This window comes from Pararoseomonas sp. SCSIO 73927, assembly GCF_037040815.1.
Lineage (GTDB): Bacteria > Pseudomonadota > Alphaproteobacteria > Acetobacterales > Acetobacteraceae > Roseomonas.
This window is the reverse complement of record NZ_CP146232.1, coordinates 3,380,001-3,435,125: the sequence shown is the minus strand read 5'-3', so window position 1 is coordinate 3,435,125 and position 55,125 is coordinate 3,380,001. Positions and strand designations below refer to the sequence as shown.

General features: G+C 72.1%; 56 protein-coding genes, 1 tRNA gene and 2 rRNA genes (2 of these 59 running past the window's edge). 18 read left to right on the top strand and 41 right to left on the bottom strand.

The window, feature by feature from the left end; all coding sequences use genetic code 11:
• The 3 genes from VQH23_RS16050 to VQH23_RS16040 form a co-directional block, all read left to right on the top strand.
• Positions 1-340 carry the final stretch of an ABC transporter ATP-binding protein gene (locus VQH23_RS16050; protein ID WP_338666114.1) on the top strand. It extends 365 nt beyond the left edge of the window, so only the last 340 of its 705 coding nucleotides appear in the window; its start codon lies beyond the left edge, outside the window; the stop codon is at positions 338-340.
• A gap of 57 nt (positions 341-397) precedes the next feature.
• Positions 398-1,522 (top strand): branched-chain amino acid ABC transporter substrate-binding protein, encoded by a 1,125-nt coding sequence (locus VQH23_RS16045; RefSeq protein WP_338661734.1) that lies wholly within the window; start codon positions 398-400, stop codon positions 1,520-1,522.
• 395 nt (positions 1,523-1,917) lie between these two features.
• Positions 1,918-2,814, top strand: a complete 897-nt coding sequence (locus tag VQH23_RS16040) for a hypothetical protein (RefSeq protein WP_338661733.1) — start codon at positions 1,918-1,920, stop codon at positions 2,812-2,814.
• 42 nt (positions 2,815-2,856) lie between these two features.
• Here the strand turns inward: VQH23_RS16040 and VQH23_RS16035 are convergent, their stop codons facing one another.
• Positions 2,857-3,351: a flavin reductase gene (locus tag VQH23_RS16035; RefSeq protein WP_338661732.1), complete on the bottom strand. Its 495-nt coding sequence runs from the start codon at positions 3,349-3,351 to the stop codon at positions 2,857-2,859.
• Between the two features lie 84 nt (positions 3,352-3,435).
• On the opposite strand from VQH23_RS16035, the gene VQH23_RS16030 reads away from it, so the two are divergent.
• The 4 genes from VQH23_RS16030 to VQH23_RS16015 all read left to right on the top strand — a co-directional run bounded on the left by VQH23_RS16030 (position 3,436) and on the right by VQH23_RS16015 (position 6,749).
• Complete coding sequence (locus tag VQH23_RS16030; RefSeq protein ID WP_338661731.1) at positions 3,436-4,731, top strand: hypothetical protein; 1,296 nt, start codon at positions 3,436-3,438, stop codon at positions 4,729-4,731.
• Between the two features lie 80 nt (positions 4,732-4,811).
• Positions 4,812-5,111: a hypothetical protein gene (locus tag VQH23_RS16025; RefSeq protein WP_338661730.1), complete on the top strand. Its 300-nt coding sequence runs from the start codon at positions 4,812-4,814 to the stop codon at positions 5,109-5,111.
• A gap of 61 nt (positions 5,112-5,172) precedes the next feature.
• Positions 5,173-6,000, top strand: a complete 828-nt coding sequence (locus VQH23_RS16020) for a CoA transferase (protein ID WP_338661729.1) — start codon at positions 5,173-5,175, stop codon at positions 5,998-6,000.
• Positions 5,997-6,749 carry a CoA-transferase gene (locus VQH23_RS16015; RefSeq protein ID WP_338661728.1) on the top strand — a complete coding sequence of 251 codons (753 nt, stop codon included), beginning with the start codon at positions 5,997-5,999 and terminating at the stop codon, positions 6,747-6,749. Before VQH23_RS16020 ends, VQH23_RS16015 begins: the two co-directional genes overlap by 4 nt.
• On the opposite strand, the gene VQH23_RS16010 is transcribed toward VQH23_RS16015, so the two are convergent.
• Positions 6,746-7,717, bottom strand: a complete 972-nt coding sequence (locus VQH23_RS16010; RefSeq protein ID WP_338661727.1) for a Gfo/Idh/MocA family oxidoreductase — start codon at positions 7,715-7,717, stop codon at positions 6,746-6,748. The two genes, VQH23_RS16015 and VQH23_RS16010, sit on opposite strands and share 4 nt — an antisense overlap.
• Positions 7,718-7,851: 134 nt before the next feature.
• Between VQH23_RS16010 and secD the strand changes: the two genes are divergently transcribed.
• The 4 genes from secD to VQH23_RS15990 all read left to right on the top strand — a co-directional run bounded on the left by secD (position 7,852) and on the right by VQH23_RS15990 (position 12,732).
• Positions 7,852-9,459, top strand: coding sequence for a protein translocase subunit SecD (gene secD, locus VQH23_RS16005; RefSeq protein ID WP_338666113.1), 1,608 nt, complete (start codon positions 7,852-7,854; stop codon positions 9,457-9,459).
• A gap of 15 nt (positions 9,460-9,474) precedes the next feature.
• Complete coding sequence (secF, locus tag VQH23_RS16000) at positions 9,475-10,485, top strand: protein translocase subunit SecF (RefSeq protein ID WP_338661726.1); 1,011 nt, start codon at positions 9,475-9,477, stop codon at positions 10,483-10,485.
• On the top strand, positions 10,482-11,450 hold the full coding sequence (locus VQH23_RS15995; protein ID WP_338661725.1) for a tripartite tricarboxylate transporter substrate-binding protein: 969 nt from the start codon (positions 10,482-10,484) through the stop codon (positions 11,448-11,450). The genes secF and VQH23_RS15995 overlap by 4 nt, the downstream gene beginning before the upstream one ends.
• Positions 11,451-11,583: 133 nt before the next feature.
• A complete protein-coding gene (locus tag VQH23_RS15990) occupies positions 11,584-12,732 on the top strand; it encodes an EAL domain-containing protein (RefSeq protein WP_338661724.1) in 1,149 nt (382 codons plus the stop codon).
• Between the two features lie 53 nt (positions 12,733-12,785).
• On the opposite strand, the gene VQH23_RS15985 is transcribed toward VQH23_RS15990, so the two are convergent.
• The 16 genes from VQH23_RS15985 to VQH23_RS15910 form a co-directional block, all read right to left on the bottom strand.
• Positions 12,786-13,562, bottom strand: coding sequence for a DUF4394 domain-containing protein (locus VQH23_RS15985; RefSeq protein ID WP_338661723.1), 777 nt, complete (start codon positions 13,560-13,562; stop codon positions 12,786-12,788).
• Positions 13,563-13,659: 97 nt separating this feature from the next.
• Positions 13,660-14,346: an anti-sigma factor domain-containing protein gene (locus VQH23_RS15980; RefSeq protein ID WP_338661722.1), complete on the bottom strand. Its 687-nt coding sequence runs from the start codon at positions 14,344-14,346 to the stop codon at positions 13,660-13,662.
• Positions 14,343-14,891 (bottom strand): sigma-70 family RNA polymerase sigma factor, encoded by a 549-nt coding sequence (locus tag VQH23_RS15975; RefSeq protein WP_338661721.1) that lies wholly within the window; start codon positions 14,889-14,891, stop codon positions 14,343-14,345. Before VQH23_RS15975 ends, VQH23_RS15980 begins: the two co-directional genes overlap by 4 nt.
• Positions 14,884-16,071 carry an iron-containing alcohol dehydrogenase gene (locus VQH23_RS15970; RefSeq protein WP_338661720.1) on the bottom strand — a complete coding sequence of 396 codons (1,188 nt, stop codon included), beginning with the start codon at positions 16,069-16,071 and terminating at the stop codon, positions 14,884-14,886. The genes VQH23_RS15975 and VQH23_RS15970 overlap by 8 nt, the downstream gene beginning before the upstream one ends.
• Positions 16,072-16,141: 70 nt before the next feature.
• Positions 16,142-16,318, bottom strand: a complete 177-nt coding sequence (locus VQH23_RS15965; protein ID WP_338661719.1) for a hypothetical protein — start codon at positions 16,316-16,318, stop codon at positions 16,142-16,144.
• Between the two features lie 67 nt (positions 16,319-16,385).
• On the bottom strand, positions 16,386-17,477 hold the full coding sequence (locus tag VQH23_RS15960; RefSeq protein WP_338661718.1) for a dipeptide ABC transporter ATP-binding protein: 1,092 nt from the start codon (positions 17,475-17,477) through the stop codon (positions 16,386-16,388).
• Positions 17,474-18,469 (bottom strand): ABC transporter ATP-binding protein, encoded by a 996-nt coding sequence (locus VQH23_RS15955; RefSeq protein ID WP_338661717.1) that lies wholly within the window; start codon positions 18,467-18,469, stop codon positions 17,474-17,476. The genes VQH23_RS15960 and VQH23_RS15955 overlap by 4 nt, the downstream gene beginning before the upstream one ends.
• A gap of 11 nt (positions 18,470-18,480) precedes the next feature.
• Positions 18,481-19,914, bottom strand: coding sequence for an amidohydrolase family protein (locus tag VQH23_RS15950; RefSeq protein ID WP_338661716.1), 1,434 nt, complete (start codon positions 19,912-19,914; stop codon positions 18,481-18,483).
• Between the two features lie 56 nt (positions 19,915-19,970).
• Positions 19,971-21,572 carry an ABC transporter substrate-binding protein gene (locus VQH23_RS15945; RefSeq protein WP_338661715.1) on the bottom strand — a complete coding sequence of 534 codons (1,602 nt, stop codon included), beginning with the start codon at positions 21,570-21,572 and terminating at the stop codon, positions 19,971-19,973.
• 19 nt (positions 21,573-21,591) lie between these two features.
• Positions 21,592-22,473, bottom strand: a complete 882-nt coding sequence (locus VQH23_RS15940) for an ABC transporter permease (protein WP_338661714.1) — start codon at positions 22,471-22,473, stop codon at positions 21,592-21,594.
• On the bottom strand, positions 22,470-23,411 hold the full coding sequence (locus tag VQH23_RS15935; RefSeq protein ID WP_338661713.1) for an ABC transporter permease: 942 nt from the start codon (positions 23,409-23,411) through the stop codon (positions 22,470-22,472). The genes VQH23_RS15940 and VQH23_RS15935 overlap by 4 nt, the downstream gene beginning before the upstream one ends.
• A gap of 4 nt (positions 23,412-23,415) precedes the next feature.
• The gene (locus VQH23_RS15930) at positions 23,416-25,080 is read right to left on the bottom strand and encodes an amidohydrolase (protein ID WP_338661712.1); all 1,665 of its coding nucleotides are present in this window, start codon (positions 25,078-25,080) and stop codon (positions 23,416-23,418) included.
• Positions 25,077-25,877, bottom strand: a complete 801-nt coding sequence (locus tag VQH23_RS15925) for a class II aldolase/adducin family protein (RefSeq protein ID WP_338661711.1) — start codon at positions 25,875-25,877, stop codon at positions 25,077-25,079. Before VQH23_RS15925 ends, VQH23_RS15930 begins: the two co-directional genes overlap by 4 nt.
• 142 nt (positions 25,878-26,019) lie before the next feature.
• Positions 26,020-26,457 carry a thioesterase family protein gene (locus VQH23_RS15920; protein ID WP_338661710.1) on the bottom strand — a complete coding sequence of 146 codons (438 nt, stop codon included), beginning with the start codon at positions 26,455-26,457 and terminating at the stop codon, positions 26,020-26,022.
• Between the two features lie 11 nt (positions 26,458-26,468).
• Positions 26,469-27,179 (bottom strand): class I SAM-dependent methyltransferase, encoded by a 711-nt coding sequence (locus VQH23_RS15915; protein WP_338661709.1) that lies wholly within the window; start codon positions 27,177-27,179, stop codon positions 26,469-26,471.
• The gene (locus tag VQH23_RS15910; RefSeq protein WP_338661708.1) at positions 27,176-27,883 is read right to left on the bottom strand and encodes an RraA family protein; all 708 of its coding nucleotides are present in this window, start codon (positions 27,881-27,883) and stop codon (positions 27,176-27,178) included. Before VQH23_RS15910 ends, VQH23_RS15915 begins: the two co-directional genes overlap by 4 nt.
• A 255-nt stretch (positions 27,884-28,138) precedes the next feature.
• On the opposite strand from VQH23_RS15910, the gene VQH23_RS15905 reads away from it, so the two are divergent.
• Positions 28,139-29,818 (top strand): methyl-accepting chemotaxis protein, encoded by a 1,680-nt coding sequence (locus VQH23_RS15905; RefSeq protein WP_338661707.1) that lies wholly within the window; start codon positions 28,139-28,141, stop codon positions 29,816-29,818.
• A complete protein-coding gene (locus VQH23_RS15900; protein ID WP_338661706.1) occupies positions 29,815-30,975 on the top strand; it encodes a SpoIIE family protein phosphatase in 1,161 nt (386 codons plus the stop codon). The genes VQH23_RS15905 and VQH23_RS15900 overlap by 4 nt, the downstream gene beginning before the upstream one ends.
• A 15-nt stretch (positions 30,976-30,990) precedes the next feature.
• On the opposite strand, the gene VQH23_RS15895 is transcribed toward VQH23_RS15900, so the two are convergent.
• From VQH23_RS15895 to VQH23_RS15800, 20 genes are all read right to left on the bottom strand, one after another.
• Complete coding sequence (locus tag VQH23_RS15895; protein WP_338661705.1) at positions 30,991-31,587, bottom strand: hypothetical protein; 597 nt, start codon at positions 31,585-31,587, stop codon at positions 30,991-30,993.
• A 95-nt stretch (positions 31,588-31,682) separates the two neighbouring features.
• On the bottom strand, positions 31,683-34,256 hold the full coding sequence (locus VQH23_RS15890; RefSeq protein ID WP_338661704.1) for an ATP-binding protein: 2,574 nt from the start codon (positions 34,254-34,256) through the stop codon (positions 31,683-31,685).
• A gap of 48 nt (positions 34,257-34,304) precedes the next feature.
• Positions 34,305-35,033 carry a response regulator gene (locus tag VQH23_RS15885; protein ID WP_338661703.1) on the bottom strand — a complete coding sequence of 243 codons (729 nt, stop codon included), beginning with the start codon at positions 35,031-35,033 and terminating at the stop codon, positions 34,305-34,307.
• Positions 35,030-36,151, bottom strand: coding sequence for a chemotaxis protein CheB (locus VQH23_RS15880; protein ID WP_338661702.1), 1,122 nt, complete (start codon positions 36,149-36,151; stop codon positions 35,030-35,032). The genes VQH23_RS15885 and VQH23_RS15880 overlap by 4 nt, the downstream gene beginning before the upstream one ends.
• Positions 36,148-37,257: a chemotaxis protein CheW gene (locus VQH23_RS15875; RefSeq protein WP_338661701.1), complete on the bottom strand. Its 1,110-nt coding sequence runs from the start codon at positions 37,255-37,257 to the stop codon at positions 36,148-36,150. Before VQH23_RS15875 ends, VQH23_RS15880 begins: the two co-directional genes overlap by 4 nt.
• Positions 37,254-38,024 (bottom strand): CheR family methyltransferase, encoded by a 771-nt coding sequence (locus VQH23_RS15870; RefSeq protein WP_338661700.1) that lies wholly within the window; start codon positions 38,022-38,024, stop codon positions 37,254-37,256. The genes VQH23_RS15875 and VQH23_RS15870 overlap by 4 nt, the downstream gene beginning before the upstream one ends.
• A gap of 20 nt (positions 38,025-38,044) precedes the next feature.
• On the bottom strand, positions 38,045-38,371 hold the full coding sequence (locus VQH23_RS15865; protein ID WP_338661699.1) for an STAS domain-containing protein: 327 nt from the start codon (positions 38,369-38,371) through the stop codon (positions 38,045-38,047).
• A gap of 77 nt (positions 38,372-38,448) precedes the next feature.
• Positions 38,449-38,859, bottom strand: coding sequence for an ATP-binding protein (locus VQH23_RS15860; protein ID WP_338661698.1), 411 nt, complete (start codon positions 38,857-38,859; stop codon positions 38,449-38,451).
• 85 nt (positions 38,860-38,944) lie between these two features.
• On the bottom strand, positions 38,945-39,661 hold the full coding sequence (phoB, locus tag VQH23_RS15855) for a phosphate regulon transcriptional regulator PhoB (RefSeq protein WP_338661697.1): 717 nt from the start codon (positions 39,659-39,661) through the stop codon (positions 38,945-38,947).
• Positions 39,658-40,362, bottom strand: a complete 705-nt coding sequence (gene phoU / locus VQH23_RS15850; RefSeq protein WP_338661696.1) for a phosphate signaling complex protein PhoU — start codon at positions 40,360-40,362, stop codon at positions 39,658-39,660. Before phoU ends, phoB begins: the two co-directional genes overlap by 4 nt.
• A 17-nt stretch (positions 40,363-40,379) precedes the next feature.
• Positions 40,380-41,162 carry a phosphate ABC transporter ATP-binding protein PstB gene (pstB, locus tag VQH23_RS15845; protein ID WP_338666112.1) on the bottom strand — a complete coding sequence of 261 codons (783 nt, stop codon included), beginning with the start codon at positions 41,160-41,162 and terminating at the stop codon, positions 40,380-40,382.
• Between the two features lie 201 nt (positions 41,163-41,363).
• Positions 41,364-42,266, bottom strand: coding sequence for a phosphate ABC transporter permease PstA (pstA, locus tag VQH23_RS15840; RefSeq protein WP_408904220.1), 903 nt, complete (start codon positions 42,264-42,266; stop codon positions 41,364-41,366).
• 5 nt (positions 42,267-42,271) lie between these two features.
• On the bottom strand, positions 42,272-43,252 hold the full coding sequence (pstC, locus tag VQH23_RS15835) for a phosphate ABC transporter permease subunit PstC (protein WP_338661695.1): 981 nt from the start codon (positions 43,250-43,252) through the stop codon (positions 42,272-42,274).
• A gap of 86 nt (positions 43,253-43,338) precedes the next feature.
• A complete protein-coding gene (gene pstS / locus VQH23_RS15830) occupies positions 43,339-44,391 on the bottom strand; it encodes a phosphate ABC transporter substrate-binding protein PstS (protein WP_338661694.1) in 1,053 nt (350 codons plus the stop codon).
• Positions 44,392-44,566: 175 nt separating this feature from the next.
• Positions 44,567-44,995, bottom strand: coding sequence for a hypothetical protein (locus VQH23_RS15825; RefSeq protein WP_338661693.1), 429 nt, complete (start codon positions 44,993-44,995; stop codon positions 44,567-44,569).
• 13 nt (positions 44,996-45,008) lie between these two features.
• The gene (locus VQH23_RS15820; RefSeq protein WP_338661692.1) at positions 45,009-45,344 is read right to left on the bottom strand and encodes a hypothetical protein; all 336 of its coding nucleotides are present in this window, start codon (positions 45,342-45,344) and stop codon (positions 45,009-45,011) included.
• 171 nt (positions 45,345-45,515) lie between these two features.
• The gene (locus tag VQH23_RS15815) at positions 45,516-47,237 is read right to left on the bottom strand and encodes a sensor histidine kinase (protein ID WP_338661691.1); all 1,722 of its coding nucleotides are present in this window, start codon (positions 47,235-47,237) and stop codon (positions 45,516-45,518) included.
• A 57-nt stretch (positions 47,238-47,294) separates the two neighbouring features.
• Positions 47,295-47,504, bottom strand: a complete 210-nt coding sequence (locus VQH23_RS15810; RefSeq protein WP_338661690.1) for a NepR family anti-sigma factor — start codon at positions 47,502-47,504, stop codon at positions 47,295-47,297.
• A 2-nt stretch (positions 47,505-47,506) separates the two neighbouring features.
• On the bottom strand, positions 47,507-48,151 hold the full coding sequence (locus tag VQH23_RS15805; protein WP_338661689.1) for a sigma-70 family RNA polymerase sigma factor: 645 nt from the start codon (positions 48,149-48,151) through the stop codon (positions 47,507-47,509).
• A gap of 96 nt (positions 48,152-48,247) precedes the next feature.
• The gene (locus VQH23_RS15800; protein ID WP_338661688.1) at positions 48,248-48,757 is read right to left on the bottom strand and encodes a sigma-70 family RNA polymerase sigma factor; all 510 of its coding nucleotides are present in this window, start codon (positions 48,755-48,757) and stop codon (positions 48,248-48,250) included.
• 123 nt (positions 48,758-48,880) lie between these two features.
• On the opposite strand from VQH23_RS15800, the gene VQH23_RS15795 reads away from it, so the two are divergent.
• The 5 genes from VQH23_RS15795 to VQH23_RS15775 all read left to right on the top strand — a co-directional run bounded on the left by VQH23_RS15795 (position 48,881) and on the right by VQH23_RS15775 (position 52,759).
• Positions 48,881-49,597: a response regulator gene (locus tag VQH23_RS15795; protein ID WP_338661687.1), complete on the top strand. Its 717-nt coding sequence runs from the start codon at positions 48,881-48,883 to the stop codon at positions 49,595-49,597.
• A 92-nt stretch (positions 49,598-49,689) separates the two neighbouring features.
• Positions 49,690-49,926 (top strand): hypothetical protein, encoded by a 237-nt coding sequence (locus VQH23_RS15790; RefSeq protein WP_338661686.1) that lies wholly within the window; start codon positions 49,690-49,692, stop codon positions 49,924-49,926.
• A gap of 87 nt (positions 49,927-50,013) precedes the next feature.
• Positions 50,014-50,175, top strand: coding sequence for a DUF1328 domain-containing protein (locus tag VQH23_RS15785; protein WP_209373742.1), 162 nt, complete (start codon positions 50,014-50,016; stop codon positions 50,173-50,175).
• A gap of 7 nt (positions 50,176-50,182) precedes the next feature.
• Positions 50,183-50,872 (top strand): hypothetical protein, encoded by a 690-nt coding sequence (locus tag VQH23_RS15780; RefSeq protein ID WP_338661685.1) that lies wholly within the window; start codon positions 50,183-50,185, stop codon positions 50,870-50,872.
• A gap of 54 nt (positions 50,873-50,926) precedes the next feature.
• The gene (locus VQH23_RS15775) at positions 50,927-52,759 is read left to right on the top strand and encodes an ABC transporter ATP-binding protein/permease (RefSeq protein ID WP_338661684.1); all 1,833 of its coding nucleotides are present in this window, start codon (positions 50,927-50,929) and stop codon (positions 52,757-52,759) included.
• Positions 52,760-52,985: 226 nt separating this feature from the next.
• Here the strand turns inward: VQH23_RS15775 and VQH23_RS15770 are convergent.
• The 3 genes from VQH23_RS15770 to VQH23_RS15760 form a co-directional block, all read right to left on the bottom strand.
• A tRNA-Met gene (locus VQH23_RS15770) sits at positions 52,986-53,062 on the bottom strand.
• Between the two features lie 32 nt (positions 53,063-53,094).
• A 5S ribosomal RNA gene (gene rrf, locus VQH23_RS15765) occupies positions 53,095-53,209 on the bottom strand.
• A 130-nt stretch (positions 53,210-53,339) separates the two neighbouring features.
• Positions 53,340-55,125 (bottom strand): 23S ribosomal RNA (locus VQH23_RS15760); it runs 956 nt beyond the window's last position.

Here is a 55,125-nt window from a genome sequence, read left to right as displayed (position 1 = left end):
GAAGGAGCGGGAGGCGCAGCGCGGCGGCACCCTCTCCGGCGGGGAGCAGCAAATGCTGGCCATCGCCCGCGCGCTGATGTCCCGGCCCCGGCTGCTACTGCTGGACGAGCCCTCCCTCGGCCTCGCGCCGCTGGTGGTGCGGGGGATCTTCTCCGCCATCCGCACCCTGAACCGGGAGACGGGGCTGACGGTGCTGCTGGTGGAGCAGAACGCCAACCAGGCGCTGCGCCTGGCGCACCGGGGTTACGTGCTGGTGAACGGGCGCATCACCATGGAGGATACGGGCCCGGCGCTGCTCGCCCGGCCCGAGGTGCGCGACGCCTATCTCGGCACCCATTGAAGCGTAACGGTCGCAAGCCCTAGGCTCCCCCCAAACCGTTCCAGCGGAGGCTTCACAATGACCATCCAGCGCCGCACCCTTCTGGGTGCCACCCTTGCCGCCCCGGCGGTGCTCTCCACCGGCAACGCCATGGCCCAGGCCCGCGGCCCCATCCGCGTCGCCATGGCCGGCCCGCTGACGGGCGCCAACGCCACCTTCGGCGCCCAGATGCGCGAGGGCGTGCAGCAGGCCGTGACGGACCTGAACGCCGCCGGCGGCGTGCTGGGCCAGCAGCTGGCGCTGGAGACGGGCGACGACGCCTGCGACCCGCGCCAGGCCGTCTCCGTCGCCAACCAGCTCGCCGGGCGGCAGGCGCGGGTGGTGATCGGGCACTACTGCTCCGGCTCCTCCATCCCCGCCAGCAAGGTCTACACGGAGGAGGGGGTGCTGCAGATCAGCCCCGCCTCCACCAACCCGCGCTACACGGATGAGGGCGCGTGGAACACCTTCCGCACCTGCGGGCGCGACGACCAGCAGGGCGTAGTGGCCGGCAAGTACATCGCCGAGCGCTTCAAGGGCCGGCGCGTCGCCGTGCTCCACGACAACTCTGCCTACGGCAAGGGGCTGGCGGACGAGACGAAGAAGGCGATGAACGCGGGCGGCCTGACGGAGACGCTCTACGCCGCCTACACCCCCGGCGAGCGCGACTACAACGCCGTGGTCTCCCGCCTGAAGGCCGCGAACATCGACGTGATCTATCTCGGCGGCTACCACACCGAGGCCGGGCTGATCATCCGGCAGGCCAAGGAGCAGGGCATGAACTGCACCCTGATCGGCGGCGACGCGCTGACCACCAGCGAGTTCTGGCAGATCAGCGGCGCGGCCGGCGAGGGCAGCATGATGACCTTCCCGTCCGATCCCCGGAAGCGCCCGCAGGCGGCCGAGGTGGTGGCCCGCTTCAAGGCCCGCAACGTGGAGCCCGAGGGTTTCGCCCTCTACTCCTACGGGGCGACCCAGATCTGGGCTGCCGCCGCGGCGAAGGCCAACACCGTCGATCCCCGCCGGGTGGCGGAGGCGATGAAGGCCTCGGGTCCCTGGCAGACGGTGCTGGGCCCGATCAGCTTCGACCGCAAGGGCGACGTCACCGTGCCGGACTTCGTCTTCTACGTCTGGAGGAACGGCGCCTACGCCGAGATGTCCTGAACCCCAGCATCTCGGACCGCGGTATCTTCAAGCTTGGTCATCTTGAAGCCTGGCAGGCGCCGTACCATCTTCGTTCACGTCAACAACATGAAAGGAGGTGATCCGGTGTCTCATCGCATTAACCAGGTCCTCGTGGCTGCCACTCGGATCACCGTGCAGGGCTGAACCCGCACGGGTCACCGATTGAAGCGGGCCGCGAACCGGCCACGCGATGGGAAGGCCCCGGCGAAGGATCGCCGGGGCCTTCTGCGTTTTCGCCCTGCCCCCTTCCCGTAACCTCTGGCGTTGTCGCCGGGCCACGCTGGGCAGGCATTATCGGCCCAGGGGCAACTTACCAGAATTTCGCTCCGTTCCCGAATGGTGGCCATCAGGCCCCAGAACAAGGAACGCACGTCATGTCCGGCACCTACGAAACAACCACCGCCACACCATCCATGCCGGAGGGCGCGCCCGTCCTGCGGAACCGCGTCTCCTGGGGGGCGATCATCGCGGGCGCCCTCATCGCCATCGTCGTGGGGCTGACGCTGAACGTGCTCGGCCTCGCGATCGGCGTCACCACCGTGGACGCGGCGGCGCGCGACACGCCCAGCGCCAGCACGCTGGGCATTGCCGGCAGCATCTGGCTGCTCGTCTCCAACCTGCTCGGCCTCGCGCTGGGCGGCTACGCGGCCGCGCGCCTCTCCGGCACCTCCGACGCGCCGGACGCCACGCTGCACGGCGCCTCCGTGTGGGCCACCGCCAGCCTCGTCTCGGCCCTCCTGCTCGGCTCCCTCGTCTCCGGCGCCGCCAACACCGCCGGCTCGGCCCTCTCTCAGGTCCTGGGCGGCGCGGCGCAGGGCGCCGGCCAGGTTGCCAGCGCCGTGGCGCCCGAGACGAACCCCGAGGAGCTGATCGACCGGGCCCGCATCGCCCTTTCCGGCCCGAGCGACCCCGCCCGCATGACGGCGGACCAGCGCGGCGCCGAGATCGGCGAGCTCCTCGGCAAGCGCGTGGCGAATGGCGGGATCTCCGGCAACGACCGCACCCGCCTGAACCAGCTCGTCGCGGCCGAGGCCGGCATCCCCGAGGCCGAGGCGGCGAGCCGCATCCAGGCCTATGAGGCGGAGGCGCAGCGCGTGGCGCAGGAGGCCGAGCAGAAGGCCCGCGAGGCGGCGGATGCGGCGGCGAAGGCCGCGGCCATCGCCAGCTTCTGGGTGTTCGCGGCCCTGGTCCTCGGCGCGGGCGCGGCCATCATCGGCGCGCGCACCGGCACGCGGGACCTCGTCTACCTGGCGGGTCGCCGCGTCGGCTGAGCCGAGCCTGTATCCGGGAGGGGGCCAGCCCCCTCCCGGGCGCTACCCCGGCATCCCCACGGGGTGGTAGTTCCGCGAGAACCAGATCAGCGCGGGCCCGGACGCACCAAGGCGAATGGCCTGGACGCGGGCGAAGACCACGCTGTGGGTCCCCTTCTCCACCACCTCCTCCACGGTGCAATCCAGGGCGGCCACCGCTTCCTCCAGCACCGGGGCGCCGGTGGCGAGGGTGGTCCAGCTGGCCTCCTCGAAGCGAACGGCCTGATCCGCTCCGGTGAAGCCGGCGAAGGTGTTCGCCAGTTCCTGCGCCTGCCCCGGCAGCACGTTGATGCAGAGCACGCCGTTGGCCTGCACCGCGGGGTTGAGGCTGCTGTTGCGGTTCATGCAGACCAGGAGGGTCGGCGGTGTGTCCGTCACGCTGCAGACGGCGCTGGCGGTGATACCCACGCGCCCGGCCCTTCCATCGGTGGTGACGATGGTCACGGCGGCGCCGAGACGGGCCATGGCATCGCGGAACTCCTGGCGGCTGGGCTCCATCGGGCGACTCACTCCTGCGGCGTCGGGTAGAGGTATCGACCCGAATGGGCCGCTTTCCCAGGGGGGCGATGCTAGAAGGGCGGGATGAGCACGCCCGAAGGCGCCTGGACGGCCCTTGCGCCGACGCCCCATCCCCGCACCCCCCAAGGCCCGGCCTTCGCCGCCCGGGCGCCCCAACTCCTGCCGCGCCGCGCCGTGCTGGCCGCGCCCCTGGGGCTACCCGCGGCGGCCGCGCCTGCCCGCGCGGAGCCGGCACCCATGGCGGCGCTGGCGCGGGACGCGCTGGCCCCGATCCGCGCCGCCGTGGCGGCGGCGGACGGGCCGTTGCTGCTGAAGTCCTTCACGACCGAAGGGCGGGAGGATTTCGACCGGGTCCACGCCGAGGTCGCCTTCACCTACGACAATGCCTTGGCCGGGCTGGCCCTGCTGGCGGGCGGGGACCGGCCGCTGGCGCTTCGGATCGCCGAGGCGCTGCGCCTGGTCCAGGAACAGGACCGGCACTGGGCGGATGGCCGGCTGCGGAACGCCTACGCCGCCGGGCGCGTCTTCCCGGAGGCGCCGCGCAGCGCCCGTCCGCCGGGCTGGTGGGATCCGGCGCGCGGCCGGTGGCTGGAGGACGGCTACCAAGCCGGCAGCGCGGCCGGGCCCGTGGCCTTCGCCGCGCTGCTCTGGACGGCGCTGGGCGACCCGCCCTTCCGCCGGGCGGCGGAGCGGGCGGCGGACTGGCTGGAGGGGCTGCGCGCCCCCGCCGGCTACCGCGGCGGCACGATCGGGCACGAGCCCGCGCCCGATCCCCTGCCCTGGGTGAGCACGGAGCAGAACCTGGACCTCGCCATCGTCTTCGCCCGGCTCGGGCGGGGGGAGGCGGCGGCGCACGCGGCCGGGTTCGTCCGATCCATGTGGCTGCCGGCGGAGGGGCGCTTCGCCATGGGGCTGACGCCGGAGGGAGGCGTGAACGGGGGCAGCGCGCTGGACGCCAATCTCTGGCCCGTCCTCGCCTGGCCGAACGCGGGGTTCGGGACGGCGCTGGACTGGGTGCTGGCGCGGCACGGCCTGCCCGCGGGGGCGCCGCCGGCGGAGGTGGAGGGGCTGGACTTCAACGACGACCGGGACGGCATCTGGCTGGAGGGCACGGCCCAGGCCGCTCTGCTGCTGCGCCGGATGGGACGGGAGGCGCAGGCGGCCCGCTTTGCTGCCACCCTCGCGCACCACCGCCGGGCGGATGGCTGGATCGCGGCGGCGAGCGTGCCGTGGCTGACGACCGGACTGGGCACGGGGCTGCGGCCGGGGGCGGCGGATTTCCTTTATCCCGCCCGCGGGCACCTGGCGGTGAATGCCTGGGCGGCGCTGGCGGCGCTGGACGCCAGCCCCTTCGGCTAGGGGCTTTTCGGATCCCCCCGCGAAGCCCCGCACGGGCCGCCCCGTTCCTTCTCCCACCATCCGTCGCAGGAGAGCCGGGCATGAAGCCGATGGAACCCATGAAGCCCATGGAACCAATGAAGCCGATGAAGCAGGAGGCGCCCTGGTGGCCTTCCGAGCTCGGCCAGCCCGGCTCCAGCGGCGGGGGGAACGGGCTGCGCTACGCCACCTTCCCGGAGAAGCGCCGCGTGGCGGTGGAGAAGGACGGAACGGTCACCCTCTATGACAGCGGGGAGCACCGGATCACCGGCGTGTCGCAGGACGGGAGCGGCGCGGCGCCGCTGACTTTCTCCGGCGCGGAGGGGCCGATCCGGATCGAGGACCTCAGGAAGCTCGGCTGAGCGGGAACTCCCCTCCCCTTTCGTCGGCGCCCGGCCTAGCCTCTCCCCTGGAGGAACCGCAATGACGAGAGTGAGCCTGGAGGCCCTGGCGGAGGCGGTGCCGGACGGCGCCCTTCTGGCCCTGCCGCCCGACAACTCCCTGCCCTCGGTGGCGCTGGCCAAGGCGCTGGTGCGCCGGGGCGCGCGGGAGCTGCGGCTGCTGGGCGTGCCCGTCTCCGGCTTCGCGACGGACCTGCTGATCGGCGCGGGCTGCGTGGCGGAGGTGGAGACGAGCGCGGTCTCGCTGGGCGAGGCCGGCTTCGCGCCCCGCTTCTCCGCCGCGGTGAAGGCCGGGGCGATCACGGTGCGGGACGCGACCTGCCCGGCCATCCACACCATGCTCCAGGCCGCCGAGAAGGGCGTGCCCTTCATGCCGCTGCGGGGGGTGATCGGCAGCGACATCACCGCCCACCGGCCGGACTGGCGGGTGGTGCAGAACCCGCTCTCCGACAGGCCAGACCCCATCCTGCTCCTGCCCGCCCTGCACCCGGACGCCGCCGCGATCCACGCCGTGATGGCGGATGAGGCGGGGAACGTCTGGGTGGGGCGGCGGCGGGAATGCGCCACCCTCGCCCATGCCTCCCGCAAGCTGCTGGTGACGGTGGAGCGCGTGGTGGCCGGCAACATGCTGGAGGATGAGCGCCTGGCGCCCGGCACGATCTCCGCGACCTATGTGGAGGCCTTCGCGGTGGCGGAGCGCGGGGCCCATCCCGTGGCCCTGCTGGACGAGTACGGCTTCGATGCCGCCTATGTTGCCACCTATGCCCGCGCCGCCAGGACGGAGGAGGGCTTCCGGGCCTGGGTGCAGGAGCACGTCTTCGGCCGCGCAGCCCAGGTAGCGGCGGAATGAGCGACATCCAGCCGGAGGAGCGGCTGGCGGCCGCCCTCGCCCGCCTCATCGTCGATCCGTCCGCGCCGCCGGTGCGGCACATCGCGGTCGGCGCGGCTTCTCCCATTCCGGCGGCGGCGTGCTGGCTGGTGGCGAAGTCCGGGCACCCCGTGCGGCTCTCCCTGTTGCACAAGCGCAGCGGCAACCCCTTCACGGAGGGATCGCGCGAGCTGTTCGACCTGACGGGACAGGGGCGGATCGACCTGTTCTTCCTCGGGGGCGGGCAGATCGACGGCCAGGCGAACATCAACCTGATCGGCACCGGCGAGTGGCCGGGCCAGGGGGTGCGCTTCCCCGGCAGCTTCGGCAGCGCCTTCATGTACCTGATGACGCCCCGCACCATCCTGTTCCGGGAGGAGCATTCGCCGCGTGTGCTGGTGGAGAGGGTGGACATCGTCTCCGCCGCCGGGGTCACGCCGCCCGAGGTGTTCCGGCGCGGCACCGCCCAGGCGCTGGTGACGGGGCGCTGCGTGTTCCGCTTCGACCCCGGCCGGGCCCGCTTCACACTGGAGAGCACTCATCCCGGCGAGAGCGCGGAGAGCATCCGGACACAGACCGGCTTCGGCTTCGACGCGCCTGAGATGGTGCCCACCACCCCCGACCCGACGCCGGAGGAGCTCGCCCTCCTGCGCGGCCCGGTCTGCGAGGAGATGCTGGAGACCTACCCGGAGTTCTGCGCCCGGGTCTTCGGGCGGAAGGCGGCGGCCTAACCGGCGCCGGCCGCCATCAGCGAGGCCTTCACCGCCGCCTCCACCCGCAGCGCCGCGTCCAGCGCGGCCCGGCCGGCGGCGCCATCGGCCTCGATCGGGGCACCGTCCAGGCAGGCGGCGGCGAAGCTGGCGTGCTCGGCCTCCAGGCTGTCGCTCTCGGCCCAGGTGGCCTGGGACAGGCCGTGCTCGGGGATCTGCTCCAGCGAGGCCCCCTCCCCCCGGCGCACCCAGAACATCTCCCGCTTCAGGTGGTCCAGGTTCAGGTAGCCGGCATCCCCGAACAGCCGCAGCCGGCGCTCCATATGCAGGGAGACCCGGCTGGCGGTGACCGTCGCCACCGCCCCGTTGCCGAAGCGCAGCCGGGCATTGGCGATGTCGATGGTGGGAGAAGCGACCGCCGATCCCACCGCGTCCACCCCCACCAGAGGGCTGCCGGCAAGCGCCAAGGCCAGGTCCAGGTCGTGGATCATCAGGTCCAGCACCACGGAGACGTCGAGGCTGCGCGGACGGAAGGGGGCGATGCGGATCGCCTCCATGTAGAGCGGTCGGCCGACGCGGGCGGCCAGCCCGCCCTCTGCCCGAAGCGCCCGCATCCCGCCGGAAAAGCGCTCCAACTGCCCGACCTGCAGCACCACTCCCTTGGCCCGGGCCAGGGCGACAAGGTCGTCCGCCTGCTCCAGCGTCGCGGCGATGGGCTTTTCGACCAGCACATGCTTGCCTGCGGAAAGGGCAGCATGGGCCAGGCCGTGGTGAAAGGCGGTGGGGGCGGCGACGATCACGGCATCGGCGGCGGCGATCACGGCCTCGGCCGAGAGGGCGGGGCAGCCCGCCTCCCCGGCCACCAGGGCGGCGCGGGCCGGATCGGCGTCGTGCAGGCCGATCAGGTCGAACCGGGGCGCCTTGGCGGCCTTCAGCGCGTGGAACCGGCCGAAATGCCCGGCGCCGAGGATGCCCAACCGAAGACGCATGCCGCTAATCCCTTCGAAACCGCGCGCGCTGTAGCAAAACCTCGCAAGGGTTGCATCGGGGGCGGCCGGGCCGCATCTTCCGGCCCTATTTCCCGGGCATGACGCCGGTTAACTCACGGGGGGCCGAACAGGCCATGCTGTACTTCGCGCGGTGGAAAGTCGCCGCGATCCTGGGCGTCATCGCCCTGGGCCTGCTTCTCTGCGTCCCGAATCTCGTCCCGCGCTCGGCCCTGCCATCCTGGGCGGCGCGGCAGATCTCCCTCGGCCTCGACCTGCGCGGCGGCTCCTACCTCTTGCTAGAGGTGGACATGAACGCGGTGGTGCGGGAACGGGTGGAGAGCCTGGTGGACGGCGCCAGGACCCGGCTGCGCACCGCCAATGTCGGCTACATGAACCTGGCGGGGGACCCGAACAACCGCCACCTGTCCTTCCGCGTGCGCGACGCGGCCCAAGTGGACGCCGCCGCTGCCGCGATCCGGGAGCTGTCCAACCCCATCCCCGTCCGCGGCTCCCCCACCGGCGCGACCGAGCCGGACATCGCCGTGACGACCGCGCCGGACGGCACGGTGACCGCCGCCCTGTCCGACGCCGCCCTGGTGGCGCGCGCCGGGGGCGCGGTGGAGCAGTCCATCGAGATCGTGCGGCGCCGCATCGACGAGACCGGCGTCGCCGAGGCGCTGATCGCGCGCCAGGGGCAGAGCCGCATCCTCGTGCAGCTCCCCGGCGTGGAGGATCCCAACCGCATCAAGGACCTGCTGGGCCGCACCGCCCGCATGACCTTCCACCTGCTGGACGAGAACGCGAACCCGCAGGGCACCGGCGCCCCGCCGCCCGGCGTGCAGTTTCTCCAGGGCGAGACGCGGCAGGGCGGCCTGCCGGAGCGCTACGCGGTACGCCGCCGCGTGGAGGTGGACGGCGCCAACCTCTCCGATGCCCGCGCCGGCCAGGACAGCCGCAACGGCGAGTGGGTGGTGAATTTCACCTTCGATTCTGTCGGCACCCGCCGCTTCGCGGAGGTGACGCGCCAGAACGTGGGCCGGCCCTTCGCCATCGTGCTGGACGACAAGGTGATCACCGCCCCGGTGATCCGGGAGCCGATCATCGGCGGCAGCGGCCAGATCAGCGGCAGCTTCAACGCCCGCACCGCCAACGACGTGGCCGTGCTGCTGCGCGCCGGCGCCCTGCCCGCCCCGCTGACGGTGGTGGAGGAGCGGACGGTGGGGCCGGAGCTGGGGGCGGACGCCATCCGGGCGGGCGTGATCTCGCTCCTCGCGGGCGCGGCCTTTGTCTTCCTCTACATGGGCTTCGCCTACGGGCTGCTCGGCTGGTTCGCCAATGTCGCGCTGCTCGTGAACATCCTGCTGATGATCGCGGCGCTGTCCCTGCTGCAGGCCACGCTGACCCTGCCGGGCATTGCCGGCATCGTGCTCACGCTCGGCACCGCGCTGGACGCCAACATCCTGATCAACGAGCGCATCCGCGAGGAGACGAAGGCCGGGCGAACGCCGATCCAGGCGCTGGAGCTGGGCTTCACCAAGGCGTCCGGCACCATCATGGACAGCAACCTGACGAACCTCATCGCCATGGTCTGCCTCTACGCCTTCGGCTCCGGCCCAGTGAAGGGCTTCGCCGTCACGGTCGCCATCGGCACGGTGGTGCAGATGTGGACGGCCACCACCCTCGTCCGCCTGCTCGTCTCCTGGTGGTACCGCGCGCGCCGCCCGCGCGAGCTGCCGGTCTGAGAGGGGAATACGCACATGCTCGGCTTCTACCGCCCCCTTTTCCGGCTCGTTCCCGACAACACCAAGATCCAGTTCATGAAGGGCCGGGTCGCGGGGCTCGTCGTCTCCGCGATCCTCTCCATCGGCTCCGTTATCCTCGCCATCCATCCCGGGCTCGAGCAGGGGATCGACTTCAAGGGCGGGATCACGATGGAGGCCCGCACGCCCGGGCCGGCCGATCTCGGCCGGCTGCGCGCGGCCGTCTCCGGCCTGAACGTCGGCGATGTCGGGCTGCAGCAGTTCGGCGATGCCGACACCGTCCTCATCCGCCTGCCCGTCCAGGGCGAGGAGGCGGCGACGCAGCAGGCCGTCTCCCGCGTCCGCGGGGCGCTGGAGGGGGCGGCGCCCGGCACGCGCATCCTGCGGACGGAGGCGGTGGGCAACCGCGTCTCGGACGAGCTCTTCACGGGCGGGCTGATCGCGCTCGCCATCTCGCTCGGCGCGATGCTGATCTACATCTGGGTGCGCTTCGAGTGGCAGTTCGCCATCGGCGCCATCGTCACGCTGATCCTGGACACCACGAAGGTGGTGGGCTTCCTCGCCGTCACGCGGCTGGAGTTCAACCTGACGACGATCGCGGCGATCCTGACGATCATCGGCTTCTCCGCGAACGACAAGGTCGTGGTCTACGACCGGATGCGCGAGAACCTCCGCAAGTTCAAGACGATGCCGCTGCGGGAGCTGATTGACCGCTCGATCAACGAGACGCTGAACCGCACGCTCGGCACCTCCATGACGCTGTTCCTCTCGGCGCTGCCGCTCGCCCTCTTCGGCGGCGACACGCTGTCGGGCTTCGCCTGGACCATGCTGTTCGGCATCGTCGTCTCCGCCTCCTCCTCCATCTTCATCGCGGCACCGATCCTCCTTTTCCTAGGGGAGAACCGGCTGCGGCGGGGGACGGAGGCGCCGAAGGTCGCGGCACCCCGGCCACCCAATGCGGCGAAGGCTGCGGCAGCCACGCAGGGCGCGGCGGGACCGCGGAGATGACCACGCGGCGCGCGCTGCTCGGCGCCTCCGCCCTTCTCGCCACGGGGGCGGGCGGCGCGCGAGGCCAGGGCGCCGCCCCCTATGTGCCGGCCCCCACGCGACCGAAAAGCCTGACGCTGCTGGTCGGGGCCGCCGGCGGCAGCACCACGGACCTCTGGGTGCGCGGCTTCGCCCCGTTCCTGGAGCGGCACCTGAAGCTGGTGCAGGTGCAGGTGGTGAACCGCGTCGGCGAGGGCGGGCTGGCCGTGATGCGCGACCTGGCCGACGCGCCGCCCGACGGCTCCGTCCTGGCCTATGCCGCGACGCCGATCCTCCCCGCGCGCGCGGTGGAGCGGAACGCGACGGCGCTGCTGGACCGCCTCCTCCCCCTCGGCGCCGTGACGGAGGAACCGGTGGCCCTTGTCGCGCCTCCGGGAGCGGAGCTGGCCGCGCTGCGGACACGGCCGGATGGCCGCCCGCTGGGTCTACCGCCCCCGACCAGCCCCTCCGCCATCGCGGCCGCCGAGCTGGCCGGATCCCTGCCGATGGAACAGCTGCACTTTCCCTCCGCCGCCGCGGCCCGGCAGGCCGCCATGGCGGGCAATGTCGCGGCGGCGCTCGTCACGGTGCCGGAAGCGGTGACGGCGGTGCGAGAGGAGAAGCTCGTCCTGCTCGGCATGGCCGCGCCGGCCCGGCACCCGCAATTCCTGGAGGTGCCCACGCTCCGGGAGGAAGGGTTGCCGGTGGAGGGCGCGCTGCGGCGCGGCGTGGTGGCGCCGGCCCGCATCGCCCCGGAGGCGGCCGCCCGCGTGGCCCGGGCCCTGCGCGCCGCCGTGGCGGATCCGGAGTTCCTGGCGCAGGGCGAATCGCGGGGCATCCTGCCCCTGTTCCGGGATGGCCAGGCCTGGGGCGTCCTGATGGGTCAGGAGACGGCGGAGCTTCGCAGCCGGTGGGAGACCTCGCCCTGGCCGGTGAGTGGCGGCTAGCACCGCCCGGCATAGATTTCCCGCAGCCGTGACCGGGAGAGAGTAGGCACTGCCCGCGTGTGGACGTTATGGTTCCTTCACGCGGAGGTAGTAGGTCAGCGCGGTGCCGTTCGAAGCGATCCACGGAGAAAGCGTGCCGCTGCCCCGCGCAGCCGCGAGGCCCGATGCCGCGGAGGAGCTTCTCGCCGTCTTGCGGAGCCCCGCGCTGATCGCGCAGGTGCAGGAAGCACTTCAGCAGATCGGGGCGCCACCGGCCCGGCCGGTACGGCCTGAGGAGGCGGCGGCGCGGCTGGTCGGGCCCGGCCGCCCCCCGCTGGGCCTGCTCTGCGAGCCGCAGCCGGAGGAAAGGGGCTGGGGCGCGCTGCACGCCGCGGCGCAGGACCCTTTCAGCCCCACCCGCGTGCTCCTCATGGACGCCAAGCTGGCGGGGAACGCGTCCGCGCTCACGGCCGCGCTCCGCCGCATCACCGGCCGCCCGGACCCGAGCGAAGCGGAGGAGGTCGCGGCGCTGCGGCGCGGTCTGGCGGAGGGCGAGGTGGCCATGCGCTACCAGCCCATCGTCCGCATCGCGGACCGCCGGCCGGTGGCGCTGGAAGGGCTGGTGCGCTGGCTGCGTCCGGACGGGCGCCGCGCCATCCCTCTGGGGCCGGACGCCTTCATCCCAATGGCGGAGCGGCACGGGCTCTCCCTGGCGGTGGCGCGGGCCGTTGGGCACATGGCGGTGCAGGACATGCGGGCGATGCGCGCGCGGACGGCGTTGCCGATCTCCATCAACCTCCCGCTGGAGGTGCTGCAGCGCCCGGACACCGTGCCCTGGCTGGGCCGGCTGTGCCGCGAGGGCGGGCTGCGGCCCTCCATGCTGGGGATCGAGCTGACGGAAACGACCCCGGTCCACGACCTGCCCCTGCTGCGCCGGGCCGTGCTGCGGCTGCGCGGGGCGGGGCACGACCTGTGGGTGGACGACATGAGCCTGGAGGAGAGGCGGGACATGCTGCTCCGCCTACCCTTCACCGGCATCAAGCTGGACCGCTTCCTCGTCACCGAGGCGCCGCGAAGCCGGCGGTCGCGGGCGGAGCTGGAGCGGCTGGTGGCCCTGGCGCACGCGCGCGGCATGCTGGTGACGGCGGAGGGGGTTTCGAGCCCGGCGCTGTGGCACGCCATGGCCTGTGCCGGGGTGGACCGCGCGCAGGGCTTCGCCGTGGGGCGGCCGCTGCCCGCCGCGGCCCTTCCCGCCTGGATCGCGGCCTGGCGCGGCGCGGGCAGGCTTTCGCTCACCGTCTGAGAGGACCGGCCGGGCGGGGTCGCCTGGCCGGTCAACAGGTCCCGCGCGGCGCGTCAGCGCATCGCGGCGATGTCGATCACCTCGGTGGAGCCCGCGACGGGGCCCAGCGGCGTCGGCGTCCCGCTCTCCAGGTTCAGCGTGTGGAGCACGCCGCCGGCCAGGAGGTAGGCGGTGTTGGTGGTTCCCTCGGTGTGGATGTCGAGGGCGGCGGAAGCGCCCACGTTGCCGATGCGCCCGCGCATCTGCTGCACGCCGTCATTCGGCGGCGCCTGCAGGTTCAGCTGGCCGAGCACGCCGTCGACCGTCAGCAGCATCGTCTGCTGCGCGCCGGCCATGCTGTTGGTGTAGGCGCCGGCAGTGATGCGCGGGGTCGTGTCAGCCAGGGGGGTGCCGGCCTGGTACTTGAGCGCACCGTCGCGCGCGACCTGCCCGTTATCCACGTTCACGCGGAAATTGGTGCCGGAGGAGCCCATCAGGCGCAGCCGGTCCGCCACCGGGTTGAAGTCCACCACGGCGCGCCCGCCGGACTCGAAGGCCTCGCCGAGCTGGCTGACCTTCGTCGCCATGCCCGTGGCGGGGTCGATGGTGACGATCGCCCCGGAATCGGTGACGCCGTAGAGCTTGCCGTCCGCCGGGCGCACGTCGATGCCGAGCAGCCGGCCCTCCGCCCCGCGCACGCGGACCGGCGCGGCGGCGCGGCGGCTCTCCGTGTCGATGCGGAGGAGCTGGCCGTCATTGGTCAGGCCGACCAGCGTGGCGGCCTCGACCGCGCCGCCGAGGCCGAGAAGGGCAGCGCCGGCCAGGGCGAGGCTGCGGATCGTGCGGGTCATGCGTCTCTCCATCATGGGCGGGGCGCCGTGCCCCGCGCCGCGATACGGCCGGGCCGCGCGACCGGACGCAGGCCGCGCGATCACGCGCGCGTGATGATCAGCTGCCCCGCGCCGGCGCCAGCCTGCCGATGAAGAGGATCGGCCCCGTCGGCCGACCGGTGGGGGAACCGCCCGGCGGTTCCAGGGTGATCTCGATCAGCATGCCCGGCTCGGGCCGGACCAGCCCGGGCGCAACGCTGACCTGCCCGCGTTCCGGCACCAGGCCGAGCGAGACGGGTGCGGTGGCGCCAGGGGGCAGCGCCCAGAGCTGCTGCACGCGACCGCTCTCGACCGGCCGAGGGTTGAGGCTGGCGAGGCGGAGTCCGCCGCCCTCTGCCTCCACCACCCAGGCGGGCTGGTCCTGGCTGGTGAGGAGCACCGTCGTCATCCGCGGCGGCTCGGCCGGGCGGAACAGCAGGATCGCGGCAAGGCCGGCCGCGACCGCCGTGGAGCCGATCGCCCAGCCCCTCAGGAGGGACGAGCGCCGCATCGGCACGGCGGGCGGGGGAACGGCGCGAGCCCTCAACGAGGCCTCGATCCGGTCCCAGAGCGCGGGCGGCGGCGCTTCCGGCACGGCCAAGTCCGAGAGGGGGGCGAGGCGCGCTTCCCACCCTGCCACGGCCTCGCGCAGGTCGGCGTTCACCGGCAGGGCGCGCACCACCTCCGCCGCCTCGCGCGCATCGAGAGTGCCGAGAACGTGCTCGGCGGCGAGGCCGTCCAGCGCCTCGGGATCGGAGGGGATCATGCGAGGCACCCCTTCAGCCGCATCAGCCCTCTTCGGATCCAGGCCTTCACCGTGCCGAGCGGCATCTCCAGCCGCGCCGCGATCTGGGCGTGGGAGAGGCCGTGCACGAAGGCGAGGACGATGCCCTCGCGGTTCCGGTCCTCCAGCGCGGCCAGGCACTCGTGCAGGCGGCCGTGCTGCTGGGCGGCGGCCAGGCGCTCCAGTGCCTCCGGCGCCACCGCGGTGTCGCCGAGGGCGGGATCATCGGAGGGGGTCTCGCGCCCCCGGGCGCGGGCGAGGTCCAGGGCGGCGTTGCGGGCGATGGCACCGAGCCAGGCCGCCCCCTCCCCGCGCGCGGCGTCAAACTGCCCGGCGCGGGAGGAGACCTTCAGCACGGCGTCGTGCAGCGCGTCCGCTGCCGCGTCCCGATCCCGCAGGATGGCGAGGGCGATGCCGAAGAGGCGCGCCCCCTGCACCTCGTAGAGGTGCCGCAGGGCGCCGGCCTCGCCACCGGCGACGGCGCGGATCAGTTCGGCAATGTCGGGCGCCGCATGGCTGTCAGGCATAGGCCTCACGATACAGCGCCACGATCTCCGACGCATCCGGCACGCGCGGATTGTTGGCGGGGCTGCCGGAGGCGAGGGCCTGGGCGGCCATGGTGTCCAGCAGCCCGTCCCAGCGCTCGGCGGGGATGCCGTGGGCGGCGGGGCTGGGGACGCCGAGTTCCCGGTTCAGGGCCTGCAGCTCCTCCACCAGCTTCCGGCCGGCGGTGGCGTCGTCATCCCCCTCCCCCGCCACGCCCATGACGCGCGCGGCCTCCGCGTAGCGCGGCAGGGCGGATTCCAGGCCGAAGCGGGTGACGGCGGGGAGGAGCATGGCATTGGACAGGCCGTGCGGCACGTGGAAATGGGCGCCGATCGGGCGGGACATGCCGTGCACCAGCGCGACGGAGGCGTTGGAGAAGGCCATGCCCGCCAGCATGGCGCCGCGCATCATCGCCTCCCGCGCCTCCTCGTCCCGCGGGCCGTTGCCGCCGCGCCGCGCGTCGGCGTAGGCGCGGCGGAGGTTGGGGGCGATCAGGCGCATGGCGAGGCGGGCGTAATCGTCGCTCATCGGGTTGGCGCGGCGGCTGACGAAGGCTTCCAGTGCGTGGGTCAGGCTGTCCACGCCCGTATCGGCCACCGTGCGGGCGGGGACGGTCCAGGTGAGGTGATGGTCCACGATCGCGGCCAGCGGCAGGGCGCCGAGGCCGGAGATGAGCATCTTCTCGTCATTCGCCGTGTCGGTGATGACGGTGAACTTCGTCGCCTCGCTGCCCGTGCCGGCGGTGGTGGGGATGCAGACCACGGGCACGGCGCCCTTGTTGGCCTGCGCGGGCACTTTCAGGGCGCGGATATGCACCCCCTCCGGGGCGGCGGCGAGGATGGCAATGGCCTTGGCGGTATCCATCGGGCTGCCACCACCGAAGCCGATGAGGCAGTCGTAGTCGCCGGCGCGGAAGGCCTGCACACCGGCTTCCACCACCGTGTCGGTCGGGTCCGGCACCGTCTCGTGGAACACGTCCGCCGCGATCCCGGCGGCGCGGAGCGGGGCGAGGACGCGGTCGACCGTGCCGGAGGAGGCCATCCAGGGATCGGTGACGATCAGGGGCCGGGAGAGGCCGAGCCCGGCGAGGACGGAGGCCACCTCCGACACGGCGCCACCGCCCGAGAGGATCAGGCGCGGCGCGAGCAGCTGGACAGGCATGGATGCGTTCCCCCGGGCTTGTTGCCGGGCATCCTGCGTGGCTGGGCGGCCCCCGGCAATGCCGGGAGCACTACCGGAAGAGGGCGATCAGCGCGTGGATCACCGTCGCGCCGCCGATGGGCGCAACGAGCAGCAGGACGAGGTTCAGGGCGACGATCCAGACCAGGACCTTCTCCCCTTTCGGCGTGATCCGGGGCTTCGGTGGGTCCGGCCGCCAGGGGCCGGCACCCGGCAGGTCCAAGAACATCGGCCTCTCTCCTTCCCGTCACGGGGTGAAGATCGTGCGCCTTTCGCGCCTGACCAGGGCCAGGGCGCTACGCGGCGGGCGCCGGGGAGAGGGCACGCCGTTCCCGGGCGGCGGCATAGGCCGCGAGGCGGCGCTGCGCGACGGGGGCGATCCCGCCATCCGCCTCCGCGTCGAAACGCGGCAGATCCTCCGCGAAGTGGCAGGCGGCGGTGTGGCCGGGGGCGATTTCGCGGAGCGGCGGGTCCTGCTCCCGGCACACGGCCTGCGCCACGGGGCAGCGGGTGTGGAAGCGGCAGCCCGGCGGGATGTTCAGCGGGCTCGGCAGGTCGCCGCCGAGCGGCGTGACGGCGCCGCGGCGGGACGGGTCGGGTCGCGGGATGGCGGCCAGCAGGGCGCGCGTATAGGGGTGGCGCGGGTTGGAGAAGAGTTCCCGCTTCCCCGCCACCTCCACGATGCGGCCGAGATACATGACGGCCACCCGGTCGGCGACGTGCTTCACCACCGCCAGATCGTGCGCGATGAAGAGGTAGGAAAGGCCGAGGCGCTGCTGCAGGTCGCCGAGCAGGTTCACCACCTGCGCCTGGATGGAGACGTCGAGCGCGGAGACGGGCTCGTCCAGCACCATCACCTCCGGCTCCACGGCCAGCGCCCGCGCGATGCCGATGCGCTGGCGCTGGCCGCCGGAGAACTCGTGCGGGTAGCGGTCCGCGTGGAAGGCGCGCAGCCCCGTCAGGCGCAGGAGTTCCTGCACGCGAGCCTTCCGGCTGGCGGCGTCGCCGATGCCGTGCACGGCCATCGGCTCCGCGACCGTGTCCGCAACCGTCAGGCGCGGGTTGAGGCTGGCATAGGGGTCCTGGAACACGATCTGCAGGTGCCGGCGCAGGGCGCGCAGCTTCGCGCCGCCGATATTCGTGACGTTCTGGCCCTTGAAGAGGATATCGCCGCCGGTCGGCTCGATCAGGCGCATCACCACGCGGGCCGTGGTGGACTTGCCGCAGCCGCTCTCCCCCACCAGGGCCAGGGTCTCGCCCCGGTGCAGGGCGAAGGACACGCCGTCCACGGCGCGCACGGCGCCGACCTGACGGGAGACGATGATCCCCTTCTTCACGGGGTAGTGCTTGGCGACGGAGACCGCTTCGAGGAGAGGCGTTTCCGTCATGCGGCGATGTCCAGGGCGAGCTCCACGGGCGCGCGGATGCAGGCGGCGCGGTGGTTTGGGCCGAGTTCTCGGAGCGGGGGGTCCTGCTCCGTGCAGGCGCGGATGGCGAAGGGGCAGCGCGGGTTGAAGCGGCAGCCGCTGGGGAGGGCGAAAGGCGGCGGCACGCTGCCGTCGATGGAGAGCAGGCGGTCCCGCTCCTCCTCGATGCGGGGGATGCTGCCGAGCAGGCCGATGGTGTAGGGGTGCTGCGGGTCCTCGAAGATGTCCTTCGCGGTGCCGCGCTCCACCACGCGGCCGGCGTACATCACCGCCACTTCGTCCGCCATCTCCGCCACCACGCCGAGGTCGTGGGTGATGAGGATGACCGACATGCCCGTCTCCGCCTGCAACTCCCGCAGCAGGTCGAGGATCTGGGCCTGCACGGTCACGTCCAGCGCGGTGGTCGGCTCGTCCGCGATCAGCAGGCGTGGGGAGCAGGCGAGCGCCATGGCGATCATCACGCGCTGGCGCATGCCGCCGGAGAGCTGGTGCGGGTACTCCGCGAAGCGGCGCTCCGGCGAGGGGATCCGGACGCGGCGCAGCGCCTCGATGGCGCGATTCTTCAAGTCGGCCGCGCTCGCCTTCGCATCGTGGGCGCGCATCGCCTCCATCAGCTGGTCCCCGACGCTGTGCACGGGGTTCAGCGAGGTCATGGGCTCCTGGAAGATCATGGCGATGTCGCCACCGCGCACGCCGCGCATCTCCGCAGGCGAAAGGGCGGCGAGGTCGCGCTCGTCCAGCATCACCCGGCCCTGCGCGACGCGGCCGGGGTTCGGCACCAGCCGCATGATAGAGAGGGAGAGCATGGACTTGCCGCAGCCGCTCTCCCCCACGATCCCCAGCGTCTTGCCGCGGGGCACGTCGAGCGTCACGCCGTCCACGGCCGCGATGTCGCCGGCGCTGCTGCGGAAGACGGTGCGGAGGTCCTCGATACGGAGGAGGGAGTCACTCATGCCGCCCACGGTCATGCCCAGGGGAAGCTCGGCGGGCTGATCTTCTCCACGGGGCGGTGTGCCCAGTCCTGCGACGGGGCGCGGTCCAGGATGCGCTTCTGCGCCTCGTGCAGGTGCGCGGCCGCGCCCTCGTAATCCATCGTCAGTACCATTCCGTCCTTCACGACGAGCTGGCCGTCCACGTAGACGTCGCGCAGCGCGCGATCCCCGGCGGCGTAAACGAGGCTGCGCATCGGGTCGCGGCCCGGGCGCATCATCGGGTGCTCCGCGTTCACCAGCACGATGTCCGCGCGGCAGCCGGGCGCGAGGCGGCCGATGTCATCGCGGCCCAGCGCCTTAGCCCCGCCGATGGTGGCTGAATCAAAGATTTCGGTGGTGGTCACGGCGCGCGGATCGGTCGCCTGGGTACGGGCGAGATAGCCGACGAGGCGCATCTCATCGAGCATATTGTGGGGATAGGTGTCCGTGCCGAGCCCCATGTTCACCCCGGCGCGCTTGTAGCGGCCAAAGTTCTTCATGGTGATGCCGCGCCGCGCGAAAACGGTGGGGCAATGGGCGACGGTGGTGCCTGTCTCCGCGAGCCGGGACAGGTCGGAGTTCGTGTGCCAGGGCGTGGAGGGATGGTCGTCCAGGAAGATGCCGTGGCCGATGATGGCGCGGTCGTTCAGCAGGTTCATGGCGTCCAGCCAGCCGATCGGCGTGTAGCCGTGGCGACGGGTGATCTCGTGGAACTCCACCACGGATTGCGCGGCGTGGATCTGCCAGGACAGGCCGCGGGCGGTCGCCTCCTGGCTGCTCTCACGCAGAAGTCCCTCCGCGCAGGTGTCGATCTGAGCGGGCACCACCATGCCGAAGAGGCGGCCGCTCTCGTGCTGCTTCGCGCGGTCGATGAGGTTCAGCGCCTCACCCATGGCCTTCTCGCCGGCCGCTTCGTCCCACTCGTACTCCACCACGTGGCCGTTCTTCGTGAACCAGCGGGCGGAGCGGAACATGGGAGCGACGCAGACCCGCATCCCGCTCTCCGCCAGCAGGTCCAGCCAGCCGGGATGGGCCATGGAGAGGTCGGCGACGGTGGTGACGCCGGAGAGGAGCAGTTCGGAGAGCGCCACGCGCACGCAGCTCGGCACCGCATCCGCGTCGGCGCGGAAGATCGGCATGTATTCGTAGAGGGAGGAATTGTAGAGACCGGGCGAGCCGATCTCGTCGATCAGCCCCTTATTCATGGGCTCGGAGGATGGGTGGGAGTGGATATTCACCAGCCCCGGCATCACCATCAGGCCGCGGCCCGGGATCTCCTCGTCCACGGGGCCGGTATAGGCGCGGCCGACGAAGGTGATGGTGCCGCCGTCGAAGGCGACATCGGCCCCGGTCAGGTAGGTGTGACGCCCCGCCGAGGCGTCCCAGGCGACGGCGACATCGGCGTCACGGATCACGGTGATGGTCATCGTTCGTCCCCGGCAGGAGGTGGCGGGCGGCCGCTCAGCGCGGCCGCCCGGAAGCATCAGCGCGTCAGGCGGATATCCAGGCCCTTGTAGATCGACACGCCGTAGAGGCCGTGCGGCCGCGCGCCCTCCACCCGGGTGGAGGTGGCGAGCCACATCGGCGTGCGGATCATGGGGATCCAGACATTCGCATCGGCCAGGCGGCGCTGCAGCTTGCCGATGGCCTCCGCCCGCGCGGCGGGGTCGGTGGCGGTCTTCGCCGCGGTCAGCAGGGCGTCCGTCTCCGGGTCGTTCCAGTTCATCCGGTTCGGCGTGGGTCGGTTTCCGGAGGAGAAGTAGAGCGACAGCGCGTCGGTGGCGGAAACGTAGGGGTAGGAGATGGTGAAGGCGTCGAACTCCTGCGTCGCCAGCTTGCCCCAGCCCACCGTCGCGTCCCAGAGTTGGATGCGCAGCTCGATCCCCACCCGGCGCAGGTCGGCCTGCATGGCCTGCAGCATGGTGTTGTTGATCTGCTGCTGCAGCGCGTAGACGAGCAGGGAGGCGCGCTGGCCGTCCTTCACGCGCACGCCGTCCGGGCCCATGGTCCAGCCGGCCGCGTCCAGCACGCGCCGCGCCTCGTCCGGGTTATAGCGCGGGATCATCCGCCCGGCCTCCGCATCGGCATCCAGCGCGGCGGGGTTGATCATCTCCGTCGCCGGCGTAGCGGTGCCGAAATAGGCGGCGCGGGTGATCGCGTCCTTGTTCACGGCTAGGTTGGCGGCGCGGCGGATGGCCGGGTCGCTGGCCACGGGCTTGTCCACGCGGAAGCCGAAGAAGATGTCGTAGAAGTAGATCGGCTGCTGCTGCATCCGCACCGTCGGCACGCGCTTCAGCCCCTCGATCGCGAAGGCCGGCAGGTAGCCGCCGCCGAGCACGTCGCCCTGGCCGGACTGGATGGCGGCGATGCGCGTGTTCGCCTCGGGGATCACGCGCATCACGATGCGCCCGATCTGCGGGGACGGGTTCTGGAAGATCGGCGGCCCCCAGTTGTAGCCCTCGTGACGGGTCATCACGAGTTCCTGGCGCGGCGTCCAGCTCGCCCAGCAATAGGGGCCGGTGCCGTTGAAGCCCTGCACGCCGAAATTGTCGCCCAGCCTCTCGACCGTAGCCTGATCGACGATGGAGGCGAAGTACTGGGCGAGCTGGTAGAGCAGCTCGCTGTAGGGCTCCTTCAGCTTGTACTCGACCGTATAGTCGTCGATGGCCGTCACGGATTCTACCACGCCGGCGCGGTAGCGCACGGGGCTGCGCGTGGCGGGATCGGCCCAGCGGGTGATGGAGTAGGCGACGTCCCGCGCCGTCATCGGCTTGCCGTCGCAGAACTTCACGCCGCGGCGGAGATGGAAGGTGTAGGTCTTGCCGTCCGGGCTAACTTCCCACCGCTCGGCGAGGCCGGGGCGGATGGTGCGCTGGTCCCAGTCCATGGAGACGAGCGTGTCCGCCATCAGGAACAGGGCGTCGCCGGCCGCGGTGGCGGCGGAACGGGCGGGGTCGTAGCGATCTGCGTCGATCTCGCGCAGCACCACCAGCGTGTCGCGCGGCGCCGCCTGCGCCATGGCCTGCTCGGCCGGTATCATCGCGGATGCCGCCAGCAGCGCGGCGCCCCAGAACCTCTTCATCATCCCAGCCCCTCTCGGTTTCTCAGACGCGCAGCTTCGGGTCCAGCGCGTCGCGCAGCGCATCCCCCAGCAAGTTGAAGACCAGCACCACCAGGAAGATCGCCACCGATGGGATGATGGCGATATGCGGCGCGAAGAACAGGAAGTTGCGCCCATCCGCCGCCATGGCGCCCAGCTCCGCCGTGGGCGGCTGCGCGCCGAGGCCGAGAAAGGAGAGCGCGGAGCCGAGCAGGATGACCTGCCCGAAGCGCAGCGTGGCGAAGACGAAGATGGGCGAGAGGCAGTTGGGCGCGACGTGGCGCAGGATGATGCGAGAATCCGACATGCCCGTCGCCCGCGCCGCCTCGATGTAGTCCAGCGCCATGATGGCGAGCGCCGAGCCGCGCACGATGCGCGCCATCAGCGGCACGGTGGCGACCGAGAGGGCGAGCACCACGGCCGGGATGCCCGGGCCGAAGATGGCCGCCAGCGCCAGGCCGAAGAGGATGGCGGGGAAGGACAGCATCACGTCCATCAGCCGCATCAGCACCGCATCCAGCCGCCGGTAGAAGGCCGCGGTGAAGCCGATCAGCGCGCCGATGCCGCCGCCCAGCAGCACGGAGGCGAGGCCCATCGCCAGCGTCTGCCGCAGCCCGTAGAGGGTGCGCGTCACCATGTCCCGTCCCTGCGCGTCCGCGCCCAGCGGCAGGCCGGGGGAGCCCGGCGCGGCCATGGCGCTGGCCAAGTCATTGTCATAGGGGTCCGTGGGCGAGAGCACGGGGGCGAGCAGCGCGGCGCCGATCAGCAGCACGGCCAGGAACAGCGCCGCAGCGGCCACGGGCTCCCGGAGCAGGCGACCCAGGGTGCCGGGGCGGCGCGGCGGGGCGGCCTCCGCGGCGGGTGCGGGTGCGGTCGTCGCGCTCATGCCGTCCTCATGCGCGGGTCGAGGGCCGCGTAGAGCACGTCCACGATCAGGTTGATGATGATGAAGCCCAGGGACAGGACGATGATGGTGCCCTGCGCCATCGGGAAATCCGCCGAGAGGATGGCGCCCACGGCCAGCCGCCCCACGCCGGGCCAGGAGAAGACCGTCTCCGTTACCACCGCGCCGCCGAGCAGGAAGCCGATCTGCAGGCCGATGAGGGTGACAACGGGGATCATCGCGTTGCGCAGCGCGTGGCGGGTGACAACGCGGAACTCGCCCAGCCCCTTCGCGCGGGCGGTGCGGACATGGTCCACGCCCAGCACGTCCAGCACCGCCGTGCGGGTCATGCGCGCCACGGGGCCGATGAAGGTGCCGCCGAGCGCGATGGCGGGAAGCGCGATGGCCTGCAGCCCCTCCGAGGTCCAGATCGGACCCGCGCGGCCGGTGAAGGGCAGGAGCTGGAGCTTGAAGCCGACGTACCAGATCAGCAGCAGCCCGAGGAAGAAGACTGGGATCGAGCCGCCCGCGACGGCGATGGCGGTGATGACCCGGTCCACCACCGTACCTCGCCAGTAGGCGCCGGCGGTGCCGAGGGCGATGCCGAGCGGAATGGCCCAGATCAGGCTGGCGAACATCAGCTCCAGCGTCGGCCCCACCGTGTTGCCGAGCTCCTGCATCACCGACACGTTGTTGATGATGGAAACGCCGAGATCGCCCTGCAGCAGGCGCCAGAGATAGATGCCGAACTGCTCGTAGAGCGGCCGGTCCAGCCCCATGTCGCGGCGGATGGCCGCCACCACGTCCGGCGTGGCAGAGGGACCGGCGCGCACCACCGCCGGATCGCTCGGCACCACCTGCATCAGCAGGAACCCGACCAGGACGACCCCGAGCAGCACGGGGATAGCCATCAGCAATCGCTGGAAGGCGTGGCGCCCCATGGGATCAGGCCGCCGGGGCGCGAAGCGCGTCCGCCGCCGCCGCGCGCAGGGCGCCGTGGCGGTCGAAGATCGCCTCGCCGCCGCGCAGGGTGATGTCCGCCTGCGTCGTCAGGATCTCCTCCGGCGCGATGGAGAAGATGTCCTTCGACAGCACGGCGACGTCCGCCAACATCCCCGGCTCCAGCGTGCCGCGCCGGTCCTCTGCGAACTGGCTGTAGGCGCCGCACCAGGTGTAGCAGTGCACAGCCTCCTCCACCGTCAGCCGCTCCGCCTCGCCCAGCACGGTGCCCTTGTTCGTCTTCCGCGTGACCATGGTGAAGAGGTTGATGAAGGGATCCACGCTGGAAACGGGGGAGTCGGAGGAGGCGGAAGGGTGATGCCCCTCGTCCAGCCAGGTCTTCATCGGATAGGCGGCCTCGGTCCGCTCCAGCCCGAGGTTCTTCACGTACAGGTCGCCGAACTCGTACATGAACACGGGCTGCGGCACGGGCAGGATGCCGTTGGCCTTCATGCGCCGCCGCTGATCGGGGGTGAGGAAGCCGCAGTGCTCGATGCGGTGGCGGCGGCCGGCGAGCGGGGCATCCCCCTCCCCCGCCCTCTCCATGCCCACCAGCACCTGCTCGATCGCGGCGTCGCCGATGGCGTGGATGTCCAGCTGCCAGCCCTGGCGGTGATACAGTGCCAGCAGGCGGTCCATCGTCTCGTCGGGGAACATGAACATGCCGGTGCCGCCGCCGGCGCTCTCCAGGTACGGGTCGAAGAAGGCGGCGGTCAGGCCGCCAGCGGAGCCGTCCCCGAAAACCTTCACCGCGCCCCAGGCCAGCATGTCGTCCGTGTGGTCGGGGCGCAGCCCCTCGTCCCAGGCGGCCCCCGCAATGCCCTCGGGGTTGCCGGCCAGCACCTGCCACATGCGCTGCACCAGCCGCCCCTCGGACAGGGCGCGGCGGTAGGCGGCGATCTCGTTCAGCCCGGCGGTCATGCCGACATTCATGTCGCTGGCCGTGGCGAAGCCGCGCGCGGCTAGGTCGCGCCCCGCCGCCTCGATGGCCGCCACCATGGCGTCCTCGCTCGGCATCGGCATGGCATCGACGATCAGGCGCTTGGCGCGCTCCAGGAACAGGCCGGTGAGCCCGCCATTCTTCCGCTCGATCGCGCCGCCCTCGGGATCCGGCGTGTTGTGCCCGATGCCGGCCGCCCTCATCGCCGCGCTGTTCGCCACGCCCATGTGGCCGCAGGTCCGCACGATGTAGACGGGATTATCGGGGGAAACCCGGTCCAGCTCCTGCGCCGTCGGATGGCGGCCGATATCCAGCTCGCCATGGTCGTAGCCGCGGCCGAGCACCCAGGCGCCCTTCGGGGCCTTCTTCGCCGCCTCACCGACGCGGTTCAGCACCTCGTCCAGCGAGCGGGTGCCGGTCTCCGGCCGCAGGTTCACCTGCGAAAGCCCCAGCCCGTAGGGCAGCAAGTGCATGTGAGCCTCGTTGAAGGCCGGGATCACCACCCGGCCTTCCAGATCCACCCGCCTTGTCCCGGCGGGGGCCATCCCCTCCACCTCATCCTTGGTGCCCACGGCCGCCACGCGGCCTTCGACGATGAGCAGGGCTTCCGCGAAGCCGTTGGCCAGCCCGCGGAAGACCCGCCCGCCGGAGAGGAGGAGGGGCGCGCTCAAGAGCGGTAGTCCTGGCCCTCGATTATGCTCAGCGCCGCATCCCAGGCGAACTCGGCATGGGCCAGGGCGTGCGGACCGTTGAACTGCGCCGCGGTCTTCAGCCGCACCTCTTCCGGCGGGAGGACGAGCTCGGCGCCGCCGGACAGCGCGGCGATCTGGGCGGAGCAGGCGCGCTCCAGGTAGTAGATCTGGTTCCAGGCCTCGGGGATGGAGCGGCCGCCGGCGAGAAGGCCGTGGTTCACCAGGATCATCGCCTTGTTGTCCGGGCCGAGGTCGGCGATCAGCCGGTCCCGCTCGTCCAGGTCCAGCGCGATGCCCTCATAGCCGTGGTAGGAGAGGTGGCCGTAGAACTTGAGCGCGTGCTGGGAGATCGGAAGTAGCCCGTGCTTCTGGGCGGAGACGGCAATGCCGGCCGCGCTGTGCGTGTGCACCACGCAGCTCAGGTCGTGCCGCGCCATGTGGATGGCGGAGTGGATGGTGAAGCCGGCGGCGTTCACGCGGCGGCTCTGCCCGGCGAACTCGGCGTCGCCGTCCAGCACGTTGCCGTCCACGTCGATCTTCACCAGGTCGCTGGCGCGCATGTTCTCGAACAGCACGCCGTAGCGGTTGATGAGGAAGTGGTGCTCCGGCCCGGGGATGCGGGCGGAGATGTGGGTGTAGATGAAGTCCGTCCAGCGGTGATGCGCGATCAGCCGGTACAGGGCGGCGAGGTCGCAGCGGATCTTCCACTCCTCGGCGGACATATTGGCGGGGGCCGCGCCGTCGCGGGCCAGAGAGGGCGGGGTGGCAACGTTCATCGGGGGGTCCTCCGTGGGGCGGGATGGTCCGCCCTCCCATGACGGATCGTCAACCCGGATATGCGGAGACTTCGCCTTTGTTGGGCAGCACCTGCCCAATCCCGCCGCAGCGCGGCGCCGGATTGGGCGGCCCCCTGCCCGTCTAGCGACGCAGCGCCAGTCGTTCCGGCGGCGGGCCGGATGGTGCGGCGGCGAAGGCGGCGCGCACGTCTTCGGGCCAGAGACAAACCTTGCGCGCCACGAGGTCCACGCAGAGGAAGAGCAGCTCGCACCGCGCGCTCTCGAACCCGGCATCCGCGTGGAAGAGGCGGTGGCGGATGAGCAGGCGCTTGTCGTCATGGTCCAGCACCTGGCTCTCGGCCGCGAGCGGATCGTCCTGCCGCACCTCCCGCCTATAGGAAACCCAGTTCTCCGCCGCGAAGGTGCCGAGCTCCCGCGCCCGGAAGGCGGGGCCGAGGCCGAGGGAGGGCCAGAGCGCGTCCGTCGCCATGTCGAACACGGCGACATAGGGGGCGAGGTTCATGTGGCCGTAGTGATCCACCCATTCCGGCCGCACGCGGGCCAGGACGGGGCGCGTCACCGGGGCTTGCATCAATGGGGCTTGCGGATGATCCATTTCGGGTCCTGCACCTCCAGCGGCAGCCCCTGCGCGGCCGCGAACTCGTCCGCGGCGCGCTTCACGCCCGGCCAGGGATAGTCGTCCCCCACCAGGATGCCGCCGGGGCGCAGCAGGGCCCAATAGGCCTCGATGTCGCGCCGCACCGGTTCGTACTCGTGCGCGGCGTCGATGTGGACGAGGTCGGGGCGCAGGCCCAGCCGGCGCAGGATGACGGCGGCGTTCTCGCTCGTCTGCGGCAGCGGCACCACGCGGTCGGCGTGGCCGGCATGCACCATGTTCGACAGGAACTGCCAGTAGAGGCCAGGCCAGCCGTGAACGAGGCCGAGGCTGTCCATGATCCGGTCCGGCCTTTCCCGGTTCCAGTGCTCCGGGCTGCCGAGGAAGGTATCGATCGCCACCAGGGCGGAATCCGGGGCCGCCCGCCGCATCGCCTCCGCGATGGAGACGGCGGACTGGCCCTTCCAGACCCCGACATCCAGCGCCAGGGCCGGCCGCACCTCCTCCACCGCGCGGGCCAGGGCGGGGTGGGCGCCGTTCCAGCCCTGCAGGTCCGGGGCGCGGATGGGCGCGAAGCCGGCGTAGATGTCGGCGCCGTGCAGCGCCGCCATCACCCGCGCCGCGGCGGGGGTGAGCCCCGCCGCGGAGGCGGCCATCGTCGGTGCCGCGGCGGCGGCCTCGCTCAATGGATCTCGTCGGCGCGGGACAGCGCCTCCCGCAGTGTGGCGACCGTGAAGTCGCGGGAAGCGCAGAGGTCCAGGATCACCTTCTCCCGTCGCGACAGCAGCTCGATCGCGGAGGGGATCTTCGTCACCGCGTCGTGCGGGATCACCACGGCGCCGTGCCGGTCCGCGTGCACCACCGCGTCGTGGTGGCAGGCCATGCCGTGGACCGAGACCTCCTGCCCGTACTGCACGATGTGCACGTAGGCGTGGGATGGGTTCACGACGCCTGCGATTAGCTGGAACCCGGCCGCGATCATGTCCAGGTCGCGGATGGAGCCGTTGGTGACGCAGCCTTGGGCGCCGAGCGCCTTGTGGACGTTGGTGTTCACCTCGCCCCAGAAGGCGCCGGTGCCGGGCGTGTCGTCCAGGTCCTGCAGGATCACCACGGTGGGCAGGGCGGCCTCGGCCACGTACTCGTACCAGCCGATGCGGGCGGCGCGGTCCACCTCCTTCGCGCGGCCGGAGGGATGGGCGGCGCGAATCGTGCCGGTGCGCGCCAAGCCGCAGATCGGCGGCAGCGAGGTGCTGGCGGGAACCAGCGGCCGCACGGTGAAGCCGTGGCCGCGCCGGTGCGGGGCCACCATCTCCAGCGCGTTGCAGATGGTGGGCGTGTCCCAGGCCCGCAGGGCCTCGAGGTCCGCGGCGGTGAAGGGGTATTCGGGCATCGGTTCCTCTCGCGGTCCTCGGGCGTTGCGCCTCCGGGCCCTGGGTGGCCGGCCGGGCCTGAAGCAGCCGGGCCGGGATCGGCCGATCCGGTTCAGGCGGTCCGGGGTCGGCCGGGCCGGGAAGCGGCGCGCAGCATCGCCGCGCCGGGGCCGGAGGGCAAATCCACCCGGAGCCGCCGCGATGGGGGCGATGACAGGCGCGGCGCGGTGGGCCGCTTGTTCCGGCCACGGTCCGGGGGCTAGCCTCGCGCGGAGATGAACATTGCCCCGCCCGCGCCGGCGCCCGCCGAAACGGCCGCGGCGGGCGCCCCCCCTCCCCCGGCGCACGCGCCGGGCGGCACCGCCCGCAACCCCGCCCCCCTGGCCGGCCGGATCGGCACGCGGGCCGCGCTGATCGCGCTGCTCATGCTCGGCGTGGTCGGGCTGCTCACCGCCACCGCCCTGCTGCTGAGCGAGCGGCAGATCACGATCGTCGAGCGGATCGCGGGCGAGGACCAGGAGGCGGACGCGGCGGTGGACCGCTTCGCCGGCAGCCTCGCCGACTTCACCTCCCAGATCATGCGGGCCCTGGCGGGCGTGATCCCTCCGCGCGCGGCCGCCGGACTGATGGTGCGCGGGGGGGAGCGCGTGCAGGAGACCTTCGCCGAGGTGGAGCGGCGGCTGGGCCGGGAGATCGACCCCATCGTGCTCGCGGGCGCCCGGGACATGGCCGGCCGCATGACGGAGATCGCCGAGCGGGCGCGGGAGGCCTTCGCCGCGAATCGCCGCGCGGATTTCCTCGGCATCCAGGAGGAGTGGCTGGACGCGCAGTCCAGCTTCAACGTGATGATGCTCGCCGCCCGCCGCATCGTGGTGGCGCACAACGCGGCCACGCTGGAGCGGTCCCACGCGCTGAACGCCGCGGCGCGCCGAATCGTGCTCGGCGCGGGGGCGGTCGGGGTGCTGGGCTGCGCCCTGATCCTCTACGTGCTGCTGCGGCTGATCGCGCGCCCGGTGGGGCGGCTGGCCCGCGCGATGGACCGCCTCTCCGCCGGCGCCCTCGACACCGAGGTGCCGGAGACGGGGCGAAGCGACCAGGTGGGCGAGATGTCCCGCGCCGTGCTGGTGTTCAAGGACAGCCTGCTCGCCGCCCGCGCCCTGACCGACCAGGCGCTGGAGAACGCGCGGCGCACGGCCGTGGCCACCACCCAGGCCTCCGACGCGATCGGGGGGGTGAGCGACGGCGCCATGACCCAGCTCTCCGAGCTGCGCCAGACGGCGGAGGCCCTGTCCCAGACCACGGAGGGCATCGCCGACGTCTCCCGCGCCACCGCCGAGGCGCGGGACGGGGCGGAGCGGGCCAAGGCGGTGGTGGCGGAGAACCTGCCGAAGATCGGCACGCTGATCGGGCTGGTGGACGCGGTGGGCGAGGACACGGAGCGCGTGACGCGGATCGCCAACACCATCGGCCGCATCGCCACGCAGACGAACATCCTGGCGATCAACGCCGCCATCGAGGCGGCGCGGGCCGGGGAGCACGGGCGCGGCCTCTCCGTGGTGGCGGAGGAGGTGCGGTCTCTGGCGACCTCCGCCGAGGCGCTGGCGCAGGAGATCGCGGATGTCGTGGTGGCCGCCGGCCGCCGCGCGCGGGAGGGCAGCGGCACCGCCGCCGCCGTGGGAGAGGCGATGGACGGGCTGGAGCACATGGTGGCCGAGAGCGCGCGGCTGGCGACCTCCATCGCGGTGGCGATGGAGCAGCAGCAGGCGGTGGTGGCGGGGCTGGGCGAGCGGGTGGAGGTGCTCACCCGCATCGGCCAGTCCAACGCCACGGCGGCGGAGGAGATCACGGTGACGATGATCGACCTCTCCCGCCTGGCCGGCGACACGCGGCGGGTGGTGGAGAGCCTGGCGGTGCCGGACGCCGCGACCGAGGGCGGGCGGGGGAACACGGCGTGAGCGAGGCGGTGTCCATCCTCGTCGTCGAGGATTCCTCCTTCAACCGCCTGGTCCTGAAGAAGCGGCTGGCGGAGCTGGGCTACACGGGCATCACGGAGGCGGTGGACGGTGTGGAAGGCCTCGCCGCGATCGAGCGCGGCGCCTTCGACATCGTTCTGCTGGACCTGGAGATGCCGCGCCTGGACGGAATCGGCGTGCTGGAGGCGCTGCACGCCGCGCGCGGGGCGGCGCCGCCGGTGATCGTCATCTCCGCGCTGACGGAGATGGAGAAGATCGTCCGCTGCATCGAGCTCGGCGCGGAGGACTACCTGCCGAAGTCCTTCGACCCGCCCCTGTTGCGCGCGCGGCTGGGCGCGGTGCTGGAGAAGAAGCGGCTGCGCGACCTGGCCGACCAGCGCCTGGCCGCGCTGGAGGCGGAGCTGGAGAGCGCCCGCGCCGCCCAGCTCGACCTCGTGCCGCGGGACTTCGCGGTCATCGCCCCGCCCGGCCTCTCCCTGCACGCGGCCATGATCCCGGCCCGGCAGGTGGGCGGCGACCTCTACGACGCCGTGCGCCTCGCCCCCGGCCTGCTCCTCGCGGGGGTGGCGGACGTCTCGGGCAAGGGGGCGCCGGCGGGGCTGACCATGGCGCGCACCCTCGGGCTGATCCGCGCCGCGGCCGTGATGCTCTCGGCCGGCGGGCAGGTGCCGGACCCGGCGGCCATCCTGGAAAGGGCCAATGACGACCTCTCCCGCGAGAACGAGAGCCAGACCTTCGTGACGGTGGTGCTGGCGGCGATCGACGCCGCCTCCGGCACCGGGCGCATCGCGCTGGCCGGGCACGAGCCGCCCTTCATTCTCGGGAACGGGGCGGCGCGGGTGCTGACCGGCCTCTCCCGCCAGCCGCCGCTCGGCACGATGGAAGGCTATCCCTACCGCTCCGACCCGCTGGCCCTGGCGCCGGGGCAGGCGCTGTTCCTCTTCTCGGACGGGGTGACGGAGGCGGAGGACGGCGCGGACGGCTTCTTCGGGCGGGAGCGTCTGGCCGAAAGGCTGGCGGAGACCGCGGACGCGCCGCCGCGCGCCGTGGTGGACACCGTGCTGGAGGCCGTGGCCGGCTTCGCCGGAGGCGCGCCGCAGGCCGACGACATCACGGTCCTCGCCGTGCGGCGGGGCTGAGGCCCCGGCGGCTCCTCAGGCGTCCCGGCGGGTCCGCCTCTCGGCCGGCGGCCGGGGATCGGGGCGCGTGGGACGACGGAACACGATGGACACGCCGTCCAGCACCGCTGCGGGACGCCCGTCCACCAGGATCGTGCCGTCCGCGGTCAGGCTCTGCGCGTTCCGGCCGATCTGGCGAAGGTCCATCCGGTACTCGACCGAGGCGGCGCCCCGCCGGACGGCCGGCAGGCTGCGCATCTCGCCGGGGCGGACCGGATCCACCTGCCCCTCGAAGCCCATCCAGGCGCCGTAATGCTCGAGGAGGCGCAGCAGGATCGCGGCATCCGCGCCCGGGTCGCCCGTAGTCTCCCGCGCCGCGGCGCGGACCGCGCCCATCCGGTGCCGGCCGTCCTGGGTGCCGAGGGAAAGAATCGTGCCCGGCCCCGGCCACTTCGGATCCGGCGGCGCCACGCTGGGCCCCTCCTCGAAACAGCCGTTGTCGTTCACCTCCCCGCCCGGGCAGGGCGGGCGGGCGGCACGGCCCGGCGGGCGGCCCATGGCGCGCCCTGCCGGGTGCGGCGCGGCCCGCCTCGGACGGATGGCCTCAGCCAGGCGTAAAAGTCGGTCGGGCATGACGGGATCCCTCGCTGACCTCTCCCGGGTCCATGGTCACGATTCTGCGATCACTCTCATCCCTAATTTTAGTGATGGGTCACATGAAGAATCATTCATGTCGCAGCTGCAACACCTTCGCCGATCCCGTCCGGCTCGAGCAAGAGAACCGGCGAGCCATTGCCCAGCACCCCCACGCCGCCCACGCCGGGCAGGCGGGCGAGGGCGGGGTGCAGGGGGCGCAACAGGATGTCCGCGCGGCGCTGCACCCGGTCCACCCCGATGGCGAGAGGGCCGGCAGCGGCGCGCGCCACCACCACGGCGCCCATCGGCGCGGGCGGCAGGCCGAGCAACGGGGCCAGGGGCAGCACGGGGCGGCCATCCCCCTCTCCCTCCAGCACCGCCTCCACCCGCGCGGCGGGGATGGCGTAGGGGTGGCCCCCCACCTCCACCAGCAGCACGGATTGGGTGGCGGCGGTGAAAGGCAGGCGCAGGGTGAAGCTGGTGCCGCGCCCGGGGGTGCTCGCGACCTCCAGCGTGCCGCCGGCGCGGCGGGCGGCCTCCTGAACCACGTCGAGCCCGACGCCGCGGCCCGAGGTTTCCGTGATCGTCTCAGCGGTGGAGAAGCCCGGGCGGAAGAGCAGCCCCTCGATGGCGGCGGGTGAGAGGCCGGGCGCCTCCTCCGGCGTCACCAGCCCGCGCTGCAGCGCCCGCGCCAGCACGCGGCCATGGTGGATGCCGCGCCCGTCGTCGGAGACACGGACGCGGATGCCCCCGGCGCGGCGGGCGGCGGAGACGCGGATCGCGGCCCGCGGCGGCTTGCCGGCGGCGCGGCGCTCCGCCGGGGTCTCGATCCCGTGGTCCACGGCGTTGCGGAGAAGGTGCAGCAGCGGGTCGGCCAGCCCCTCCACCAGGGCGCGGTCGATGGCCACGTCCTGGCCCTCCAGCACCACCTCCACCTCCTTGCCCGCCGGCTCCGCCACGGCGCGGGCCACGCGGGGCAGCCGGGCGAAGAGCGTGCCGATGGGCACCACGCGCAGCTCCATCACCGCCTCGTCCAGGCGGCGGAGCGAGAAGGAGAGACGGCTCTCCGCCTCCTCCAGCGCGTCCTCGAAGCCGCGCAGCCGGTCCGCCAGCCCTGTCAGCTCCCGCCCCGTGGGCCCGTCCAGCCGCCCGGCGATGACGGCGAGGCGGGCGATGGCATTGCGCGGGGCGCTCTCCCTCAGGGCCTCGGCCAGGGCGAGGGAGGCGGCGCGCACCTCCGCCTCCAGCGCGATCAGCCCGTCGATCGTCTCCTGCCGCACCCGCATCGTGGTGCCGCCGGCGGTGGCAGGAGCGTGGGAGGCCTCCTCCTCCGCCGCGGAGAGGGAGAGGAGGACGCGGCGGGAGGGATCGGCGGCGGTGGCGGCGCGGGAGAGGGTGTCGAGGTCGCCCGCGCTCGCCAGGAGAAGCTCGAGCAGCGGCGGGCTGGCGCCGGGCAGCGTGCGGCTGCCCAGGATCTCCGCCTCCGGCCGCAGCGCGTCGGCGATGGCGGCCTCCAGCGCCTCGCCCCCATGGCCCCTCTGCCCCATCGCCAGCCGCGCGACGTAGAGCCGCGCGCCGGCATCGAGCGCGGCGGCGGCGCGCTGGCGCGCCGTCTCGCTCAGCAGGGGCAGAAAGCCGGCGGGGATGCGGGAATCCCCCTCCCCGGCCGCCACGGGCGCGGCGCCGCCGGTCCCGGCGTGGCGGATGGCCTCCGCCAGGGCCGGGCCGCGCGCGGCGAGGATGGAGGCGGCATCAGGATCGGCGGCGCGGTCCGCCAAGTCCTCGAGGGCGAGCAGCGCGCGCTCCAGCGCGTCCCGGCCGAGGGCGCAGGCGGCCGCCGCGGCGTCCCGCGCGGCGGCGGCCAGGGCGTGGTGGCCGCCGGGCGGGGCGGCCAGCGCATCGGCGGCGGCGGCGAGGGCGGCGGTGTCCACCCGCCCCTGCGCGGCGCGAGGGATGGCCTCCGCCCCCGCCGTCTCCCCCGCGCGCGCGGACAGGAGAACGAGGCGGCGGCGCAGGCGGCCGAGGGCGGGCAGGCCGTTCGGCGCGGCGGCGGCCAGGGAGTCCAGCGCCTCGGCGAGGCCGGGCAGGCGGAGCATGCGGGCGGCGGCGGCCAGGTCCGCGGCCTCGGCCAGCGCGGCCGGGTCTTCTCCGCCGGAGAGGCCGGCGAGCAACGGGGCGGCGGCGGCGCAGCGCGAGGCGAAAGCGCCGAGCAGCGGATCGGGGCCGGCGGGCGGCGCAGTGGCGGGCGCGACCGGGGCCAGCGGCGCTGGGGCAGGCCTCGACCCACCCTCCGGCCCACCCTCCGCCAGGGCCGCGATCCGGCGCAGCAGGGCAGGGTCGGCGGGGGCGTCGCGGCGGCTCTCCAGCACGCGGGCGCGCAGGCCGCGCAGCGAATCCACCGCCGCCGTCAGCCCGTCCGCCACGCCGCCCGCGACGGCCAGCTTCCCCGCGCGGGAGAGACCGAGAAGGTCCTCGCAGCCATGGGCCAGGTCCCGCATCCCCGCGGCCCCGAGGACGGAGGCCATGCCCTTCAGGCTGTGGAAGGCGCGGAAAAGGGTGTTCACCCCCTCCCTGTCGGCCGGGGCTGAGAGAAGGCGCTCGATGGTGTCGAGGTGCTCCTCGCTCTCGGCCGCGAAGCCCTCCCAGAGGGTGTCGTCGTCCATCATGGCGACGCTCCCGTCATGGAGATCATGGCGACGCTCCCGTCGCGGGGATCATACGGCGCCCTCCACGGGCAGCCCCGCCGCCTTGCGCGCGGCGCGGCGGATCGCCTCGCCCTGCCGCTCGCCGAGATCGGGGGAGAAGGCGCCGGAGGGCTTGCCGACGACGGTGCAGGCGCCCAGCCGCCGCGCCTCCGCCGCCACCTCCCCGCCCGGCACGGCGGCGGAGGAGACGACCACCACCGCCCCTGTGCCGCGCAACGCCCAGTCCCGCAGAACGCCCAGCCCGTCCAGCACGGGCATCTCGATGTCCAGCATGATCAGGTCCGGCGCCTCGTCCGCGATCCGGGCCAGGGCCTCCCGCCCGTCCGCCGCCTCCGCCACCACGGCGAAGGCGGGGTCGGCGGAGAGGCTCTCCCGCACCAGGCGGCGCATCATGGCGCTGTCGTCCACGACCAGGGTCCGGATGACCGGAGCCGATGCGGGGGCGGCCAGGGGAGCTGCCGGATCGGCGGCGAAAGGCAGGTCTTCCCCGGCCTCGACCACGGCGCGGGCATGGGCGGTAAGGGCGGCGGCGGTGGCCGGGGCGCCGAAAACTTCCGGCAGCGGCTCCAGCGCGCGCAGCGCCGCCTTGAGGGAGGCGATCTCGGCCCCGCTCGCCAGGGCCCCGAGCGCGTCCAGCGCGCGGCGCTGCGCGGCCTCGTCCGGCGCCGCGGCCAGCCGGGCGGCCGCCTCCTCCCACTCCGGGAGGAAGAAGGCGAGAATCTCGGGATCGAGGCTCATGCCGGTCCCCGCCCCCATGGGGTAGCGGGCGCGAGGGGCACGGCCAGGGCGCGCAGCCGGATGCCGAGCGCGGCGGGATCGCCCAGCCCGGCGACCGGGCCGGCCTCGATCACCGCGCCGGGCATCCCCGCCACCACGCAGCTCTCCGGCGACTGCGCCAGCACGGCCATCCCCCTCTCGCGCATCGCGGCGGCCCCCTCGGCCCCGTCCCGCCCCATGCCCGTGAGCACGGCGCCGATCGCGCGCCGCGCCACCAGGGCGGCCGAGCGGAAGAGCATGTCGGCGGAAGGGTGCACCACGCCCGGCCCCTGCGCCAGCCGCAGCACGAGGGCGCCGGGCGGGGCATCGGCGCCGCCCCGCGCCAGGTGCCCGTCCGTCCCGCCGGGGATGACCGTCGCCTCGCCCGGGCGGGGCACGGCGCCGTGGGTGGCGAGCACCGCGGGCACCCCGCCGCGCCGGGCGAGGTGGCGCACGAAGTCCGGGCCGAGGTCGGCGGGCATGTGCTGCGCCACCACCACGGGCACGGGCAGCGGCCCGGCGGCCTCCAGCAGCGCCGCCAGCGCGTCCGGCCCGCCGGTGGAGGCGGCGAGGACCACGACGTCGCAGCCCGGGGCGATCGGGGCGTCGGGGGCGAGGCGCGGCGGCGGCCGGCCCCACCCAGGTGCCGCCCCAGGCACGGCCTCAAGCACGGTCCCGGGAATGGGGCGCGGCCGGTGCTGCCGCTGCCCGGCCCAGTGGCGCAGGCGGCCGCGCAGGGCCCGGTCGATCCCGGCCAGGTCCAGCGCACCGATGGCCGACCCCTTCCACAGCACGTCCGCGGCCCCGGCCGCCAGCGCCGCCACCGCGCCCTCCGACCCGTCCCGCGTGTGGTGGCTCACCACCACCACCGCGGGCGGGTCCGGCAGGCCGGCGAGGCGGCGCGTGGCCGCGATGCCGTCCAGGCCGGGCATCTCCAGGTCCATGGTCACGATGTCCGGGTGCAGCCGGGCGGCCAGCTCCACGGCACGATCGCCGTCGCTCGCCTCCCCCACTACGCGCAGGTCGCCATCGGCCTCGATGATCCGGCGCAGGGCCATCCGCATGAAGCCGGAATCATCCACCACCAGGGCACGGATCACGGCGCCGCCCCGGCCAGGGAGCCGAGCGGGGCGAGCAGCACCCGGGCGCGGCACACCGGCAAGACCCCGCCGTCCAGCCGCGCCATGGCGGCCACCAGCCCTCCCCCCGGTACGGGGGCGAGATCGGCTTGCGGCACGGCGCGCAGGCCGAGCACGGCGGAGACGGCGAGCGCGGCGGGCTGTGCGCCCTGCAAACGCAGCATCGGCACGGCGCCGCCGGCGAGGACGGGGGCGCCGCCGAGGCGCGCGCCGGCGTCCAGCACCGGCAGCACGTCGCCGCGATGCGCCGCGATCCCGGCCAGCGCGCCGGATCCGGGGTTGCCTGGCGCCTGGGGCGGCAGCACTGCGGCGACCTCCTCCAAGGGCAGGGCGAAGCCGGTCCCGCCGGCGCGGGCGAGGAGGAGCAGGCGCGTGGGAGGGGCCGGTGCGGCGGGCGGCGACTGCGCCAGGGGTGCCGCGGCCAGGAGAGCGGGTGTCAGGAGGGCGGTGGGCAAGGCGGGCGCCGACGCGATCGGCGCGGCGCCCCGGCAGGCCAGGCCCAGGCGGCGCCCCTCCACCACCAGCAGTGCGAGCAGCGGCTCCCCTTCCTCCCCGGAGAGGACCAGGACGGCGCCGGCCTCGGTCCAAGCCATGCCGCGCGCGCCGGGCGGCGCCTCCGGCAAGGGGTGGAAGGACGGCATGGGGAGGAGACGTTCCATCGCCGCGAAGGGCAGGTCCAGCGCGCCGCCCGCCATGGCCAGGCGGAAGCCGCCCCCGCTCGGGGCGGGCGGCACCGCCCCCCCTTCCGGCGCCGAAGGACGCGCAAGGGGCGTGCGGACGGGCGGCGGGTCGGGCAGTTGCAGGGGTTCTGCGTCCCCCCCTGCCGATGTCAGCGCGTCGCCGCCCACCAGCACCGCGCCCTCCGGCCCCGGCACCAGGGCCCAGGCACGGGCCGGGTAACCGGCGCCGGGCAGGACCCAGGCCGGCAGGGCGCCGCCGCCGAGCATCCCGACGAAGAGCCGCCCCCCTCCCCCCGGCACCGGCCGCAGCACGGGCGGCGCGACGGCGGAGGAGCCCTCGGGCAGGCGGTGGGCGGCATCGCCTGCCCGGATGGCGGTTGGGCTCACAGGCGGCGCCACACGCCGTGCACGCCCGGCTCCGGGCGCAGGGGCAGGTCGGGGCCCGGGAATTCGGTGGGGCCGAGCAGGAGGGCGCCGCCCGGCAGCAGGCGTCCGGCAAGGTCGCGCAGGATCGTGTCCCGCGCCGTCGGCAGCAAGTAGATCAGCACGTTGCGGCAGAGGATGGCGCCGAACCTGCCGAGGCCCGGCGGCGGGGCGAGCAGGTTGGCGCGGAGGAAGGCAGGCGGCCGGGCGGCCCCAGGCAGGACCCAACCATCGGCCAGCTGGAAGCGGGGGCGGAGCGGTGCCGGCACCTCGCGCAGCGCGTCCGGCGGACCGGCGGGGTAGCGGCCGGCAGCGGCGGCCGCGAGGGCGGAGCGATTGATGTCGAGGCCCAGAACCTCGGCCTCGATCCCCGCCCCCTCAGCGAGAAGGGCGAGGCTCCAGGCCTCCTCCCCCGAGGAGCAGCCGGCCGAGAGAAGGCGGAGCGGCCGGCCGGGCAGGCCCGGCATCAGGCCGCGCAGGGCGAGGAGCTGGGGCGCGGCGCGGAAGAGCCGGGTCTCCCCCACCGTCACCGCGTCCAGCAGCGCGGCCCAGCCAGGGCAATCGATGTCCGGCCGCGTCTCCAGCGCCGGGAGGAGCGGGGCCGCCCGCTCCAGCCGGCGCTGCAGCACGGCGGAGGGGGCAAGGCCGGCGAGGGCCGCCAGCCCCTCCCCGGCGCGGGAGGCAGAGGCGTCGCCCGAGGGCGGGAACGCGGCCGTACGGGGGACGGGCACGGCCCCGCCGCACCCGGGGGTCAGGCGCCGGCCACCGCCTCGGCGCGGGTGGCGTGCATGGGGATGATCTTGTCGAAGCCGGAGATCTCGAAGACCTCCCGCACCGCCGGCTGCAGCCCGCAGACCGAGAAGGACACGCCCTTCACCCGCGCCTGCTTCGCCGCCTTCAGCAGCACCCGCAGCCCGGCGGAGGAGACGTAGCGGACCTCCGACATGTCCGCGACGAGCCCGCCCCCGTCGAGCAGGGAGACCAGCTTCTCCTCGGTTGCCGGGGCGGTGGCGGTGTCCAGGCGGCCCTCCAGCGCGGCGATGGTGGTCGCGCCTTCCCGGTGCTCGGCGATCTGCATGGTGTCTCCAGTCAGCGCCGGCCCGAGAGGATGTTCTGGCCATGGGTGGCCGGCGCGGTTGATCTTTGCCGCCCCGTTCAGCCCGCGTCCAGCAGGGCTGTCAGGCGATTCGTCCCGTCGCGGCGCTCATAGGCCGCCTCACGCGTCATGCGGCGGACGAAGTGCACGCCCAGGCCCCCGATCTCGCGCTCCTCGACGGCCGCGTCGAGGTCGGGCGCGGCCGCCGAGAGGGGATCGAAGGCGGGGCCGTCATCCTCGATCAGCAGGTGGACCGAATCGCCCTCGCGCCGTGCCTCCACCAGCAGGCGGCTGGCGCCCCGGCCGTGCATGGCGACGTTCGCCGCCAGCTCCTCCGCCACGATGGAAAGGCGCTGCGCCGCGCCGGGGGACAGGCCCGCGGCCTCCGAGAAGGCTTCCAGCCGGTCGAGGAGGGCCGGCAGGCCGTCCACCTCGGGCGGCATCTCGTGGCGCAGCGCCGCAGCGTCCAAACCCGCCTTCCCCCTCGCTTCACCGGGGACGATAGGGCGGCGGGCGGCGCTTGGGAACAAGGGCCGGGAGACCCGGCCCCTCCCCTCAGCCATCCGTGTCCAGGGCGTAGCCCGCGCTGCGCACCGTGCGGATGACGTCCGCGTCCGATTCCCCGTTGATCGCCTTGCGGAGCCGGCGGATGTGCACGTCCACCGTGCGCAGCTCCACGTGGATGTCCCGGCCCCACACCGCGTCCAGCAGCTGCTCGCGGGAGAAGACGCGGCCGGGGTGCTGCAGGAAGAACTCCAGCAGCCGGTACTCGGTGGGGCCGAGGTGCAGGGTGCGCCCGGCCCGCGTCACGCGGTGGGCGTCCTGGTCCATCACGATGTCCTGCCAGGCCAGCGTGCCGCGGGCGGCAGGGGCGCCGGAGCGACGCATCACCGCGCGGATGCGGGCCAGCAGCGCGTCCATGGTGAAGGGCTTGCCGATATGGTCGTCCGCGCCGGTGTCGAGCGCGCGGACGGCGTCGGCCTCCTCCGTGCGGGCGGTGACCATGATGATCGGCAGGTCCCGCGTCTCCGGCCGGCGGCGTAGCTGGCGGCAGACCTCCAGCCCGGACATCGCGGGCAGCATCCAGTCCAGCAGCATCAGGTCCGGGCGGGATTCGGCGACGCGGATCAGCGCCTCCGGCCCATCGGCCGCCTCCTCCACCCGGAAACCCTGTTTCTCCAGGTTGTACCGGAGAAGGGTGAGGAGCGGCGCCTCGTCCTCGACGACGAGGATGGTCGGGCGCTGCGCGTCCGGAAGCGCCGCGGACCTCATGGGGTCGGCGCCTCGATGGAGGCGTCGGCCTTCGGACGGTCGTCCGGCAGGCTGGCGCCGCGCACGGCGTAGTGCACCGTCTCCGCGATGTTCGTCGCGTGGTCGCCGATGCGCTCGAAGTTCTTGGCGATGAAGAGGAGGTGCGTGCAGGCCGTGATGTTGCGCGGATCCTCCATCATGTGGGTCAGCATCTCCCGGAAAATCCCGGTGTAGATGTCGTCCACGGGGGCGTCCGCGGCCCAGACCCGCTCGGCCAGGTCCGCATCGTCCTTCACGAAGGCGTCGATGCTGTCCTTCAGGTTGCGCTGCACCAGCTGCGCCATCCACTGGAAGCCGTTCACGCCGCCGAGGAAGGGCTGGCTGGAGACGATGATCGCGCGCTTGGCCACGTTGCGGGCGTAGTCGCCGATGCGCTCGATGTCCTGGCTGATCTTCAGGGCTGCGATGATGAAGCGCAGGTCCGCCGCCAGCGGCTGGCGGAGCGCCAGGAGGCGCACGCAGAAGGCGTCCACCTCGCGCTCCAGCGCGTCGATCGGGGCGTCGCGGCCCACCACCTCGCCGGCCAGCTCGGAATCCCGGCGGACCAGGGCGTAGGCGGCATCGGCCACCTGGCGTTCCGCAAGGCCGCCCATGCGGGCGATCAGCTCGCGCAGGCGCTTCAGCTCTTCATCGTAGGACTTCACGATATGCTCCGAGGCCATTTCCGTTCCCCCGCCGGTCAGCCGAAGCGGCCGGTGATGTACTCTTGGGTGCGCTTCTGGCGCGGGGCGGTGAAGAGCTCGGCGGCAGGCGCCACCTCCACCAGCTCGCCCAGGTAGAAGAAGGCCACCTGGTCCGCGCAGCGGGCCGCCTGCTGCATGTTGTGGGTGACGATCGCGATGGTGAAGTCGCGCTTCAGCTCGTCGATCAGCTCCTCGATCTTGAGGGTGCTGATCGGGTCGAGTGCGGAGGTCGGCTCGTCGAACAGGATCACGTCCGGGCGCACGGCGATGGTGCGCGCGATGCACAGGCGCTGCTGCTGCCCGCCCGAGAGGCCCATGGCGGAGGTGTGGAGCCGGTCCTTCACCTCGCCCCAGAGGGCGGAGCGGGTGAGCGCCCACTCGATCCGCTCCTCCAGCTCGGCGCGGGAGAGCTTCTCGTGCAGCCGGATGCCGAAGGCGATGTTCTCGTGGATCGTCATCGGGAAGGGCGTCGGCTTCTGGAAGACCATGCCGACCTTCGCCCGCAGCGAGTTCAGGTCCATGGAGTCGTCCACCACGTTCTGTCCGTCCAGCAGCACCTGCCCCTCGGCGCGCTGGCCGGGGTAGAGGCTGTACATGCGGTTCAGCACGCGGAGCAGCGTGGACTTGCCGCAGCCGGAGGGGCCGATCATCCCGGTGACCTGCCGGTCCGGGAAGTCGAGGTTGATGCCCTTCAGGGCCTTGTTGGTGCCGTAGTAGAAGTTCAGGTCCTTTACCGCGATCCGGGCCTGGTTCATCACGGCGGAGGACCGCACGGTCATGCCGCCGAAGCTGCCGGAAGGGGCCTGCTGCGGGTGGGACTGCTGGGCGATCTGCGCCAGCTCCGCCGCCTTCTGCTCCGCCACGGCCGCCTGGGCGTCGTTCACTGCGGCGGCGTTGGCCGCGCCCGGGTTCATGGCGCCGCTGTTGATGGCGGCGCCGGTGCTGTTGTTCTGGCTCATGCTCATGACCGGTCTCCGGCTCTACTTGCGGGCGCGCAGCACGGAGCGCGCGAGGACGTTGAGGCCGAGCACGCCGAGGGTGATGATCAGCGCGCCCGTCCAGGCGAGCGTGATCCAGTCCTCATAGGGCGAACCGGCGTAGGAGTAGATGGTGATCGGCAGGCTCGACATGGGCTGGGAGAGGTTCAGCGACCAGTTGAGGTTGCCGAGCGAGGTGAAGAGCAGCGGCGCCGTCTCGCCGGCCACGCGGGCCACGGCCAGCAGGATGCCGGTGATGATGCCCGAGACCGCGGCGCGCCAGCAGACCAGCACGATCATCTTCCACTTCGGGGCGCCGAGACCGATCACCGCCTCCCGCAAGGTGTTCGGGATCAGGCGCAGCATGTCCTCGGTGGTGCGGACCACCACGGGGATCACGATGATCGCCAGCGCCACGATGCCCGCCCAGCCGGAGAAGCCGCCGAAGGGCAGCACCAGGATCTGGTAGACGAAGAGGCCGATGAGGATCGAGGGCGCGGAGAGCAGCACGTCCGACACGAAGCGGACGAGCTGGCCGAAGCGGGACTCGCCGGCGTACTCGGCGAGGTAGGTGCCCACGAGCATGCCGATCGGCGTGCCGACGATCGTGGCCAGGAAGACCTGGATGAGGCTGCCGATGATCGGGTTCAGCAGGCCGCCATGCGAGCCCGGAGGCCGGGTGACCTCCGTGAACACGCTCAGCGAGATGCCGCCCGCGCCGCGGATCAGCAGCGTGAGGAGGATCGAGGCCAGGAAGAAGAGGCCCAGCACCGTGGCGCCGGTGCAGAGCACCCGCACGATCGCGTCCGCGCGGGCGCGGCTGCGGCCCAGCGCCTCGGAGGTGGCGCGGTCCTTGGCCCGGCCCGGGATCGAGGAGACGGGAGTGGGAGAGGTTGTGGCGGACACCTGGTTCAGCCCTTCAGCCGCGAGCGGAGCAGCCAGCGCGAGAGGGCCAGCACCGCGAAGGAGATGACGAAGAGAAGGAAGCCGAGCGCCAGCAGGGCGGAGAGCTTCAGGCTGCCCGCGCCGCTCTCGCCGAACTCCAGCGCCACGATGGAGGCGATGGTGTTGCCCGGCCCGAAGAGCGAGGGGGTAATGCGGTTGGCGTTGCCGATGACGAAGGTGACGGCCATCGTCTCGCCCAGCGCGCGGCCGAGGCCGAGCATGATGCCGCCGACGACGGAGACGCGGGTGTAGGGCAGCACGACCTTGCGCATCACCTCCCACCGCGTGGAGCCCAGACCGTAGGCGCTCTCCTTGTAGACGCCGGGGACCTGCAGGAAGACGTCCCGCATGGTGGCGGCGATGAAGGGCAGCACCATGATCGCGAGGATGAGGGCGGCGGTGAAAAGGCCCGTGCCGAAGGGCGGGCCCTGGAAGAGGCTGCCGATCAGCGGCAGCTCGCCGACCGTGTCGATGATTGCCGGCTGGATCGTGCTCGCCATCACCGGGACGATGACGAAGAAGCCCCACATGCCGAAGATGATGGAGGGAACGGCCGCCAGCAGCTCGATCGCGGTGCCGACGGGGCCGCGCATCCACTCCGGCGCCAGCTCCGTCAGGAAGAAGGCGATGCCGAAGGCGACCGGCACGGCGAGGAGAAGGGCGAGGATGGCGGTGAGGATGGTGCCGTAGATCGGCACGCCCGCGCCGTAGATCTCCTGCACCGGATCCCAGTCCGTGGAGGAGATGAAGGCGGCGCCGAAGGCCCGGAAGGCAGGAAGCCCGCCCAGGAACAGCTCCACGATGATGGCGCCGAGCAGCACCAGCACCAGCGCCGCGGAGGCGCGGCAGAGAAAGGCGAAGATGGTGTCGCCGGTCCCGCTGCCCTTCCGGGTGGTGGGGCGCGCCGGGGCGACTTCAAGGGTTTCTGGGACGGCGACCTGTGCCACGCGGTCTTCCTCGAAAAAAGGGTCGTCCGGCGGCGCGGGGCCGCCGGACGGGTTGCCTCAGCTCAGGGCTTCGGAGCCCCGGCGCTTCAGCGGGCCGGCCAGGCCGGCTGGCCGTCGATCCGGATCCCGGCCCAGGCGGAGCGCACGGCGGCCTGCACGTTCTGCGGCAGCGGAACGTACTCCAGCTCGCGGGCGACGTTGCCGCCGTTGGTGAAGGCCCAGTCGAAGAAGCGCATCACCGCGCGGGTCTTCGCGCCGTCCGTCGGGTTGGTCGGCAGCAGGATGAAGGTCGGGGAGACGATCGGCCAGGAGTTGGCGCCCTGCTGGTCGATGATGCTCGCCGCCATCCCCGGCGCGTTCCAGTTGGCGTTGGTCGCGGCCGCCTGGAAGGTCTCCATCGTCGGCTTCACGTACTGGCCGGCCTTGTTGCGCAGCTGCACGGTGGCAAGGCGGTTCTGCGTGGCGTAGGCGTTCTCGACGTAGCCGATACCGCCGCGGGTGTTGCGGACGGTGCCCGCCACGCCCTCATTGCCGCGGGCGCCCGCGCCGGTGGCCCAGCGCACGGAGGTGCCGGCGCCGGCGCCGTTCTTCCAGCTCTCGGACACGGCGGAGAGGTAGGAGGTGAACACGAAGCTCGTGCCGGAGGCGTCGGCGCGGTACACCGGGGCGATCGCCAGGTTCGGCAGGGTGACGCCGCTGTTCATCTCGACGATGCGCGGGTCGTTCCAGCGGGTGATCCGGCCGGCATAGATCTCGGCCAGGACCTCGCCCGTCAGGCGCAGCTGGTCGGTCTCGACGCCCGGGATGTTCACGATGGGAACCACGGCGCCCATCACGGTCGGGAACTGCAGGAGGTTCGCCTCGGTCAGCTGCTGCTGCGTCAGCGGGGCGTCGGTGGCGCCGAAGTCGACGGTGCGATTGCGGATCTGGTTCACGCCCGCGCCCGACCCGACGGACTGGTAGTTGAGCTGGATGCCGGCCGCCTTCGCGCCCTCGCCCCAGCGCTGGTAGACCGGATTCGGGAAGGAGGCGCCGGCCCCCGTGATCTGGGCGGTCTGGGCCAGGGCGGGGAGCGCCGCGGGCGTGGCCGCGGCGGCGACGAGGCCCGTGAGGGCGAGACGGCGGGTGATCACCAGCATTTCTCCGTGGTTCTTCGGTCCGGCCTTTCGGCCGGCTGCCGCCTTCTAGGTAAGGGCGGCGACGTGTGAGTTTCAAATTTATGACGGTTCAATGACAGCGACCGTGGCCCGAGCACGAAAAAGGGCGCCTCCGGAAGGAGGCGCCCTCTCATTCACGTCGCATGGTTTCGGCGCGCTAGACTCGCCGGCCGCCGCGGAGCTTCGGCCAGAGCGCGGCGATGGCAATACCCGCCAGCGCCATGAGCGGCCCGGCCTGGGTGGTGAAGCCGCTGACGGCCGACTGGGCCGCCCCGGTCAGCGCCACGTTGCGCACGGCCTGCGCCTCCATCTCCTCGCGCACGGAGGAGTTGCGCGAGGCGAGAAAGACGCAGATCCCGGCCAGGACAAGGTCGAAGACCATGACCAGCAGGGAGGAGACGACCGTTCCGAAGGTGTTCCGTGCGAGGAACCACAGGACGAAGTGAAGCACCACGAAGGCAGCCAGCCCCATGATGCCGGCCCCGGCGTAGAAGGCCATGCGCGTGCCCGTGGCACTCGCCTTCGCTTTGAGACGGCGGCTTTCGGCCTGCGCCGCCATCCCGACCAGGCTGAAGGTCCGCAGCATCTCGCGACTCCTCTCAGCGGCCCAGGATACGGGCGAGAATGTAGCCGGCGGCGGCGGCGATCAGGATGGACTGAGCCGGACGCTCCCGGACGCGGTCGGCCACGGCCTCGTACTGCACCTGGGCGGCGTCGCTGGCGCGGGCGGCGTAGCCCTCGGCCGTGTCCATCGCCTTGGACAGGTACTTCTCGCGATCGGCGTAGAGGTCCTCGACCTGCTTGCGGAGCGCGGCGATCTGCTCCGAGGCGCTGTCGGCCACGCCGCCTGCCGCGTCGCTCACCTTGTTCACGGTGTCGCTCACCTTGGCGGCGGCCTGATCCACTGCCTTGCCTGCGTCGCTGTTCGCGGCCATCGGTCCCTCCGGGGATAGTGTGACAATCCCCTCGCCAACGCGTCCCTGAGGGGGCAGTTGCGCCGCCGCGGCGGACAACCGCCCGCCGCGACGCGGCATGGCCCGGCGGACACAACCGCAGGCCGGCGGGAGGTGGATGGTCGGGACCTGCGGCCGCGATGCCCGCGACGCTCAGGCCGCCATCGGGCGGGGCGGCGGGTTGGCCCGAAGGGGGAAGCGCACGCTCCAGAGGGTTCCGCCCTCCTCCAACCGCCCCCCCGTGAGCGGGCCGCCGAGCTGCTTCGCGAAGCCGTCCATGAGCTGGAGACCGAGGCCGCGCGGGCGGGCCCCGCGATCGGGCAGGCCGATGCCGTCGTCCCGCACCGTCAGCAACACCTCCTCGCCCTCCTGCTGCAGGGAGAGCCGGATCGTGCCGCGCATGTCGTCGGGAAAGGCGTGCTCCACCGCGTTGCCCATGGCCTCCGTGACGAGGAGGGAGAGGGAGACGGCCTGATCCGTGGAGATGGCGATGTCGGCGATGTCCAGCTTCAGGGCCAGCCGCTCGCCAGGTGCCTCGTTGTGGGAGGAGAACTGCTGGTTCGCGAGCTCCGTCAGGAAGGGCGGCAGCGCGACCGATTCGAAGCTGTGCTGCACGTAGAGGTGCCGGTGCAGCGTGGCCAGGGTCCGCACCCGGTTCCGCGCCGCGAGGAACTCCGCGATGGCAGCGGGGTCCTTGATCCGCCCGGCCTGCAGGTTCAGCAAGGAGGAGACGATCTGCAGGTTGTTCTTCACGCGGTGGTGGATCTCGGCCATCAGCGCATCGCGCTGCTCGAGCGCGGCCCGCAGGTCGGCCTCCCGCCGGGTCAGGGCCTCCGCCGCGTCGCTGAAGGCCTGCTCCACGGCGCGAACCTCGCGCGGCTCCGTGCCGGTGGGGTTCACGGGGAAGGCGTTGCCCGGCCGCCATCCCCGCACCCGGACCGAGAGCAGGCGGAGCGGCCGGACCATGGCGAGATCCGCCCCCACCACGATGGCGGCCAGGCAGGCGACGAGAAAGGTCGCCAGTTCCAGGATGCGCTGGACGAGGATGCCGCGCGCCACTTCTCTCGGGGCGGAGATCGGGTGTCCGACCACGAGGCGCAGCCCGGGATTGAGCCGCGCGCCGGCATAGACCACCTCGCCGCGCAGGCCTTCCGTCACCTCGCCCCCATCCCCCACCCGGGCGACGGTGGCGGGGTCCAGGGTCGGGCCGCCGGCGCCGCTGGGGGAGAGGGCCCGCCCCGTCCGATCGATGAGCCATACCCTGTCCCCGGGGGTGCGGCCGCTTCCCGGAAGGCCCGCGTCGTCGCGCAGGACCACGAACCCGATCAGCGCCCATTCCCCGCCGATCGAGCCCACCGCGGCGCCGGGAACGGCCACCGGCATCAGGGGCGCGCGGCCGCGGCTGCCGGGCAGGAAGGCGCCGTAGGCAGGGGCGCCGCTCGCCAGGGCTTCTCGCAGCAAGGGCTGGGGATCAAAGCCGGTGGGAAGCGTGCCGCAGACCGGAGGTTGGCCGGGCACGACCACGGCGAGCTCGCCGATGTCGCCGGGATGGAGGTCGATCACGCGGCGAAAGGAGGCGGTGCAGCCGGCCGGGTCCTCGCCCCCGCGGGGATCCTGGCGCGCCAGGGCGATGAGAACGGATTCGGCGCTGCCGATGGCCACGCCGTAGCGGGCCGCCACCAGCGCGCGCAGCGTCTCGACACCCCGGCGGCCATCGTCGAGCGCGGCGCGGTAGTCCTGCAGAGCGTTCGTGATCGCGATGGCCGCGACGGGAATACCCGCGACCATCACCAGCACCATCATCCGTCCGCGAATGCCGCCCAGGGCGGAGCCGAGTCGCAGCCGCAGCTGCCTCAACCTGTCCTGCCCGGGCATGGATCGGACATTCCTTCGCACGGTGCCGGACAGATCCCTCCATCCGGCACAGATCCTTCAGCCCCGCCGCTGGTCCTGCTCGATCAGGCGCAGAAGTTCTTCGGGAATCGGCTCGCGCATCACGTCGTCAAACATCTGATGCAAACCGCGCTGAAGCCAGAGGTCGAAAGCGGCCTCGGGCGCGGCCTCGCCGCGCCCGTTGGCTCCTCCGACTGTTCCGGGCTTCGGCACAGGCCCCGATTTCCCCTTGTCGCTACTCTCGGCCATCCTCAGACAGGGTTCGCGTGCCCCGCAGCAGTGTCATCCGTCGCCATACGACGGCGGGTGGCCCGAGGGGAAGAGGAGGACTTGCGAGTGGAGGCGGCGACCTTCGGCGCGTCGACGCCGCGCTCCTCGCCGGTCAGCCAGCGCTGCAGAGTCTGGCGGGCGCGGAACACGCGGCACTTGGCGGTGCCGACGGCGCAATCCATCGCCGCCGCGACCTCCTCGTAGGACATGCCCTGCACCGTCACCATCACCAGCGCCGTGCGCTGCTCGGCAGGCAGGCGGGAGAGGTGGCCGCGCAGCTCGCGCATCACCAAGCTGTCCTCCTGCGCGCCGGGGCGGGCAAAGGCGGAGCTCGGCACGTCGTCAATGTCCGTCGTCTCGCGCTTGCGGCGGACGTCGGAGATGAAGCGGTTCCGCAGGATGCGGAACATCCAGGCGCCGAAGTTGGTGCCAGGGGTGAAGCTGTCCTTCGCGGCGAGGGCGGAGGTGACGGCGGCCTGCACCAGGTCGTCCGCGTCGGCGCGGTTGCGGGTCAGCGCCAGGGCCTGCACGCGCAGCCGCGGCAGGGTCGTGACGAGCAACTTGTGGAAGTCGGCAACCGTGTGGGAGGTGGCGGGGGCGGTCGTCACGGCAACGGTCTCGGTCATCTGGGCAATCCCCTCGTCTCGAACTTCACCCGACCAATGCACGGGGTCCGATTCCGGTTACCGCCGGCTTAATCACGAAAACGCCAGGGGTGAGGTTCACTCCGCATCGCCTTGATCCGCCTCGCTTCCATAGCGTGCGGCGAGCGCCTTCCGGGCCCGGGAGACGCGCGCCTTGAGGGTGCCGACCTGCACCCCGGCCACCCGCGCCGCATCCTCGCTGGAGAAGCCGAGCGCACCGACGAGCACCAGCGCCTCCTGCTGGTCCGGCGAGAGATCCTTCATCGCGCGGGCCAGCCCCATCACCTCCATCCGGTGCTCCTGCCCGGCCGGCCGGCCCTCCTCCTCCGGCGGCGCGCGGTCCAGGGCGCGCCGCCGGGCGGCGCTGCGGCGCCGGTCCTCGAACCAGGCGTTGCGGAGGATGGAGAAGGTCCAGGCGCGCAGGCTTGTGCCGGGCTGCCACTGCGCCTCGTTGCGCAGGGCACGCAGCAATGTGTCTTGCACGAGGTCGTCCGCTGCGGCCGGATCGCGCGACAGGAATCGGGCGAAGGCCCGCAGGTCGGGCAGCAGGCGCGTAAGGGCCGGGCGGAAATCCTGCTCTTCTGTCATGCACCCGGCTGGAAAAGGGCCGCGCGACGCCTCCCGGCGGCGCGCGGCGCGACCATGTAGAGAAACGGCCCGCAAGCCCTGCCATGTCGGCGGCGGCCCGCGGGGGGCGGAGGACTATCACGGATGAATGCTGTGTCGCAGGGGGAGTTGCTTCGCACCCTGCCCTATGCCCGGCGCTACGCACGGGCCCTGACCGGCAGCCAGGCGCAGGGCGACGCCCTGGTGGCCCAGTCGCTGCGGGCCGGGCTGCCGGAGGGCGTGCCGGGGCCGCTCGCGCTGTTCGCCGGCGTCAGCCGGCTGGTTCCGGACGCGCCCGGCGAGCACATCTCCGCGAAGCAGCGCCAACTTCTCCTCCTCACCGCGCTGGAGGACCTCACGGTCACCGATGCCGCCCTCGCCGTCGGCGTGACGCTGGAGGAAGGGCGGCGCCTGCTGGAGGCCGCACGCACCGCGCTGCGCGCCGTGGCGGCGACGGACATCATGGTGATCGAGGACGAGCCGATCATCGCCATGGACATCCGCCAGCTGGTGGAGAGCTGCGGGCATAACGTAGTGGGCATCGCCAGCGGCGAGGCGGAGGCGGTGCAGATGGCCCGCGACCTGAAACCGGGGCTGATCCTGGCGGATGTGAACCTCGGCCCGGGTGGCGACGGCATCTCCGCCGTGCAGCGCATCCTGCAGGAGCAGGACACGCCCGTGATCTTCGTGACCGCCTATCCCGAGCGGCTGCTGACGGCGGAGCGGCTTGAGCCCGCCTTCATCATCAGCAAGCCCTTTGAGCCGGTGGCACTGGCCATCGCCACCTACCAGGCAGTCTCTGGCGGCGTTTCGCTCGACTGAACGGCCCGTGCGGTCCGGCAACCCGCCGGACCGCCTCCCCGTTCCATCAGACGGGCCCGTACGCGCTCGGCGCGGGCATGACGGAGGATGGGATGACCAAGAAGCTGGATTGGGACCGCTTGGCGGGCGACTGGGGCGAGATGGGCGGCAAAGTCCGCAAGAACTGGGGGAAGCTGACCGAGGAGGACATCAGTCAGGCCGGCGGCCGCCGCGACCTGCTGCTCGAGCGCATTCGCGAGCGCTACGGCGTGGGGGAGGACGAGGCGGAGCGGCAGCTGACGGACTGGGCCTCGGGCCAGGGCGACGCGGCCTCCAACCGGGCGGTGTAGCAAGGCGGCAACGCTCCGTGGCGAGAGGGCAACCGGCCCGCGCATCCCACGTTCAGGGATCGCATCCTCTTCTAGGGAACCGGAACAATGCTCTACTGGACCGTCATCTTCCTTATCATCGCCCTTGTCGCGGGCGTGCTGGGCTTCGGCGGCGTGGCCTCCGCGGCCAGCGGCATCGCCAAGGTCCTGTTCGTGATCTTCCTCATCCTCTTCCTGGTCTCCCTCGTGGCCGGCCGGGGCTGGATCTGAGGGTTCCATGAACCGCCGCACGGCGCTTCTGGCCGGCCTCGCGACACTCGTCGCGGGGCCGGTCCTGTCTCAGGGTTCTAATCAGGGGGGTTCCGGCCCGGTGAACCCGAACCCGGGCGGTGGACGTCTGTGGTTCGACCCGACGCAGCTCCCCTCCTTCACCGGCGTGGTAGACCGCTACCTGCTGACGCCGGAGGGGAAGACTGACCGGCTGATGTTCCGCGAGGGGCCGCAGGTGCTGTTCCCCGAGCACATCGCCGACGACATCATGAAGGCCGTGCCTCCCGGCCAGTCCATCGTGGTCTACGGCATCCGCGCCCGGCGCGCCCCGGCGATCACGCTTCTGGCCTGGGCCAGGGATGGTGGCAGCCAGCCCCAGTTCGTGGACCGCCCGAGCTGGACTTTCCCGGAGTACCGGGCCGCCGACGAGATGCTGCAGGTGTCCGGCACCGTCCGCGCGCCGCTCTACACGCCGCAGGGCGACGTTATCGGCGCCGTGCTGGACGAGGGCGTGGTGATCCGCGTGCCCGCTGGCGTGGCGCAGGCGCTGGGTGACAGGCTGGCCGTGGGCCGCTCGATCGCCGCCGCGGGGCACGGGGCCACCGTGCAGAGCCGCGGCAAAGCGCTGGATGCCGAGCGGATCGGCGAGAGCGCGGACAAGCTCGGGCCCCTGCCGCCGGCGGAGCGCCCGCAATGAGAACCACCGCCACGACGTGGACGGTGACGAGACCCAGGACAGGCGAGACAGAGGGTGAGTGACGAAACGGGACCGAAAGTCCAGATCCAGACGGGGGCCGTGGGGGCCTTCCTCCGTCTGGCCGGCGGGTACTTCCTGCGCGCGAAGGGCGCGAAGTGGCTGGGCTTCGGCCTGCTGGCGCTGACGCTTCTGCAGATTCTCATCCAGATCCGCTTCAATCTCTGGAACCGCGACTTCTTCAACGCGCTGGAGAACCGCGACCGCAACGCCTTCCTCTGGCAGATGGTGCTCTTCGTGGGGCTGGCGGGCGCCTCCATGATCACGGCGGTCTACCAGCTCTACGTCAAGCAGCTGGTGCAGCTGCGCTGGCGCGAGTGGCTGACGAAGCGCCTGCTGGACCTGTGGATGACAAATGCGCGCCACTACCAGCTGGAGCGCGCGGGAGAGTCCGACAACCCCGACCAGCGGATCTCGGAGGACGCGCGGCTTGCCGTGGACTCCGCCGTGGACTTCGCGACGGGCATCTTCAATTCCGTGGTGATGCTGATCGCCTTCGTCGGCATCCTCTGGAGCATCTCCGGCGCGCTGAACCTGACGATCGCCGGGAACGCCATCACCATCCCCGGCTATATGGTCTGGGCCGCGCTGATCTACGCGGCCATCGGTTCTGGCCTTACCTACCTCGTCGGCCGGCCGATGGTGGCGCTGAATTTCTGGCGCACGGCAAAGGAGGCGGATTTCCGCTTCGGCCTGGTGCGCGCGCGGGAGAGCAGCGAGGGTATCGCCCTCATCGGCGGCGAGACGGATGAGCGGCGGGGATTGGCACGGCTGTTCACCAACGTGGCCGATGCGGTGCGCGACCTGATGCGGAGCCAGCGCAGGCTGATGTGGCTCACCAGCGCCTACGGAATGCTCACCTCCGTCTTCCCGACCGTGGTGGCGGCGCCGTCCTACTTCTCCGGCGCGATCACGCTCGGCGGCCTGATGCAGATCGGCTCCGCCTTCGGGTCCGTGCAGGCCTCGCTCAACTGGTTCGTGGACAACTTCCCGCGGCTGGCAGAATGGCGCTCCTCCGTGGAGCGGCTGCTCTCCTTCCGGGAGTCCCTGCGCGTCATCGAGGAGATGGTGGAGGACGGCGACCAGCCGACCATCGTTCGGGTCGAGGAGAAGGCCGGTGAGGAGGAGCGCGTCGCCTTCCGCGACGTGCAGGTTGCCTTCGCCAACGGCTCGGTGGTGATCGCGGAGGCAAGCGCGGAGGTTCGGGCCGGCGAGCGCGTGCTGGTGAAAGGCGAATCCGGGACGGGCAAGAGCACCCTATTTCGCGCGTTTGCCGGCATCTGGCCCTGGGGGAGTGGCGAGATCCACATGCCGCCGCGGGAGGCCACGATGTTCATGCCGCAGCGCCCTTACCTGCCGCTCGGGACGTTGCGGGGCGCCCTCTCCTACCCCAACCCGCCGGAGAAGGTTTCCAACAAGGCGGCGGTCGCAGCGCTGGAACGGGTAGGCCTCTCCCATCTCGAGGATCGGTTGGAGGATGACGAGCGATGGGATCAGGTGCTCTCGCTGGGTGAGCAGCAGCGCCTCGCCTTTGCTCGGCTGCTGCTGCAGAAGCCGCGCTGGATCTTCATGGACGAGGCCACGGCCGCACTCGATGAGGAGAACCAGGACGCGATGATGCGACTGGTGTTGGAGGAGTTGCCGAAGAGCGCGCTGATCTCCATCGGCCACCGCCCGGGGCTGGACGCCTTCCACGAGCGCACCCTTCACTTGCAGCGCGGGCCGGAGGGGGCGCGGCTGGCAATGCGCCCTCTCGGCCGAATCCTGCGGAACCGCAAGATCCGCATCCGCAACCCGTTCAATCGGCGCGTACGCGCGACGGCGGGCTGAAGGCACCGGTTGGGCCGCTTCTGCGCGGCCCAGCCGAGACTTCGATCATGCAGAAGATCTTCAAGGCGGAGGGGACACCCTTCGACCTGCTCCGTCGATGCGCCTCAGCTGGTCTTCGATGTCATGAGAAGCGCGGTACAAGCTGGTGCGGCGCTTGCGGTGTGGAGAGATACACGTAGCCCAAAACCCCCTCGGCACGGTTATGTGCTGAGGGGGTTCTGAGGCTTGGATGCGGGGACAGGATTTGAACCTGTGACCTTCAGGTTATGAGCCTGACGAGCTACCGGGCTGCTCCACCCCGCGGTGGTGTAGTGATCATGTTCTCCGGTCGGGTGGCCTGGCGCTGACCGACTCTCCCGCGTCTTAAGACGCAGTACCATGGGCGCAGGGGCGTTTCACGGCCGAGTTCGGGATGGGATCGGGTGTGGCAGCCTCGCTATAGGCACCAGGCCACCGGGCCGGAGGACATGATGGGTGGGCGGACGCGGAGCGTTCTGCCCGGGATGGAAGGTGGTGTGTGGGTGGTGTGTTTGCGTGTTGGTGCTGCGTGCGGCGAGGGGGTTAGCCCTCAGCGGTGGGGGAGTGGAGTTCGATCGGGCGATTAGGACCGCTCGGCTGCGTCGGTTACCCGACTTCCACCTGCGGCCTATCGACGTGCTGGTCTGGCACGGCCCTTGGGGAGACCTGGTTTTGAGGCTGGTTTCCCGCTTAGATGCCTTCAGCGGTTATCCGTTCCGCACTTGGCTACCCGGCGATGCGGCTGGCGCCACAACCGGTGCACCAGAGGTGCGTCCATCCCGGTCCTCTCGTACTAGGGACAGATCCTCTCAAGTCTCCAACACCCATGGCAGATAGGGACCGAACTGTCTCACGACGTTCTAAACCCAGCTCACGTACCGCTTTAATCGGCGAACAGCCGAACCCTTGGGACCTGCTCCAGCCCCGGGATGCGATGAGCCGACATCGAGGTGCCAAACCTCCCCGTCGATGTGGACTCTTGGGGGAGATCAGCCTGTTATCCCTAGAGTACCTTTTATCCGTTGAGCGATGGCCCTTCCACGCGGGACCACCGGATCACTAAGGCCGACTTTCGTCTCTGCTCGCGCTGTCGCGCTCGCAGTCAGGCGGGCTTGTGCCTTTGCACTCAACAGCCGATGTCCGACCGGCCTGAGCCCACCATCGCGCGCCTCCGTTACACTTTGGGAGGCGACCGCCCCAGTCAAACTGCCCACCAGGCAGGGTCCCGGCCCCGGCTAACGGGGCTCGGTTAGACGCCAGAAAGGCGCAGGGTGGTATTTCAAGGTTGCCTCCGCAGAGGCTAGCGCCCCTGTTTCATCGGCTCCCACCTATCCTACACAGCCCCTTCCTGGCGCCACTGCCAAGCTGCAGTAAAGGTTCATAGGGTCTTTCCGTCTGACCACGGGTACCCCGCATCTTCACGGGGAATTCAATTTCGCTGAGCCCATGCTGGAGACAGTGGGGAGGTCGTTACGCCATTCGTGCAGGTCGGAACTTACCCGACAAGGAATTTCGCTACCTTAGGACCGTTATAGTTACGGCCGCCGTTTACCGGGGCTTCAATTCAAGGCTCTCACCTCTCCTTTTAACCTTCCGGCACCGGGCAGGCGTCAGACCCTATACGTCGTCTCTCGACTTCGCAGAGCCCTGTGTTTTTACTAAACAGTCGCCACCCCCTGGTCTGTGCCACCCCAACCCACTTGCGTGAGCAGGGGTCTCGCTTATCCCGAAGTTACGCGAGCAATTTGCCTAGTTCCTTCAGCATGGTTCTCTCAAGCGCCTTGGTATACTCAACCAGTCCACCTGTGTCGGTTTCGGGTACGGTCCATAATCCCAGTGCTATTTCCCGGACCTCTCCAACCGCCCCCCCAATCCGATAAGGGGGAACAGAACTTCAAGGTCGTCACATCTGGGGGGCCAGGGAATATTCACCCTGTTTCCATCGGCTACGGCTGTCGCCCTCGCCTTAGGGGCCGGCTCACCCTGCGCGGATTGGCCTTGCGCAGGAACCCTTGGACTTTCGGCGAGAGGGGTTCTCACCCTCTTTGTCGCTACTCATGTCCGCATTCGCACTTCCGATACCTCCAGGACCCGTCACCGGTATCCCTTCACAGGCCTACGGAACGCTCCGCTACCGCGTGCATTGCTGCACACCCACAGCTTCGGCTCGTGGCTTGAGCCCCGTTACATTTTCGCCGCAGAACAGCTATTAGACCAGTGAGCTATTACGCTTTCTTTAAAGGATGGCTGCTTCTAAGCCAACCTCCTGGTTGTTTTGGCCGTCCCACATGCTTTCCCACTTAGCCACGAATTAGGGGCCTTAGCTGGTGGTCTGGGCTGTTTCCCTC

Coding starts and splice junctions, on each gene's coding strand:
- VQH23_RS16020 (WP_338661729.1), top strand. CDS start 5,173: ATGACGAGAGTGAGCCTGGAGGCCCTGGCGGAGGCGGTGCCGGACGGC.
- VQH23_RS16030 (WP_338661731.1), top strand. CDS start 3,436: ATGAGCACGCCCGAAGGCGCCTGGACGGCCCTTGCGCCGACGCCCCAT.
- VQH23_RS15820 (WP_338661692.1), bottom strand. CDS start 45,344: ATGGCCGCGAACAGCGACGCAGGCAAGGCAGTGGATCAGGCCGCCGCC.
- VQH23_RS15785 (WP_209373742.1), top strand. CDS start 50,014: ATGCTCTACTGGACCGTCATCTTCCTTATCATCGCCCTTGTCGCGGGC.
- VQH23_RS15980 (WP_338661722.1), bottom strand. CDS start 14,346: ATGATCCCCTCCGATCCCGAGGCGCTGGACGGCCTCGCCGCCGAGCAC.
- VQH23_RS15865 (WP_338661699.1), bottom strand. CDS start 38,371: ATGCAGATCGCCGAGCACCGGGAAGGCGCGACCACCATCGCCGCGCTG.
- VQH23_RS15895 (WP_338661705.1), bottom strand. CDS start 31,587: ATGCCCGACCGACTTTTACGCCTGGCTGAGGCCATCCGTCCGAGGCGG.
- VQH23_RS15780 (WP_338661685.1), top strand. CDS start 50,183: ATGAACCGCCGCACGGCGCTTCTGGCCGGCCTCGCGACACTCGTCGCG.
- VQH23_RS15965 (WP_338661719.1), bottom strand. CDS start 16,318: ATGTTCTTGGACCTGCCGGGTGCCGGCCCCTGGCGGCCGGACCCACCG.
- VQH23_RS15885 (WP_338661703.1), bottom strand. CDS start 35,033: ATGAGCCTCGATCCCGAGATTCTCGCCTTCTTCCTCCCGGAGTGGGAG.
- pstB (WP_338666112.1), bottom strand. CDS start 41,162: ATGACCGTGCGGTCCTCCGCCGTGATGAACCAGGCCCGGATCGCGGTA.
- VQH23_RS16015 (WP_338661728.1), top strand. CDS start 5,997: ATGAGCGACATCCAGCCGGAGGAGCGGCTGGCGGCCGCCCTCGCCCGC.
- VQH23_RS15960 (WP_338661718.1), bottom strand. CDS start 17,477: ATGACGGAAACGCCTCTCCTCGAAGCGGTCTCCGTCGCCAAGCACTAC.
- VQH23_RS15790 (WP_338661686.1), top strand. CDS start 49,690: ATGACCAAGAAGCTGGATTGGGACCGCTTGGCGGGCGACTGGGGCGAG.
- VQH23_RS15975 (WP_338661721.1), bottom strand. CDS start 14,891: ATGCCTGACAGCCATGCGGCGCCCGACATTGCCGAACTGATCCGCGCC.
- VQH23_RS16040 (WP_338661733.1), top strand. CDS start 1,918: ATGTCCGGCACCTACGAAACAACCACCGCCACACCATCCATGCCGGAG.
- secD (WP_338666113.1), top strand. CDS start 7,852: ATGCTGTACTTCGCGCGGTGGAAAGTCGCCGCGATCCTGGGCGTCATC.
- VQH23_RS15950 (WP_338661716.1), bottom strand. CDS start 19,914: ATGACCATCACCGTGATCCGTGACGCCGATGTCGCCGTCGCCTGGGAC.
- VQH23_RS15910 (WP_338661708.1), bottom strand. CDS start 27,883: ATGCCCGAATACCCCTTCACCGCCGCGGACCTCGAGGCCCTGCGGGCC.
- VQH23_RS16025 (WP_338661730.1), top strand. CDS start 4,812: ATGAAGCCGATGGAACCCATGAAGCCCATGGAACCAATGAAGCCGATG.
- VQH23_RS15795 (WP_338661687.1), top strand. CDS start 48,881: ATGAATGCTGTGTCGCAGGGGGAGTTGCTTCGCACCCTGCCCTATGCC.
- phoU (WP_338661696.1), bottom strand. CDS start 40,362: ATGGCCTCGGAGCATATCGTGAAGTCCTACGATGAAGAGCTGAAGCGC.
- VQH23_RS16035 (WP_338661732.1), bottom strand. CDS start 3,351: ATGGAGCCCAGCCGCCAGGAGTTCCGCGATGCCATGGCCCGTCTCGGC.
- phoB (WP_338661697.1), bottom strand. CDS start 39,661: ATGAGGTCCGCGGCGCTTCCGGACGCGCAGCGCCCGACCATCCTCGTC.
- VQH23_RS15810 (WP_338661690.1), bottom strand. CDS start 47,504: ATGGCCGAGAGTAGCGACAAGGGGAAATCGGGGCCTGTGCCGAAGCCC.
- VQH23_RS15825 (WP_338661693.1), bottom strand. CDS start 44,995: ATGCTGCGGACCTTCAGCCTGGTCGGGATGGCGGCGCAGGCCGAAAGC.
- VQH23_RS15800 (WP_338661688.1), bottom strand. CDS start 48,757: ATGACAGAAGAGCAGGATTTCCGCCCGGCCCTTACGCGCCTGCTGCCC.
- VQH23_RS15905 (WP_338661707.1), top strand. CDS start 28,139: ATGAACATTGCCCCGCCCGCGCCGGCGCCCGCCGAAACGGCCGCGGCG.
- VQH23_RS15925 (WP_338661711.1), bottom strand. CDS start 25,877: ATGAACGTTGCCACCCCGCCCTCTCTGGCCCGCGACGGCGCGGCCCCC.
- VQH23_RS15940 (WP_338661714.1), bottom strand. CDS start 22,473: ATGAGCGCGACGACCGCACCCGCACCCGCCGCGGAGGCCGCCCCGCCG.
- secF (WP_338661726.1), top strand. CDS start 9,475: ATGCTCGGCTTCTACCGCCCCCTTTTCCGGCTCGTTCCCGACAACACC.
- VQH23_RS15970 (WP_338661720.1), bottom strand. CDS start 16,071: ATGCCTGTCCAGCTGCTCGCGCCGCGCCTGATCCTCTCGGGCGGTGGC.
- VQH23_RS15995 (WP_338661725.1), top strand. CDS start 10,482: ATGACCACGCGGCGCGCGCTGCTCGGCGCCTCCGCCCTTCTCGCCACG.
- VQH23_RS16045 (WP_338661734.1), top strand. CDS start 398: ATGACCATCCAGCGCCGCACCCTTCTGGGTGCCACCCTTGCCGCCCCG.
- VQH23_RS15945 (WP_338661715.1), bottom strand. CDS start 21,572: ATGATGAAGAGGTTCTGGGGCGCCGCGCTGCTGGCGGCATCCGCGATG.
- VQH23_RS15890 (WP_338661704.1), bottom strand. CDS start 34,256: ATGATGGACGACGACACCCTCTGGGAGGGCTTCGCGGCCGAGAGCGAG.
- VQH23_RS15815 (WP_338661691.1), bottom strand. CDS start 47,237: ATGCCCGGGCAGGACAGGTTGAGGCAGCTGCGGCTGCGACTCGGCTCC.
- VQH23_RS16010 (WP_338661727.1), bottom strand. CDS start 7,717: ATGCGTCTTCGGTTGGGCATCCTCGGCGCCGGGCATTTCGGCCGGTTC.
- pstS (WP_338661694.1), bottom strand. CDS start 44,391: ATGCTGGTGATCACCCGCCGTCTCGCCCTCACGGGCCTCGTCGCCGCC.
- VQH23_RS15985 (WP_338661723.1), bottom strand. CDS start 13,562: ATGACCCGCACGATCCGCAGCCTCGCCCTGGCCGGCGCTGCCCTTCTC.
- VQH23_RS15805 (WP_338661689.1), bottom strand. CDS start 48,151: ATGACCGAGACCGTTGCCGTGACGACCGCCCCCGCCACCTCCCACACG.
- VQH23_RS15955 (WP_338661717.1), bottom strand. CDS start 18,469: ATGAGTGACTCCCTCCTCCGTATCGAGGACCTCCGCACCGTCTTCCGC.
- VQH23_RS15935 (WP_338661713.1), bottom strand. CDS start 23,411: ATGGGGCGCCACGCCTTCCAGCGATTGCTGATGGCTATCCCCGTGCTG.